Source organism: Marinobacter sp. (assembly GCF_041690455.1).
Lineage (GTDB): Bacteria > Pseudomonadota > Gammaproteobacteria > Pseudomonadales > Oleiphilaceae > Marinobacter.
The window spans coordinates 1-44,914 of sequence record NZ_JAWLHI010000033.1 but is presented as its reverse complement, the minus strand read 5'-3'; the positions used below and the strand labels follow the sequence as shown (position 1 = coordinate 44,914).

General features: G+C 60.9%; 46 protein-coding genes. 20 read left to right on the top strand and 26 right to left on the bottom strand.

Annotation, left to right across the window (positions count from 1 at the left end; all coding sequences use genetic code 11):
* Nucleotides 1-172: 172 nt before the first annotated feature.
* From ACESMW_RS09950 to ACESMW_RS09935, 4 genes are all read right to left on the bottom strand, one after another.
* Entirely contained in the window at nt 173-469 is a 297-nt protein-coding gene (locus ACESMW_RS09950) for a cell division protein ZapA (RefSeq protein WP_372986872.1), read from the bottom strand.
* Nucleotides 469-675, bottom strand: a complete 207-nt coding sequence (locus ACESMW_RS09945; RefSeq protein ID WP_092003681.1) for a TIGR02449 family protein — start codon at nt 673-675, stop codon at nt 469-471. Before ACESMW_RS09945 ends, ACESMW_RS09950 begins: the two co-directional genes overlap by 1 nt.
* A 102-nt stretch (nt 676-777) precedes the next feature.
* Nucleotides 778-2,052, bottom strand: coding sequence for an ABC transporter permease (locus ACESMW_RS09940; protein ID WP_372986871.1), 1,275 nt, complete (start codon nt 2,050-2,052; stop codon nt 778-780).
* Entirely contained in the window at nt 2,049-2,762 is a 714-nt protein-coding gene (locus ACESMW_RS09935; protein WP_372986870.1) for an ABC transporter ATP-binding protein, read from the bottom strand. Before ACESMW_RS09935 ends, ACESMW_RS09940 begins: the two co-directional genes overlap by 4 nt.
* A gap of 107 nt (nt 2,763-2,869) precedes the next feature.
* On the opposite strand from ACESMW_RS09935, the gene ACESMW_RS09930 reads away from it, so the two are divergent.
* Nucleotides 2,870-3,349: a DUF3299 domain-containing protein gene (locus ACESMW_RS09930; protein ID WP_372986876.1), complete on the top strand. Its 480-nt coding sequence runs from the start codon at nt 2,870-2,872 to the stop codon at nt 3,347-3,349.
* 1 nt (nt 3,350) lies between these two features.
* On the opposite strand, the gene ACESMW_RS09925 is transcribed toward ACESMW_RS09930, so the two are convergent.
* Entirely contained in the window at nt 3,351-3,899 is a 549-nt protein-coding gene (locus ACESMW_RS09925) for a ZrgA family zinc uptake protein (protein WP_372986869.1), read from the bottom strand.
* A gap of 135 nt (nt 3,900-4,034) precedes the next feature.
* Here ACESMW_RS09925 and ACESMW_RS09920 point away from each other — a divergent pair, with 135 nt between their 5' ends.
* From ACESMW_RS09920 to ACESMW_RS09900, 5 genes are read left to right on the top strand one after another with little or no spacing between them, the layout of a single operon-like run.
* Complete coding sequence (locus ACESMW_RS09920) at nt 4,035-4,637, top strand: UPF0149 family protein (RefSeq protein ID WP_372986868.1); 603 nt, start codon at nt 4,035-4,037, stop codon at nt 4,635-4,637.
* 27 nt (nt 4,638-4,664) lie between these two features.
* A complete protein-coding gene (pepP, locus tag ACESMW_RS09915; RefSeq protein WP_372986867.1) occupies nt 4,665-5,984 on the top strand; it encodes a Xaa-Pro aminopeptidase in 1,320 nt (439 codons plus the stop codon).
* 4 nt (nt 5,985-5,988) lie between these two features.
* Nucleotides 5,989-7,272, top strand: a complete 1,284-nt coding sequence (gene ubiH / locus ACESMW_RS09910; protein WP_372986866.1) for a 2-octaprenyl-6-methoxyphenyl hydroxylase — start codon at nt 5,989-5,991, stop codon at nt 7,270-7,272.
* Entirely contained in the window at nt 7,262-8,485 is a 1,224-nt protein-coding gene (locus ACESMW_RS09905; protein ID WP_372986865.1) for a UbiH/UbiF/VisC/COQ6 family ubiquinone biosynthesis hydroxylase, read from the top strand. Before ubiH ends, ACESMW_RS09905 begins: the two co-directional genes overlap by 11 nt.
* Before the next feature lie 32 nt (nt 8,486-8,517).
* Complete coding sequence (locus ACESMW_RS09900; RefSeq protein WP_372986864.1) at nt 8,518-9,441, top strand: DUF808 domain-containing protein; 924 nt, start codon at nt 8,518-8,520, stop codon at nt 9,439-9,441.
* A 7-nt stretch (nt 9,442-9,448) separates the two neighbouring features.
* Here the strand turns inward: ACESMW_RS09900 and ACESMW_RS09895 are convergent, their stop codons facing one another.
* The 9 genes from ACESMW_RS09895 to ubiE form a co-directional block, all read right to left on the bottom strand.
* Nucleotides 9,449-10,168, bottom strand: a complete 720-nt coding sequence (locus ACESMW_RS09895) for a 16S rRNA (uracil(1498)-N(3))-methyltransferase (RefSeq protein ID WP_372986863.1) — start codon at nt 10,166-10,168, stop codon at nt 9,449-9,451.
* Nucleotides 10,165-10,953, bottom strand: a complete 789-nt coding sequence (gene tatC, locus ACESMW_RS09890) for a twin-arginine translocase subunit TatC (protein WP_372986862.1) — start codon at nt 10,951-10,953, stop codon at nt 10,165-10,167. Before tatC ends, ACESMW_RS09895 begins: the two co-directional genes overlap by 4 nt.
* Entirely contained in the window at nt 10,950-11,405 is a 456-nt protein-coding gene (gene tatB, locus ACESMW_RS09885) for a Sec-independent protein translocase protein TatB (RefSeq protein WP_372986861.1), read from the bottom strand. Before tatB ends, tatC begins: the two co-directional genes overlap by 4 nt.
* Nucleotides 11,406-11,416: 11 nt before the next feature.
* Nucleotides 11,417-11,653, bottom strand: a complete 237-nt coding sequence (gene tatA / locus ACESMW_RS09880; protein WP_113861404.1) for a Sec-independent protein translocase subunit TatA — start codon at nt 11,651-11,653, stop codon at nt 11,417-11,419.
* A gap of 91 nt (nt 11,654-11,744) precedes the next feature.
* Nucleotides 11,745-12,074 (bottom strand): phosphoribosyl-ATP diphosphatase, encoded by a 330-nt coding sequence (locus ACESMW_RS09875; protein WP_372986860.1) that lies wholly within the window; start codon nt 12,072-12,074, stop codon nt 11,745-11,747.
* Nucleotides 12,075-12,084: 10 nt separating this feature from the next.
* Nucleotides 12,085-12,501 (bottom strand): phosphoribosyl-AMP cyclohydrolase, encoded by a 417-nt coding sequence (gene hisI, locus ACESMW_RS09870; protein ID WP_372986859.1) that lies wholly within the window; start codon nt 12,499-12,501, stop codon nt 12,085-12,087.
* Between the two features lie 28 nt (nt 12,502-12,529).
* The gene (ubiB, locus tag ACESMW_RS09865) at nt 12,530-14,173 is read right to left on the bottom strand and encodes a ubiquinone biosynthesis regulatory protein kinase UbiB (RefSeq protein ID WP_372986858.1); all 1,644 of its coding nucleotides are present in this window, start codon (nt 14,171-14,173) and stop codon (nt 12,530-12,532) included.
* Nucleotides 14,170-14,811 (bottom strand): SCP2 domain-containing protein, encoded by a 642-nt coding sequence (locus tag ACESMW_RS09860; RefSeq protein WP_372986857.1) that lies wholly within the window; start codon nt 14,809-14,811, stop codon nt 14,170-14,172. Before ACESMW_RS09860 ends, ubiB begins: the two co-directional genes overlap by 4 nt.
* A complete protein-coding gene (gene ubiE / locus ACESMW_RS09855; protein WP_372986856.1) occupies nt 14,811-15,602 on the bottom strand; it encodes a bifunctional demethylmenaquinone methyltransferase/2-methoxy-6-polyprenyl-1,4-benzoquinol methylase UbiE in 792 nt (263 codons plus the stop codon). The genes ACESMW_RS09860 and ubiE overlap by 1 nt, the downstream gene beginning before the upstream one ends.
* 115 nt (nt 15,603-15,717) lie before the next feature.
* Between ubiE and ACESMW_RS09850 the strand changes: the two genes are divergently transcribed.
* Complete coding sequence (locus ACESMW_RS09850; RefSeq protein ID WP_092003733.1) at nt 15,718-15,996, top strand: polyhydroxyalkanoic acid system family protein; 279 nt, start codon at nt 15,718-15,720, stop codon at nt 15,994-15,996.
* A 4-nt stretch (nt 15,997-16,000) separates the two neighbouring features.
* Here ACESMW_RS09850 and ACESMW_RS09845 read toward each other — a convergent pair whose 3' ends face one another.
* Nucleotides 16,001-16,750 carry an FFLEELY motif protein gene (locus tag ACESMW_RS09845; RefSeq protein WP_372986855.1) on the bottom strand — a complete coding sequence of 250 codons (750 nt, stop codon included), beginning with the start codon at nt 16,748-16,750 and terminating at the stop codon, nt 16,001-16,003.
* A 68-nt stretch (nt 16,751-16,818) separates the two neighbouring features.
* Nucleotides 16,819-17,742: an alpha/beta hydrolase gene (locus ACESMW_RS09840; RefSeq protein WP_372986854.1), complete on the bottom strand. Its 924-nt coding sequence runs from the start codon at nt 17,740-17,742 to the stop codon at nt 16,819-16,821.
* 326 nt (nt 17,743-18,068) lie between these two features.
* On the opposite strand from ACESMW_RS09840, the gene ACESMW_RS09835 reads away from it, so the two are divergent.
* The 4 genes from ACESMW_RS09835 (at nt 18,069) to ACESMW_RS09820 (ending at nt 24,409) form a co-directional block, all read left to right on the top strand.
* Complete coding sequence (locus ACESMW_RS09835; RefSeq protein WP_372986853.1) at nt 18,069-19,469, top strand: WS/DGAT domain-containing protein; 1,401 nt, start codon at nt 18,069-18,071, stop codon at nt 19,467-19,469.
* 172 nt (nt 19,470-19,641) lie between these two features.
* Entirely contained in the window at nt 19,642-20,748 is a 1,107-nt protein-coding gene (locus ACESMW_RS09830; RefSeq protein ID WP_372986852.1) for a porin, read from the top strand.
* Between the two features lie 252 nt (nt 20,749-21,000).
* Complete coding sequence (nosP, locus tag ACESMW_RS09825; protein WP_372986875.1) at nt 21,001-22,170, top strand: nitric oxide-sensing protein NosP; 1,170 nt, start codon at nt 21,001-21,003, stop codon at nt 22,168-22,170.
* A complete protein-coding gene (locus tag ACESMW_RS09820; RefSeq protein WP_372986851.1) occupies nt 22,148-24,409 on the top strand; it encodes a NahK/ErcS family hybrid sensor histidine kinase/response regulator in 2,262 nt (753 codons plus the stop codon). Before nosP ends, ACESMW_RS09820 begins: the two co-directional genes overlap by 23 nt.
* 194 nt (nt 24,410-24,603) lie before the next feature.
* Here ACESMW_RS09820 and ACESMW_RS09815 read toward each other — a convergent pair whose 3' ends face one another.
* Nucleotides 24,604-25,281, bottom strand: a complete 678-nt coding sequence (locus ACESMW_RS09815) for a response regulator (RefSeq protein ID WP_372986874.1) — start codon at nt 25,279-25,281, stop codon at nt 24,604-24,606.
* A gap of 257 nt (nt 25,282-25,538) precedes the next feature.
* Between ACESMW_RS09815 and ACESMW_RS09810 the strand changes: the two genes are divergently transcribed.
* The 3 genes from ACESMW_RS09810 to ACESMW_RS09800 are packed head-to-tail and all read left to right on the top strand — an operon-like array spanning nt 25,539 to nt 27,962.
* Nucleotides 25,539-26,528 (top strand): ABC transporter substrate-binding protein, encoded by a 990-nt coding sequence (locus ACESMW_RS09810; protein WP_372986850.1) that lies wholly within the window; start codon nt 25,539-25,541, stop codon nt 26,526-26,528.
* Nucleotides 26,525-27,301 carry an ABC transporter permease gene (locus tag ACESMW_RS09805; RefSeq protein WP_372986849.1) on the top strand — a complete coding sequence of 259 codons (777 nt, stop codon included), beginning with the start codon at nt 26,525-26,527 and terminating at the stop codon, nt 27,299-27,301. Before ACESMW_RS09810 ends, ACESMW_RS09805 begins: the two co-directional genes overlap by 4 nt.
* The gene (locus ACESMW_RS09800) at nt 27,294-27,962 is read left to right on the top strand and encodes an ABC transporter ATP-binding protein (protein ID WP_372986848.1); all 669 of its coding nucleotides are present in this window, start codon (nt 27,294-27,296) and stop codon (nt 27,960-27,962) included. The genes ACESMW_RS09805 and ACESMW_RS09800 overlap by 8 nt, the downstream gene beginning before the upstream one ends.
* A 179-nt stretch (nt 27,963-28,141) precedes the next feature.
* On the opposite strand, the gene ACESMW_RS09795 is transcribed toward ACESMW_RS09800, so the two are convergent.
* Genes ACESMW_RS09795 through ACESMW_RS09780 form a run of 4 tightly spaced genes read right to left on the bottom strand, consistent with a single transcriptional unit; the run spans nt 28,142 to nt 31,850 of the window.
* Nucleotides 28,142-28,948, bottom strand: a complete 807-nt coding sequence (locus tag ACESMW_RS09795; RefSeq protein WP_372986847.1) for an ABC transporter permease — start codon at nt 28,946-28,948, stop codon at nt 28,142-28,144.
* A gap of 1 nt (nt 28,949) precedes the next feature.
* Nucleotides 28,950-29,672 carry an ABC transporter ATP-binding protein gene (locus ACESMW_RS09790; RefSeq protein ID WP_372986846.1) on the bottom strand — a complete coding sequence of 241 codons (723 nt, stop codon included), beginning with the start codon at nt 29,670-29,672 and terminating at the stop codon, nt 28,950-28,952.
* Nucleotides 29,669-30,643 (bottom strand): YVTN family beta-propeller repeat protein, encoded by a 975-nt coding sequence (locus tag ACESMW_RS09785; RefSeq protein ID WP_372986845.1) that lies wholly within the window; start codon nt 30,641-30,643, stop codon nt 29,669-29,671. Before ACESMW_RS09785 ends, ACESMW_RS09790 begins: the two co-directional genes overlap by 4 nt.
* A gap of 43 nt (nt 30,644-30,686) precedes the next feature.
* Complete coding sequence (locus tag ACESMW_RS09780; protein ID WP_372986873.1) at nt 30,687-31,850, bottom strand: ABC transporter substrate-binding protein; 1,164 nt, start codon at nt 31,848-31,850, stop codon at nt 30,687-30,689.
* Between the two features lie 283 nt (nt 31,851-32,133).
* On the opposite strand from ACESMW_RS09780, the gene pedF reads away from it, so the two are divergent.
* The 3 genes from pedF (at nt 32,134) to ACESMW_RS09765 (ending at nt 35,560) form a co-directional block, all read left to right on the top strand.
* Nucleotides 32,134-32,562 carry a cytochrome c-550 PedF gene (gene pedF, locus ACESMW_RS09775; protein WP_372986844.1) on the top strand — a complete coding sequence of 143 codons (429 nt, stop codon included), beginning with the start codon at nt 32,134-32,136 and terminating at the stop codon, nt 32,560-32,562.
* A 76-nt stretch (nt 32,563-32,638) separates the two neighbouring features.
* Nucleotides 32,639-33,595, top strand: coding sequence for a substrate-binding periplasmic protein (locus tag ACESMW_RS09770; RefSeq protein WP_372986843.1), 957 nt, complete (start codon nt 32,639-32,641; stop codon nt 33,593-33,595).
* A 189-nt stretch (nt 33,596-33,784) separates the two neighbouring features.
* A complete protein-coding gene (locus ACESMW_RS09765) occupies nt 33,785-35,560 on the top strand; it encodes a PQQ-dependent methanol/ethanol family dehydrogenase (RefSeq protein ID WP_372986842.1) in 1,776 nt (591 codons plus the stop codon).
* Between the two features lie 53 nt (nt 35,561-35,613).
* Here the strand turns inward: ACESMW_RS09765 and ACESMW_RS09760 are convergent, their stop codons facing one another.
* From ACESMW_RS09760 to ACESMW_RS09750, 3 genes are all read right to left on the bottom strand, one after another.
* Nucleotides 35,614-36,399: an ABC transporter ATP-binding protein gene (locus ACESMW_RS09760; protein ID WP_372986841.1), complete on the bottom strand. Its 786-nt coding sequence runs from the start codon at nt 36,397-36,399 to the stop codon at nt 35,614-35,616.
* The gene (locus ACESMW_RS09755; protein WP_372986840.1) at nt 36,399-37,214 is read right to left on the bottom strand and encodes an ABC transporter permease; all 816 of its coding nucleotides are present in this window, start codon (nt 37,212-37,214) and stop codon (nt 36,399-36,401) included. The genes ACESMW_RS09760 and ACESMW_RS09755 overlap by 1 nt, the downstream gene beginning before the upstream one ends.
* Nucleotides 37,215-37,395: 181 nt before the next feature.
* Nucleotides 37,396-38,430 carry an alpha/beta fold hydrolase gene (locus tag ACESMW_RS09750; RefSeq protein WP_372986839.1) on the bottom strand — a complete coding sequence of 345 codons (1,035 nt, stop codon included), beginning with the start codon at nt 38,428-38,430 and terminating at the stop codon, nt 37,396-37,398.
* 148 nt (nt 38,431-38,578) lie between these two features.
* On the opposite strand from ACESMW_RS09750, the gene glnT reads away from it, so the two are divergent.
* The 3 genes from glnT to ACESMW_RS09735 all read left to right on the top strand — a co-directional run bounded on the left by glnT (nt 38,579) and on the right by ACESMW_RS09735 (nt 42,721).
* Complete coding sequence (glnT, locus tag ACESMW_RS09745; protein ID WP_372986838.1) at nt 38,579-39,937, top strand: type III glutamate--ammonia ligase; 1,359 nt, start codon at nt 38,579-38,581, stop codon at nt 39,935-39,937.
* A gap of 127 nt (nt 39,938-40,064) precedes the next feature.
* Complete coding sequence (locus ACESMW_RS09740) at nt 40,065-40,934, top strand: bile acid:sodium symporter family protein (RefSeq protein WP_372986837.1); 870 nt, start codon at nt 40,065-40,067, stop codon at nt 40,932-40,934.
* A 128-nt stretch (nt 40,935-41,062) separates the two neighbouring features.
* Nucleotides 41,063-42,721 carry a hypothetical protein gene (locus tag ACESMW_RS09735; RefSeq protein ID WP_372986836.1) on the top strand — a complete coding sequence of 553 codons (1,659 nt, stop codon included), beginning with the start codon at nt 41,063-41,065 and terminating at the stop codon, nt 42,719-42,721.
* A gap of 83 nt (nt 42,722-42,804) precedes the next feature.
* On the opposite strand, the gene ACESMW_RS09730 is transcribed toward ACESMW_RS09735, so the two are convergent.
* Together ACESMW_RS09730 and ACESMW_RS09725 are read right to left on the bottom strand one after the other, a co-directional pair.
* On the bottom strand, nt 42,805-43,989 hold the full coding sequence (locus tag ACESMW_RS09730; protein ID WP_372986835.1) for a helix-turn-helix transcriptional regulator: 1,185 nt from the start codon (nt 43,987-43,989) through the stop codon (nt 42,805-42,807).
* A gap of 199 nt (nt 43,990-44,188) precedes the next feature.
* Nucleotides 44,189-44,803 carry a TetR family transcriptional regulator gene (locus ACESMW_RS09725; RefSeq protein WP_372986834.1) on the bottom strand — a complete coding sequence of 205 codons (615 nt, stop codon included), beginning with the start codon at nt 44,801-44,803 and terminating at the stop codon, nt 44,189-44,191.
* Between the last annotated feature and the right edge of the window lie 111 nt (nt 44,804-44,914).

Genomic DNA, 44,914 nt, shown 5'->3' with positions numbered 1-44,914 from the left:
CGCTGTGACATATTAGGCTTTCCCCTGTCGGGGACGTGCTCACAATGCCCTGAAGTAGCCACCTGGGTAATGCGCATCGGCTCGAGGACGTATCCGACCATCGCGAACAGCCCAGGAAGTTGGTCTCATTATACGGGCAGGTCCGGGGCCAATTGCAACACCTGATCCGCAATCAGTGGCCCGTATTTTCCCCGAGGGCATCGTCGAGCTTGCTGTCCATGGCCTTGAGAATCGAGCTGGTGGCGTCGGACATGGAATCCTGCTCCAGCAGCTCGTGGGCGATGTTGAGCGCGGCCATGACGGCAATGCGCTCAACGCCGAACACCTTGCCGCTGGAACGGATTTCCCGCATCTTGTGGTCCAGATGCCTGGCGGCGCGAATCAGGGCTTCTTGCTCTTCTTCCGGGCAGGCAACCAGGTATTCCTTGTCGAGAATCTTCACCTCAACGGTGGTGGATTGCTTAGACATCAGTGGTGCTCCAGTGCCCGCAGGCGGCCAATCATGGCTTCGATCTTGTTTTTGGCAAGATCGTTCTTGTGTACCAGCTGGGCCCGCTCCCGGTTCCAGTCGTCCTGGAGCTCCCGCAGCATGGCGTTATCCCGCTCCAGTTTCTGACAGCGTTCGATCAGCTTGTCCAGCTTGTCCGCTAATGCCTGTACTTCGGACTGTTCCATGGCGTGCCCAACATCGGTTGTTATGAATGCAAATAACTATAAGTGTGGACGCTAAGTCGGTCAATTTACAGGGTTGTCATAGCGGTCGGGGCGTGACGCCGATCACTGCCCGCTGATCTCCCCGAGGCCCTGGGAGCGGGTCCTGCGCCAGGTGGAGAACGCCGGCAGCAGGCCGACCAGCGCGGCCGCCGCCGGTACGGTCGCGAGCAGTGCCCATTCGGTGGGGTTCAGGGGCCTGAGTGCCAGGTTGATCCCGTAGTTGTCCAGTAACCAGGGGGCAATGCCCGTGAGGAGGGCGGCGCCCACGGCCAGTGCGAGCAGGCAGGAGACCAGCGCCAGGGCAACACATTCGATCACATGCAGGGAGGCAACCAGCCCCGTTGAGGCCCCGGTGGCCCGGAGCACTGCAATCTCGTGGGCCCGTTGGGTCTGCAGGGTCAGCAGTACCGCCACCAGTCCTACCAGGCTGGTAATGACCACGAAGCCGGTAATACCCAGCAGGGCTTTTTCGAACTGCCCCATCAGGCGCCACAGCTCGCTCAGGGCAACGCCCGGGAGAATGGCGGACAGGGGCTCCTCTGCCGACTGGTTCAGGGCGCGCTGGAGCTGGAAGGTAAGCACGGGGGACTTCAGCCCCACGTAGGCGGCCGTGATGGCGTCGGGAGTAAAGTCCATTCCCTGGGCTTTTTCCGGGGTTAGCGTTCGCCCCGGAATCGCCACGCCGGATTCCCAACCCACATGCATGGCCTCCATACCTGCCAGGCTGATGTACACCGCCTGGTCGACCGGGGTGCCGGTGGCCTCCAGAATCCCGGTAATCCGGAACGGGGTGTCCTCGTGATTGGAGAAGCTGGTTCTGCCGCCGCCGTGGGAGAGGATGATCTCTTCGCCGGGCTGATGCCCGAGCTCCCGCGCCACGCCGGCACCGAGCACGACGTGAAACACGTCACTGAACCATTCGCCTTCGGCCAGGCTGACCGGCTGTTCCTGGCCATAACGGAAGTGTTCCGGGAAGTTGCTGTCCGTGGCCACCACCCGGTAGCCCCGGTAACTGTCACCCAGGGAGATGGGGATCAGCCAGTCAATTCGTGGGTCTTCCTGAAGTTTCCGGAAGGTGCTCCAGCGGATGTTGTTGGTGGCATCGCCGATGTGGAACACGGTGTACAGCAGCAGGTTCAGCTGGCCGCTGCGGGCCCCGACGATGAGGTCGGTGCCGCTGATGGTGCTGGTGAACGATTGCCGGATTTCGGTACGCAGGTACTGGATGCCCAGCAGCAGGCTGACACTCAGGGTGAGGGTCAGGCACACCAGGGCCAGGACACGGCGCCGGTGCCAGAGGCTCGCCAGGGCCAGGGAAAAGGCCAGTCTGGTTTTCATGATTTACCTCCCAGATGGACCTGATGATGGAAATGGCGGCTCAGGCTGCGGTCATGGCTGACAAAAACCACCGAGGTGCCCCGTTCTTTGGCCAGGCCGAGCAGGAGATCGAGGAATCGGTCCCGGTTGTCGGCATCCAGAGCGGAGGTTGGCTCGTCCGCGAGGATGATGCCGGGGCTGCCCATCAGTGCCCGGGCCGCGGCAATCCGCTGCTGTTGGCCGATGGAAAGCCGGGTGACCTTGCGATGCCAGTGATCCTCAGGGATGGCCAGCAACCCGAGCAGCTCTTTGGCAGCGGAGTCCGGGTCGGGCCGGGTTTGTCCAAGACGTACACGGGACAGGCGGCAGGGCAGGGTAACGTTCGCCAGAGCGCTCAGGTAGGGCACCAGGTTGAACTGCTGGAAGATCACGCCGATATGGTCGGCCCGGAACCGGTCCCGGGGGCCGGGGCCCAGGCGCTGCAGCTCGGAACCGAGAATGCTGACCGACCCGGATTCGGGCACCTGCATGCCGGACAACAGGCTCAGAAGGGTGCTTTTGCCGCTACCGCTGGCGCCTTGCAGGAAAAGGTGTTCACCCCGGGGGATAGTCAGGTCCGGAAACCGGAGCATCGGTTGAGACGTTGCCCATCGGAAGCCAAGGTCCCGGGCCTCCAGGGCAAACTCCCCGTTCCTGGCCCGGCTGAGCCGGGTTTCTGTCGTGCTGGTCATGTTGGTGATCATTGTCTCCGGTGTATGATACCTGCTGGTCCGGAACCTGAACCCCAGGAGTAACCTCGTTGATGCTTCACGTTTTCCCTTCGCCCCGTTTTACCGGCATGGTCCTGGCAACCTTGCTCGGATTCGCCTCTGTCGCCGTGGCCGCGGAGCCCCGGGAGATCGACTGGCTTGAACTCATGCCCGCCGAGGATCTGGCGTTGCTGGAGAATATGCCAGAAGTCGAGCACGAGGGCGACGGCCCCGCCATCCTGCCCGATGAGATCATGACCGGGCGCGTGGTGCCGGAGATGGGAGACGTTGAGGGGCGGATTCCCGGCTTTGTCGTGCCGCTGAAAACCACCAACGACATGAAGATCCTCGAGTTCTTCCTGGTCCCCTACTACGGTGCCTGCATCCATGTGCCGCCGCCCCCGCCCAACCAGATCATCCACGTGAAATACAAGGAGGGCTTCTATCTCGAAGCCCTGTATGACCCGGTGTGGATCGAGGGCACACTGGTGATTGAGCGTACCGAGAATGAGATCGGCACCTCCTCATACTCCATGGTGGCCAGGAGCGTGACACCCTACACCGAGTAGGTTATTGCTGCAGTTCGATGGCTTGTTCGCCATGCTCCAGGCGTGTTGCGCCCTGTGCCATGGCGCCGGCCCACTGCACATCCAGGTGCTCAAGGCGTTCAAGCCGGGTGGTCAACGGTGTGGTCAGGGTGCTGGCATCCTGCACGCCGGGGCACGCCAGCGTCTGGATGACTTCAAAGGCCGAATGGCCGCCGCCGTGATCCCCGTGCTCATCATCGTTGCCGTCGTGTTCCGGTTCCTGGCCGCTGTGATGTACATCCGAACTGATCACAGTGCAGGTGCCCTCCGGGGTATTGATCAACGGTGTTCCGGCAAACCAGTCGTTCGCTTTCGTCAGCGCCTGAGTCTGGGCGTTGGTTCTGGCTTCATGCTCGAAGCCCACCACGTTGTAGGCGGGTGAGACAAACATCACCTCTACCTTGTTGCCTTCAACCGCAAACGACAGTTCGGCGTGACCGTGCTGGTGGGCGCCGGGGTTCTCGCTGGCAGCGGCTACGCCGGCGAGGAAGGTCAGCGGTAACAACAGTAGTCGGTATCCGGATCGATTCATCAGGCTCTCCAGTAGTGGGTGTTATGTTATAACATATTGTGATTTCCCGGCAGCAAAAGCAAGCGACAAGTGTCTTGGTGTCGCCTGAATGCTAGGATAGGAACTTCATTCAGCAACACAGGATTGTCTTGATTCATGTCCGAATCCGACACTTCTTCCGGCGCCGCCCGCGCTGCAGAATTCGAACGCTGGGCCAACGTCTTTACCGCCCACCAGGCCTTCAGTCATCCCTCGGAGCTCCACGGCGCACTGTGTGGTCGACTCGCCGCCGGTTCCCGTATCCAGGAACCGGAATGGCTGAACATGGTGTGCGAGCACATGGGTCTCCCGGAAGACGCGGCCGAAGAATCCGACGACCTGGCGCCCTTCATGAACAGGGCCTATGAGCAGACCCTGGCGCTCTTGCAATCGGCCGACATGAGTTTCCATCCTTTGTTACCGGATGATGACTACGCCATCGAGCAGCGGCTGGAAGCACTGGTTTCCTGGGTGCGCGGTTTCCTTGAAGGCATGGCCCTGGCCGCCGGAGAATCCCTGGGCCAGGCTCCGGACGAGATCCGTGAGCTGATTGAGGACATGGTGGCAATCAGCCAGCTCTCCGAGGATGAGGAAGCCGACGAGGAAAGCGAGCAGCAGCTGCTGGAAATCACCGAGTATGTCCGGCTCGGGGCCCTGGCCGTGTTTACCGAATTCAACGCCCCGGAGAAGCCGGCCTCCAATTCGCCGACCCTGCACTGAACCGGGTCCAGACCTATGGGAGAATCTATGTCGTCCATGATACCCGTGAAGGAGTTCGCCGAGCGTCGTCGCAAGCTGATGGAGCGCATGGCGCCGGACAGTATCGCCATCCTGCCAGCGGCCCCGGAGCGGGTGCGTAACCGGGATGTACTCCACCCATTCCGGCAGGACAGTGATTTCCAGTATCTGACCGGCTTTGGTGAGCCCGAGGCAGTGCTGGCGCTGATTCCCGGTCGCGAACATGGCGAGGCGGTGCTGTTCTGCAAGGAACGCCACCCGGAGAAAGAGCTTTGGGACGGTTTCCTGTGCGGCCCCGAAGGCGCCATCGAGCGGTTCGGCCTGGACGATGCCTTCCCGATTTCGGATATCGATGACATCCTGCCGGGCATGATTGAAGGTCGCAGCCGGGTCTATTACCCCCTCGGCAAGGACCAGAGCTTCGATCACCGGGTCATGGAATGGGTCAAGACCATCCGCAGCAAGGTACGCACGGGCGCCCATCCTCCCGGAGAGTTTGTCGCACTGGAGCATCTGCTCCACGATCTGCGCCTGTACAAGAGCGCCAACGAGATCAAGGTGATGGCGAAGGCCGGTAAAATCAGTGCCGAAGCCCACCGCAACGCCATGAAACGGGCGCGCCAGGGTGGTTTTGAATACAGCCTGGAAGCGACCCTGATCCACACGTTCATGGAGCACGGTGCCCGGTCCACCGCTTACCCGTCGATCGTGGGTAGTGGCGCTAATGGTTGCATCCTGCATTACATCGAGAACAGTGCGCCCCTGAAGGAGGGTGACCTGGTGCTGATCGATGCCGGCTGCGAGCTGGAATGCTACGCCTCGGACATTACCCGGACCTTCCCGGTCAGTGGCAAGTTCAGCCCGGAGCAGCGAGCCCTTTACGAGGTCGTGCTGGCGGCCCAGTACGAGGCCATTGACGCCGTGCGGCCGGGCAATCACTGGAACCATGCCCACGAGGCAGCGCTCAGGGTGCTCACCCAGGGGCTGATCGACCTCGGCCTGTTGTCCGGGAATGTGGAAGAAGCCATCGAGAAGGAAGCCTACAAGCCGTTCTTCATGCACCGCACCGGCCACTGGCTGGGTATGGATGTGCATGACGTGGGTGACTACCGGATCGGTGAGGCCTGGCGCGAGCTGGAGCCTGGTATGGCCCTGACCGTGGAGCCCGGCCTGTACATCGCCCCGGACAACACCAGTGTGGATGAGAAGTGGCGTGGTATCGGCATCCGCATCGAGGATGACGTGGTGGTAACCAAAGACGGTTGCCGCGTCCTCACCGATGAGGTGCCCAAGACCATTGCCGAGATTGAAGCGTTGATGGCGGACTGACACGGTGACCGCACCCGAGACTGACCTGATTATTGCCGGTGGCGGCCTGGCCGGCGCTACCCTGGCCCTGGCGCTGGCCCGGACCGTGCCCGAGCTTCGGGTGACGGTGGTGGAGACCTTCCCGCTGTCTCCCGATGCCCTGCCGGAGGACTACCAGCCCAGTTATGACGCCCGTTCCACGGCGTTGTCCTGGGGATCCAGGCTCATCTTTGAAGAGCTGGGGCTCTGGCCGTCGTTGTCGGAACACGCCACGCCCATTCGCCATATCCATGTCTCCGATCGTGGCCACTTCGGGGCCACCCGACTGCATGCCGAAGATCATCACCAGCAAGCCCTGGGCTACGTGGCCGACAACCGCTGGATGGGGCTGTGCCTGATGCGGGCGTTGCTCGATACGGGTGTGCAGTGGCAGGCGCCGGCGGAGGTGGTGGACATGACTCCGACACCGGACGGTGTTGACGTGCTGATCCGCAAGGACGGCCAGGAGCAGCGGGTCTCCGGGCAATGCCTGGTGGTTGCCGATGGCGGCCGTTCCGGACTGCGGGAGAAGCTGGGTTTTGTCACCCGCACCGAAAATTACGGCCAGAATGCGTTGATTGCCAATGTCTCCACCAGTGAATCGCATCAGTTTACCGCCTATGAACGGTTTACCGGCGATGGCCCGATGGCGCTACTTCCCCATGGCTCACCCCGCCGGCCGGAGAACCAGTCGGCACTGGTGTGGACCCTGACCGATGCGGCTCTGGCGGAGGTGCTGGAGCTGTCGGACGAGCAGAAATGCCGGCGTCTGCAGGAGCGATTCGGCTGGCGGCTGGGCCGGTTTACCCGGATTGGGCAGTGCAGCCACTACCCGTTGAAGCTGACCACCGTGGACGAGGCCGTACGCCCGGGTGTGGCGCTGGTGGGCAACGCCGCCCATGCCCTGCATCCGGTGGCCGGGCAGGGCTTTAACCTGGCCCTGAGAGGCTTGATGACCCTGGTGGAACAGTTCCGGCGGGGGGTGGACGAGGGCCGTTCGATCGGTGAGTTGTCAGTGCTCGGTGAATACCAGCGGCGGCATCGCCGGGACTGGCAGCAGACGGTGCAGTTCTCGGACTCGCTGATCCGAGTCTTTGGGCAGTCCCTCTTGCCGGTCGCCACGGCGCGGGATGCGGGGCTGATCGGGCTCGACATGGTGCCCGGCGCCAAACGCTGGTTTGCCCGCAAGGCCATGGGCATCGGCGGCCGCAGGCCGGTTGTTCCGTCAGTTTCCACAACGGCCAGTGAGGATCTCCGTCATGACCAGTAACACCGACGCCCCGTCCTTCGACATTGTCATCGTTGGTGGCGGCATGATCGGATCGGCCCTTGCGCTGGGTCTGTCCCGCCAGGGCTGGCAGGTCGGTCTGGTCGAAGGTGCCGTCCGGGAGGCTCTGCTGGAGGCCCCGGAGCCGGCGTCAACGGTGGACGACTTCGAGCCCCGGGTCAGTGCCATTTCAGCGGCCAGCCAGCGTCTTCTGGAAGAACTGGGGGCCTGGTCCGGGGTGACGGAAAGCCGGCACTGTGGCTATCGGGAAATGATCGTGTGGGATGGAGACGGCACCGGCCGGATCCATTTCGATGCCGCCGAACTGCATGCCCGGGCGCTGGGTACCATTGTCGAGAACCGCAACATCGTCCGGGCTTTGTTCCGGGAGCTGCTGGCCAGTGACGTGACGCTCTTTGACGGGGTCCGGGTCCGGAGCTGGTCCCGGACGGAAGGCGTTGAACTGGAAGACGGACGTCGGCTGGCGGCCCGCCTGGTGATCGGGGCCGATGGCGCAAACTCGCGCCTGCGCCAGTGGGCGGGTATGCCGACCCACGAATGGGATTACGACCAGCAGGCAATCGTCTGCACCGTCCGGACGTCCCAAAGCCACCGCTACACCGCCTGGCAGCGATTCTCTCCCAGTGGCCCGCTGGCCTTCCTGCCGCTGTTGAATGAAAGCCTGGACGACCAGTTCTGTTCCATTGTCTGGTCCCAGGATACCTCCGAGGCCCGCCGGCTGATGGCCCTCGGTGATGATGCCTTCCGGGCTGAGCTGGAGCGGGCCATCGAAGGTGAGCTGGGCAGTGTGACTGCGGTTTCCCGCCGTTTTGCCTTTCCCCTGCGCCAGCGCCATGCCAAGGACTATGTGGCCGACGGCCTGGCTCTGGTGGGTGACGCCGCCCATACCATCCATCCCCTGGCAGGCCAGGGTGCCAACCTGGGGTACGGGGATGTGCGGGCCCTGCTCGATGAAATGAAACGGGCGAAGGCGCTAGGCCTTGCTGTCGATGATCAACTGGTTCTGGCCCGCTATCAGCGCCGCCGGAAAGGTGAGAACCTCACCATGATGGCGGCCATGGAGGGCTTCAAGCAGTTGTTCGCTCGGGATGAGTTGCCGCTGCGCTGGCTTCGTAATGCCGGCATGCGCTGGCTGGACCGGCTTGGGCCGGTAAAGAACCGCATAGCCGCCGAGGCCATGGGCCTCGCTGATTAACCGATAGAGCCACCAGAACAAGGAATCTGCCCATGGCAGGAAGCAGTCTGCTCGCACTGATCGACGACATCGCCACCATCCTTGATGACGTCTCCCTCATGACCAAGGCCGCCACCAAGAAAACCGCGGGGGTTCTGGGGGATGACCTGGCGCTCAATGCCCAGCAGGTCACCGGCGTGAAGCCGGCCCGGGAGTTGCCGGTGGTCTGGGCGGTCGCCAAGGGGTCTTTCATCAACAAGGCCATCCTGGTACCGGCCGCGGTGGCCATCAGTTTCTTTGTGCCCTGGCTGGTGACCCCGTTGCTGATGCTCGGTGGGGCGTTCCTGTGTTTCGAGGGCTTCGAGAAACTGGCCCACAAGTTCCTCCACGGCAAGGAGGATGATGCCCACAAGCAGGAGCTGCACGAGGCCCTGAAGAATCCGGATGTCGACCTGAAGGCGCTGGAAAAGGACAAGATCAAGGGTGCGATACGCACCGACTTCATCCTGTCGGCTGAAATCATCGCCATTACCCTGGGTACCGTCACCGGGCAGGGCATCGGTATGCAGTTCCTGGTGCTCACCGTGGTGGCGGTGATGATCACGGTCGGGGTCTATGGCCTGGTGGCCGGTATCGTGAAACTGGACGATGGCGGCCTGTATCTGAGCCAGAAGGACAGTGCCCTGGCCCAGCGCATTGGCGAGGGTATCCTCTGGCTGGCTCCCTACATGATGAAGACCCTGTCGATCCTGGGTACCATCGCCATGTTTCTGGTGGGTGGTGGCATTCTCACCCATGGCCTGCCACCGGTCTACGATGCCATCCATCACTTCGCCGAAGGCTTTGGCGGTATCGGCGCCACCCTGGCATCGACCCTGGCGGATGGCCTGTTCGGGGTTCTGGCCGGTGCCATCCTGGTCGGGGTGCTGACGCCCCTGATCAATTGGTGGCAGAATCGCCACGGGGAAGCTGCATAAGGCTGGTTTAACGGCAGGCGTCAACAAGCCGGCTGACCAACACCGGCACGGCGGTTTCCACCCTCAGGATCCGGGGGCCGAGATGAACGCCCTGGCAGCCGGCCTCTTCCAGCTTGCCCACCTCATACGGGGTGAAACCTCCTTCGGGTCCGATACACAGCACGGCCGGTTCATCGAGGTGCACAGGGCAGGGCGTGGGTGTGCCCGGATGGGCCACCAGTGCCCGCTTGCCGGCGAGGATGTCGGGAAGCTCGTCTTCCACGAAGGGTTTAAACAGTTTGCGGATGTGAACGGTCGGCATCACCGTATCTCTGGCCTGCTCGAGGCCCAGGGTCAGGTTTTCCCGCAGATTGTCCCCCGACAGCCAGGGGGTCTGCCAGAAACTCTTCTCCACCTTGTAGCTGTTGATCAGCCAGATGTCCTTGATGCCGAGGGAGGCGCAGGTCTGAAGTACCCGTCGGAACATTTTGGGGCGGGGCATGGCCAGGATCAGGGTGAGCGGCAGTGCCGCCGGCGGTTGCTGGTCCAGTGTTACCTGCAGTTCGGCTTCGGTGCCTGTCAGCCGGATTACCTCACCGGTTCCCATCAGGTCATCAACGCGACCGACGGGAATGCGGTCACCGGCGGCCACCTTCAGTACGGAATGCAGATGGGTCAGCCGGCGGCCGGTAAGCACGGCCCGGTCCGGCGTGACAAAATCCTCGTCAAACAGCAGTGCCAGGTTCATTCGCCGGGGAAATCTTCCGCATCCTCGCTGGCCACCTCCCGGCGGGCCAGACGCCCGAACAGGATACCGAACTCGAACAGGATCCACATGGGGACCGCCAGCAGAGTCTGGGAGATGATGTCCGGGGGTGTCAGCAGCATGCCGATGATGAAACAGCCAACGACCACATAGGGACGCTTGGCTGCCAGATCGTCCGGGGTGGTGGCGCCGGTCAGGATCAGCAGTACCGTGGCGATGGGAATCTCGAACGCCACCCCAAAGGCAAAGAACATCTTGAGCACGAAATTCAGGTAGCTGCTGATATCCGGCAGCTCCACAATGCCCTCGGGGCCGATGGCGGTAAAGAACCCGAACACCAGTGGAAACACCACGTAATAGGCAAACGCGGCGCCGGCATAGAACAGGATCACCGAGGTGAACAGCAACGGAAACGCCAGCCGCTTCTCATGGGCATACAGCCCCGGGGCGATGAAACTCCAGAGTTGGTAGAGGATAATCGGGATCGCGGCAAAGACCGAGAGCACCAATGCCAGCTTCAGGGGAGCGAAGAAGGGCGAGGTGACGTCGGTGGCGATCATGCTCTGGCCCACGGGCAGCAGTTCCCGGATCGGCTGGCTGAGCCAGAGATACAGTTCGTTGGCAAAGGGGTAGATCGCGGCGAAACAGATCACCACGGCCAGCACCATCTTCAACAGCCGGTTACGCAGCTCGAGCAGGTGCTCGATCAGTGGCATTTCCGGTTGTTGTTCGGGATGGATCTGGTTGCCGTCTGGCTGCTGGGTCATGAACGGTTATCCGACGGGCCTGATTGGGTCTCGCGTTCACCGGAGGCTTCGCTGGACGGTTCCGGTGTCTTGTTATTCTGGCTGTTTGCGCCGGAGGAGTCCGTTTGCTCGCCTTCCCCTGCCATGCGGCGTGTTGCCGGCGCCGGCCTGGGTTTGCGGGTTTCGTCGTCGGACAGGATCATGTGCTCGTACTTCTTGGCCTCATCCAGAGCCCCCCGCACGGTTTTTTGCACATCATCCAGACCGACATCGCCCGCTTTGCGGAGTTCCTCGCGCAGCTCCTCGGCTTTCAGTTGCCGGTCAAGCTCGGAACTGAACTGGCCGACCATACGGCGTGCTGCCCCCACCCAGCGCCCGGCAGCCCGGGCGGCCGTAGGGAGCCGTTCGGGGCCAAGCACCAAAAGGGCAATAACGCCGCAAATCAGCAGCTCAAGGAAGCCGATATCGAACATTCAGCCAGGTCTCAGCTGTGGGTTTTTTCCCGGGGCTTGTCTTCCGCTTCCGCCTGCTTGGGCTCGGCCTCGGACTTTTCTTCCAGGGAATCCTTTTCGTCCTTCGCGGTGTCGTCGTCATTCATGGACTTCTTGAAGCCACGGATGGCGCCACCGAGGTCGCTGCCGATGTTCCGCAGTTTCTTGGTTCCGAACAACAGGATGACAATGCCAAGTACGATCAGGAGTTGCCAGATACTGATACCCATGCGGGGTTCCTCATTCTCATTGTTTCAGTTAAGAGACATTGTACGTTAAAGGAGCCGTCATGCGGAAACCCCCGAAAGGGGTAACACCTGCCTACTTGCTCCGGGATGCCTTTTCTTCCAGTCCTGACAGGTCAAAACGCCGTACCAGCTCGTTCAGGACGTCGTCCGGTCCGAGTCCGAGCCGGGACAGCATGACCATGCTGTGAAACCAAAGATCCGCGGTCTCGTAGACCACATCCGAGGTTTCGCCGCTGTGCTCGGCATCCTTGGCAGCCAGCAGGGTTTCGGTGCATTCCTCACCGACCTTTTCCAGGATCTTGTTCAGCCCTTTGGCATGCAGGCTGGCGACATAGGATGACTCCGGGTCTGCATTCTTGCGGGCTTCCAGTACCTGGGCCAGGCGTTCCAGTACATCACTCACGGGCTGCTCCTTACTTGTTGCCATAGATTGCGTCCGGATCCTTGATGACCGGATCCACCGCAACCCACGCTCCGTCCTTCAGGGTACGGTAAAAACAGCTGCGTCGGCCAGTATGGCACGCAATGCCGCCTTTCTGCTCGACTTTCAGCAGAATCACGTCCTCGTCGCAGTCCAGCCGGATGTCCTTCACCACCTGTTGATGGCCGGAGGTCTCACCCTTGCGCCAGAGCTTGCCCCGGGAGCGTGACCAGTACACCGCGTGACCTTCTTCAGCAGTCAGCCTGAGGGATTCCCGGTTCATCCAGGCCATCATCAGGATCTCGCCGGTTTCGGCATCCTGGGCAATGGCCGGGACCAGACCGTCTTCGGTCCAGCGAATGGCATTCAACCAGTCAGGGCTGTCGACAGTAACGGAGCTTTCTTGCATTTATGTGAATCCCGGTTTGTCTTGTGGTTTAACGGCCGCCGCGCATCACCAGTCCGCCGGCGATGGCCAGCAGGGCCCAGCTCCATGCCGGCGTGTTCTCGACCCAGACCCGGGCCTCAGGCAGGGTTCCGATCACCGCCGCAGCCACCAGCACAACAGCCAGACCGGCCCGGCGCCAGCGTCGCTCGGTGCGGGCTTGCTGCTGTCGCAACAGCTTTAGTGTATCGCGGTTTTGCTGTTCGGTGGGTCCGGCGTGTCGCATCTGCAGCAGGGCATCGTGGATCAGTTGCGGCATTTCCGGTGACTGTTCCAGCCAGGAGGGCAGGTGTGACTGCAGTGACTTCAGCAACCCGGAGGGGCCAATGCGCTTGCGCATCCAGTCCTCGAGGAACGGCTGGGCGGTGCTCCAGAGATCCAGCTCCGGATAAAGCTGGCGGCCCAGGCCTTCGACATTGAGCAGGGTTTTCTGCAACAGCACCAGCTGGGGCTGGACTTCCATATTGAAGCGTCGGGCGGTCTGGAACAGACGCAACAGGAAGTGGCCGAAGGAGATGTCTTTCAGGGGGCGTTCGAAAATTGGCTCGCACACGGTGCGGATGGCGGCCTCGAACTCGTTGACCCGGGTGTCCGGTGGTACCCAGCCGGACTGAATATGCAATTGCGCGACCTGGCGGTAATCCCGGCGGAAGAACGCCAGCAGGTTGCGGGCCAGGTAGCTCTGGTCATCCGGGGCCAGGGTGCCGACAATGCCGAAATCGATGGCGATGTAGCGCGGGTCAGACGGGTTGGACACGTCGACGAAGATATTGCCCGGGTGCATGTCGGCATGGAAGAAACTGTCCCGGAATACCTGGGTGAAGAAGATCTCCACGCCCTTTTCCGCCAGTACCTTCATGTTGACGCCGGCCGCCTCCAGCGCGGGCACGTCGGCAATGGGAATGCCGTGGATCCGTTCCATCACCAGTACCGACTTGCGGGTGTAATCCCAGTCGATAAAGGGGATATAGATCAGCGACGAGTTCTCGAAGTTGCGGCGCAGCTGGCTGGCGTTGGCGGCCTCGCGCTGAAGGTCCAGTTCGTCGTGGATGGTGGAATCGTAATCGGCGACCACGTCCACCGGGTGCAGACGCTTGCCCTCGGACCAGTATTTCTCCAGCAGGCCGGCCATCAGGTACATCAGGGCCAGGTCCTGGTGAATCACCTTTTCGATACCCGGCCTCAAAACCTTGACCACCACACGCTGGCCATTGGGCAGGGTGGCGGCATGGACCTGGGCCACCGAGGCGGACGCCATGGGATCGGCGGAGAATTCCGCAAACAGCTCGGAGACCGGCTTGCCCAGGGAGGTTTCGATGATGTTGCGGGCAGTGTCGCTGGGAAATGGGGGTACCCGGTCCTGGAGCTGTTTGAGGGACTCGGCCATGTCGTCCGGCAGCAGGTCACGCCGGGTGGAAAGGATCTGACCGAATTTCACGAATACCGGTCCCAGCTCTTCCAGGGCCAGCCGCAGGCGATCGCCCCGGCTCAGTTTTGGTTGAGGGAACAGGTGCCAGGGGGCCAGCAGGAAGAACACCTTCAGGGGCGTCGGCAGTTCGGCGATCGGCAGAAACGTGTCCAGGCGGTAACGGCAGAATACCCAGGCAATTCGGAACAGGCGTCTCAGGCGGGTCACGGGTTCTCCGGTTCGTCAGTGATTTCGCGGTCTTCCAGCAGCCGGAGCCGGGCTTCCAGGCGCTCGGTGCGCAGACTCAGCTCATCGATATCCCCGAAGGTGGCTTCCAGTTCCCGGCGCCCGGGCAGGGCGCGGCTTTCCTCGTGGACGTATTCCTCGATATTCGCATTCATGGAGCGGACCGCTTCCCGGCTCCATTTCACCGCATGGCGCAGGCGTTTGCCAAGGAAGTGTGCCGGAACGTCACCGATGTGCCGGGCCATGGCAGCTTCCCAGTCGGGATCCAGCTGGTTCAGGGCCCGCTGGAGCTGGTGGGCGAGGCCGGTATCACCATCGACAGCCAGGCGCCCGTCTGAAAATACCCGGTCATCACCAACGGCCAGGGCGGCAAAGGCCAGCGGCCGGCCACTGATTCGCAGCGCCGGGTCCATTGGCGGCTGGCTGCTGACCTGGACCCTGTCCCCGGTTTGGTCGAGGGTATAGGTCAGTGGTACCGGGGCGGTTATGTCCAGCTGCACGGGGCCCGTCAGTGCTTTGACCAGGGACTGGCGGCCGGCCGGGTCCAGCTCGAGTGCCCGGTTCAGTGCATTCTCGATGATGGCGCTGGCCGCAGCCTGCAGGGTCGGGCCCGGGAACATCAGGGCTTGATTCCCACGTGCAGTGCGACGATGCCGCCGGTCATGTTGTAGTAGCGGCAGTTCACCAGGCCGGCGTTCTCCATCATGGCCTTGAGGGTCTCCTGATCCGGGTGCATGCGGATGGACTCGGCGAGGTACTTGTAGCTCTCGCTGTCACCGGCGATCAGCTGACCCATCAGCGGCAGCGCGTTGAAGGAGTACATGTCATAGGCCTTGTTCAGCAGCGGATTGGTGGGCTTGGAGAATTCCAGCACCATCAGCTTGCCACCGGGCTTGAGCACGCGGGCCATGTCGCACAGGGCCTGATCCTTGTCTGTCACGTTGCGCAGACCGAAGGCGATGGACACGGCATTGAAGTTGTTGTCCGGGAAGGGGAGGTGTTCGGCATCCGCCTGCACGTATTCGATGTTACCGGCGTAACCCCGGTCCATCAGCCGGCTGCGGCCGACCTGGAGCATGGAGGCGTTGATGTCGGCGAGGACGACCTTGCCCGACGGACCCACGAGATCCGAGAATTTCATGGTCAGGTCGCCGGTACCCCCGGCAATGTCCAGGACCTGGTGCCCCGGGCGCACCCCGGAAAGCTCGATGGTAAAGCGCTTCCAGAGCCGGTGAATACCCATGGACATGAGGTCATTCATGAGGTCGTACTTGCCCGCCACGCTGTGGAAGACGTCGGCCACCTGGCCGGCCTTCTGGCTTTTCGGCACGTTGCGGAAACCGAAATGGGTAACGTCGTCCTGGCCATTGCCGGAACCGGACGGATTGGCTGGCGTTTGCTGCTCGCTCATGGGGGCTGTCCTGTCAGAATCTGAACCCCGTATTCTAACGGTTGGCGGGGTGGCTACAAGTTTAATACCGCCTTACACTGTAAAACCGTTTCAATTTGGAAGAGAAAACTGATCCATGTCTGTCATCGATGTCCATCGCCCCCATTCACTGGACAAGGAACACGCCCGTCAGGCGGCAGAAACCCTGGCCCAGGACCTGTCAAAGCAGTTCGATGTGCATTACCAGTGGGAAGGTGATGTCATGAAGTTCAAGCGCAGCGGCGTCAAGGGGCATCTGAACATCACCCCGGATGACCTGCATATCCGTCTGGAGCTGGGCCTGATGCTGCGGCCGTTCAAGCACCGCATCGAGCAGGAGATTCACAGCCAGCTCGACCAGATCATCCAGGCCTGACGGCTCAGAGGTCGCCCGGTAGCTCGAAAGGCGCCGGGTGGCCCGCCAGAATCTGCTCCATTACTCTCCGTTCCCGCCACACCAGCCGTTCAATCAGGCCATCGACATTGTCCATCTTGCGGAAGGCACTGTAACCACGATGCAGAAAACTGTGCAGGTCGCTCAGGTCCGCCATTTCCGCCGGTGTTTTCGCCATGGACAGCAGCCAGCCCAGGGTGCGGTTGCGCACGTAGCGGTCCAGCTGCTGACCGACCTCCGCCACCAGTTGAATCTGCCTTGACCGGTCGTCCAGCCGCCGGCTTGCCCGGTAGGCCTCGCAGTAGACCGGGGTATCCAGTTCCGCCACCGGCTGCCGGTTCCGGTCGAGCAGTTCGGCCAGTTCCAGGTCCAGCTCCTGAGTCACCAGGTTCAGCTCCACCAGCCCGGCAAAGGTATCCAGCAGGTTGTCCGGCAGCCATTTGACCATTTTCGGGAACACCCGGTCGATGTTGTCGTCCCGGCGGGTCATGCCGGCGGGTGCATAGAGATCGGTGAGCAGGAATTCCAGGCCGGCGCGGTAGCCGGGATGGTCATACAGGTCCCGGTGGGTGGCTTTGAGTCGCCGGGCCTGCCAGTCCGCCACCCTGAACGTGTCCTCCGCCAGCGGGTGCTCCGCCTTGTGCTGCCGGAAGTCGTGGTACGCCAACAGCAACCGCTGAAGCCGGCTTGCCGCTTCGGAATGAACAGGGGTGGCGACGAAGCGGTCACGGTACATGGGGCAGCTCCGCTAAACCGTGGATGGGGGCGCCAGTTTAGCGGAGCGGAACCGGAGATGCAGCAGGGTCAGCCCTGGGCGGTGGCCGGCAGGGTCTCGAAGCCCGGAACCCATTCCTTGCTATCCAGGGTAATGAAGTGGCTCGGTGCCTGCGTTTCCACGATCCGCATGGTGGTCGGGCTCTGGCGGGCGCTGGCCAGCATGGCGGAGCGGTCCAGAATCCGGTCCACCGCCGGGATCAGGAAGGTGCCGTGGCGGATATGCTGGTACACCGAGGTGTCGGTCCGCGTCATCCAGTCCATGATGTTCTCGATGTTGCGGACAATGGTCAGATGATCCTTGGTGGCGGAGAACAGCTTGCTCAGCAGCTGCTTCTTGCGTGGATTCATCTTGCCGAAGAAAGTCTGGCCGTAGGCGGACTGGGGTGCACTGTTGATCAGGCGGATCAGCCAGGGCCACATGCCATGGCTGACCGGTTCCAGCAACATGGTCACCAGGCCATGCAGCCGCCCCTGGGGCAGCACCGGGGCCTCGAGCACCACCTCCACTTCCTCGTAGAGTTCGGGCCATTGTTTCATGGCTTCCAGGAGCACCGCGCCGCCGCGGGAGTGGCCATGGACTCGAATGTTACGGGTGGTGGGCAGGTTCGCGAGTGCTTGGTTGAGGATGCAGGCATCGTACTCGATGGTGCCTTCCAGGTGCTTGATGGGCACCTCCCAGTCCGGAGTCTCGGGAGTGACCCCGTTCACCGGAATGTGGTAGTTGCTGCAGGTCAGCAGGATCAGTTCGGTGGTGGCGCCTTCGTAGGCCTGGGTGAAGTAGCAGTGATTCTCCAGGAAGCCGTGCACACCAATAACCGTCTGCTCCGCCTTGCCACTGTGGTTGCGGACCGAAACAGCACCTTTACCCACACGATAGACCCGGCCCGAGAACATCTCGGAGTAGGCACTCTCGATGGGCTTGATCAGCTTGCGAACATGACTCGCTTTCATACCTGCTCTCCCCCCAGCACTGCAAATGTCGATTATTGGTATTGGTCTGTGCTGGTGACCTTGTTGTACCGCGATGGTGGCGGGCATTTAATGGCGCCGGGAACACTTTTTTCGGCATTCCCCGGCCAATAGACAGGTCCCCGGACCCGCTAATAACCATTGCATCAAGGCTTATAACCAGTATAGGACTGAACAGTTACTCACGTGTAATTTTTTGTAACCGTGTGCGGCGCTCGCCGTGTGGAGCCGTCTCGGGTTGTCTGGCACAATGCGGTGTTCGGTTTTTACGTACCATTGGATGTTACTGACCCCGGGGACCCTCAGGTTTGAGTCAAGCGCAATCGCATCTCCTGCTGCCCGCAGATTCGGCCTGGCTGGCACTGGAGCGCCCGGATAATCCGATGACCATTACCGTGATGCTGAGGGTCGATGGGCTCACCGCGCCCCGGTTTCGTGAATTCCTTGAGGTGTACTGGATTGCCTGGGAGCGCTTTGTGCATCGCCCGGTGCAGAGAGGCCCCGGCTGGTGGTGGCAGCGGGATGCCGAGTTCGATGTTCGTCGGCACCTCGATGTGGTCATCGAGCGCTTCTCCGAGGCAGGGCTGCAGGAATGGGTCTCTGCCCGGCTGAATGAACCCCTGCCGCTGTTCCGTCCCATGTGGAAGTTCTGGCTGGCACCCAACGCCCCGGGCGGTGCCGCGCTGGTGTTACGAATGCACCATTGCTACGCCGATGGTCTGTCCCTGCTCGGGATTTTTGATCAGCTCTGCCCGGCGTCACCCCGGCAGCATCCGGCGCTCTACGGTGCGCCGGAACAGGGTGAGTTTTCCCGCTGGACCGAAGCTGCCCAGACCTGGTTGGCTCAGTTGGCGCAGGGGCAACAAGAGCGGGAAAGCGGGGCCGATGAGTCCCGGTCTGCGACAGCTTCCCTGGAGCACGCGGGGCAGGCCCTTGAGCAATACGCCCAGAAAGGCCTGCGCTTGCTGAACGAAGTCACGGACTTTCTGGTAGAGCCCGAAGACTCCCCCTCCGAACTCCGACGGCCGCTGCTGGGCAGGCGTCATTGCCGCTGGTCGGCACCGGTTCCGCTTGAGCGCTTCGGTGCCATTGCCCGGACTACCAACGTCACCATCAATGATGTGTTGCTCAGTTGCGTGGCAGCCGCAGCCCGGCCCAGATTGGGGCTGAGTGATGACGAGCTGGAACAGGCGGTCATGCATGCTGCGGTGCCGGTGGATATCCGTGGCCGTCTGCCGGAGGAGCTGAAACCGAAGCCCGGAACCTTGGGAAATTACTTTGGTACCGTGTTTGTACCGCTGCCGGTGGATGGCGAAAGCTCCCTGGAGCGGCTGTACCGGATCAAGCAGGAAACCCGCCGGCTGAAGAAAAGCTGGCAGCCGGGAATTGCCTGGGGGCTCGCCTCCACCGCCTCGGTGATCCCCGATCCGTTACGCCAGCCCATCGCCGATGTGTTCTACCGCAAGGCGTCGGTGGTGGTGTCGAACGTGCCCGGCAAACGGGAGCCACGCTATCTTGCCGGCTGCCGGATTACCGAACAGATGTTCTGGGTGCCGCAGGCCGGCGATATCGGTGTCGGTATCAGCATCGTCAGCTACGCCGGCCAGATCCAGTTCGGTGTGGTGGCGGACGAGTCGGTGATATCGGATCCGTCGTCGTTCCTGGATGACTGCGTGCAGGAGCTGGACCGTTTTCCGGGTGGGTCGTAATCCCAAAGTTGCGATTCTGAACCCTCCCAAATGAGCAGCAAACCTGCTCCCTTGTGGCATTTCCCCCCTTTCTCCCTTCCCCGACCATGGAATTCGGGCGACAGAGTGCGCCCCGGATTGTCGGCCTGCCTCAGGTCCGCAATCCCGATTTCCAACAACAACCGGGGGAATTATGAACAACAACAACTTCAGAAAGTCAGGTCTGGCACTGGCCATGGCAGCGGCCATGGGCGCAAGTACAGGAGCCAATGCGGCGATTGAGGTCTATAACGAAGACGGCACCTCGTTTTCGGTGGACGGTTATTTCAATGCTTTCTATGTGAACCGGGACGACAAGGTGTCCGACACCCGGAACTCCGATGTGAAAATGGGGTTCCTGCCGAACACCATTGGCTTCAATTTCAGCAAGGAAATGGGTAATCTGACCCTGGGCGGCCGCTCCTCATTCTGGTCCACTATTAACGACAGCCTGCAGTCGCCCACCGACACCGCCATCGACGTGCGCCAGCTGTACGCCACGGTTGACGGTTCCTTCGGCCAGGTGCTGATTGGTAAGGATTTCGGCCTGTACGCCCGCTCCAACATCTTCCTGGATGAAATTCTCATGGGCTTCGGTTCCCCGGGCGCGGCCACCGGTGTCTCCTTCGGTAACATCCGGGCGGGGTATCCTTACCCGAACCCGTCCGCCCAGATCACCTACCGTTCGCCGGACATAGGCGGGCTGAAGGTGGCTGCAGGTATTTTCGAACCGGCCAACACCACGCCGGGCGCCCAGTCCGAACAGTCGGCACCGCGCTTTGAGGCGGAAGTGACCTACAGCGCGGACCTCAATGGCGTCAACCTCACCGGTTGGGTCAACGGCCGGTCCCAGAGTTCAGAGAATGCCACGACTTCCGTTGATTCCACCGGCCTTGGTTACGGGCTCAAAGCCTCTGTCGCCGGTTTGTCGGTTACGGCTTCCGGGTTCACCTCCGAGGGCGATGTGCCGGTGCTGATCACCGACACCGCCACCCCGATTGCAGAAGAAGACGCCGACGGTTACCTGGTCCAGGGTTCCTACACCCTCGGCGCCAACCGCTTTGTCCTGTCCTACGGTGAAACCGATTCCGACCAGGGCGACTTCGAGACCGAAAATACCTCGGTAGCGTTTTTCCACGACATCAACAGCAACCTGAAGGTGGTCGCCGAGTACAACATGTTCGAGCAGGTGGCCAAATCCACCGGGGCCGAGCAGGTGGACGCAGACACCATTGCCCTGGGTGCCATCGTCACCTTCTGAGCGCTATCGTCACCACGGCGTTGTCCCGATGCCCGGCAGGAAGCCGGGTGCCGGGCGCACTTTCCTAAGACTAAAGTGCCGGTTTGTTGGCACCTGATTGGCTGGCGCCACCGGGCATTGATGAAGGAGGTTGTTTAATCAATGGCTTATGATCATTTTGGCGCGCCGATAAAAAGCACGGAAGTCGCATTGGCAGGTTACGGGGATGCCGTAGAATCGGTGGAAATCCCGAAACCTTTGGAGCCGGTGACCATGAGGCCAGCGACGACCCTGCCGGCAGTCAGGGTGGCAAGCGCGAGCGTACGAGATCCGGTGCTGGCGGCCACCCAGCTTGCCAGCCAGTTGAGCCACGAGCATCTTGGCTGTGTCCTTTTCTTCTGCTCGGCCGAATACGACCTGCAGCGGCTGGGGCCAGCGCTCGAACGTGCCTTTTCGGAGGTCCGTGTCTGCGGCTGCACCTCGGCCGGGGAAATCACCCCTGACGGCTATGGCCGGGGCTGCATCACGGCCATCGGCTTTGACCGGCGTTATTTTGCCATCGATTGTGCCCTGATCTCGGCCCTGGACCGTTTCACGCTCCAGGATGCCCAGGGCGTTATCGACGGCCTGCTGGCGACCTGCCGGGACGCCAGGCTGGCCCCGGTGAAGGGCAATACCTTTGCCATTACCCTGCTGGATGGCCTGTCCAGCCGGGAAGAACTGGTGCTCGCCACGCTTAATTCAGCGCTCGGCACCATTCCCCAGTTCGGGGGATCGGCCGGCGACGACGAACGCCTGGCCAATACCCATGTGTTTTTCGACGGTCAGTTCCACACCGGAGCGGCCACGGTGATGCTGGTGAACACGCCGCTGGATTTCCGGGTGTTCTCCACCCATCACATGGTGGATCGAAGCGAGAAACTGGTGGTTACCGATGCCTGCCCGGAGAGCCGTACCGTGTTCGAGCTCAACGCCGAGCCGGCGGCCGAGGCCTATGCCCGGGCGGTGGGTGTCAGCGTCGATGCCCTGGACCGCAAGACCTTCGCGCTGCGGCCCTTGGGGGTGAAGATCGGTGGCCATTACTTTGTCCGTTCCATTCAGCGGGTCAATCCTGACGGCAGCCTGACCTTCTACTGCGCCGTCGAGACCGGCATTGTGATGACCGCTATGGCGCCGGAAGCCCTGCTCGACAGTGTGCGCGAGCAGATCGAGGCCTCCGAGCGGGTGGTGGGTGCGCCGCTGGTCACCATCGGTTGCGACTGCTTCCTGCGCCGGCTGGAGGCGGAGCTGACCGGTGAGGTGGATGCGGTGTCCGAGTTCCTGCGACACCACAAGGTCATAGGCTTCAATACCTACGGTGAACAGTTCGACGGAATGCATATCAACCAGACGTTTACGGGGGTGGTGATTGGCCAGCCTGATGCCCGCTCGGGAACATCCTGAGGACCTCAAGGAAGAGCTGAAGGACCGGCGTATTGCCGAACTGGAGGCTGAAAACCAGCGGCTGCGCCGCATCCGTGATGCCCTGATCGTGCGGGTGGAATCCGGTGTCGCCCATAAGCCCGAGCCCTATGCGGCGTTCGAGCATTCCGTCATCCTGGCCGAACAGGTGCGCGAGCGCACGGATGCCCTCAACCATGCCATGGAGGAGCTCAAGGCCAGTAACAAGGCCCTGAGCCGGGCCCGGGAGGAGGCGGAAACCACCCGCCAGCGACTCAGCGATGCCATCGAGAGTATCGCCGACGGTTTTGTCCTGTTCGATCGCCAGCACCGGCTGATCCAGAGCAACAGCCGGTTTCGCAGTTACTGGCGACATGTGGGTGTCAGCGCCCCAAACGCCGGCACCTCCATTCAGGAGGTCAAGGCCCGGGCCGTGGCGTCGGGACTCATTGTCGAAGAGCACCGGCATGAAGACGCGGAAGGTGCGGTATTCCTCCTCTCCAATGACCGATGGGTACAGGTGACCGAGCGGCCGACCCGGGAAGGTGGTCTGGTGGTGCTGTATTCCGACATCACCGACGTCAAGAACAGCGAGATGGCGCGCAGGATCAAGGCCCTGGAAGAGAGCGAGCGCTGGATCCGCGTGGTCACCGACCATGTGCCGGCGTTGATTGCCTATGTCGGCGCGGATATGACCGTGCAGTTCTGTAACAAGGTCTACGAGGCCTGGTACGGGCGGGAAGGCACCCCCCTGTTGGGGCAGCGGCTGGACCAGATCCACTGCCCGGAATTCTACCAGCGATTGCTGCCCCAGATCATGGAAGTCCTGGACGGCCACAACGTCACCTTCGAGCTGGAGGAGACCGGTGAGGCCGGGGAAATCCGTTACATGCTGCGCTCCTACGTGCCCAACTTCGACGAGTTCGGCGACATCATCGGCTTCTTTGTACTGATCCGTGACATTACCGACCGGCGCAAGACCGCCCTGGCACTGGAGCAGGCCTACGATAACCTGGAGCGCCGGGTGAAGGAACGCACGGCGGCGCTGACCGGGCTCAACAACCAACTGCGCCAGGAAATTTCGGAGCGTGCCGCGGTGGAGGGCCGCCTGCGGGATGCCAAGCAGGAAGCCGAGCGCGCCAACATGTCCAAGACCAAGTTCCTGGCTGCGGTCAGTCATGATCTTCTGCAACCACTGAACGCTGCCCGCCTGTTCACCAGCGCCCTGCAGGAACAGTCCTTCGGGCCCAAGGCTGAGGGACTGGTGCGGTCGGTCAGCACATCCCTGGATGACGTCGAGAACCTGCTCGGCACGCTGGTGGACATCTCCAAGCTGGATGCCGGCGTGATCAAGCCGGACGTCACCGCCTTCGACTTGCGGGATCTGCTCAATAACATCGCCCGCGAGTTTCGCCAGATGGCGCTGGCAGAGAACCTGACCCTGGATTTTGTCCCCTCGTCGGTGGTGGTGGAGTCTGATTCGCAGCTGTTGGCCCGGATACTGCGCAACTTCCTCACCAATGCCATCCGTTACACCAGTTCGGGGCGCATTCTGCTGGGTTGTCGGCGGCGGAAAGAGCACGTGCTGTTGCAGGTCTGGGATACCGGCCCCGGGATTCCCGAGGACAAGCTCACCGAAATCTTTCAGGAGTTCAAGCGTATCCGCCCCAGCGGTTCGCAGGCGGACAAGGGCCTCGGCCTGGGCCTGGCCATCGTGGACAAGATCTCCCGCATGCTTGGGCATGAGGTGACCGTGTCCTCGGTGGAGGGTAAGGGTTCGGTATTCAGCGTACGGGTACCCCTGGGCCAGCTGCGGCCGGGTCGACCGGGAGCGGATAACTCAGGGGTGGGCAGCCTGGACGATGGCCTGAGCGGCGCCCGCGTGTGGGTCATCGACAACGACCAGGCCATCTGCCAGGGCATGAAAACCCTGCTCGAGGGCTGGGACTGCCGGGTGGTGACTGCGGTTTCCCTGGAGGATCTGGAACGGCAGCTGCCGATCGAATCCTGCCCCGTGGATCTCATCCTGGCGGATTACCATCTGGATAACGACGAAAACGGTGTGGACGTGGTGGGGGAAATCAACCGCCGGCGGGCGGTTCCGGCGCCGGTGTTGATGATCACCGCCAATTACACCAACGAGCTGAAGCAGCATATCCGCGAGCTGGGTTACCTGCTGATGAACAAGCCGGTGAAGCCGCTGAAGTTGCGGAGTGTGTTGAATCATGTGATTCGGGGGTGAAACCGGGGCTGCGTGAAGGAGGGGTCAGAAGAAAGCTTTCTTCAGACCCCGATGGGGGTAGAGCAGGGCTTTGGCATGAAAAAGGGGTCAGATGAAGGTTTTCATCTGACCCCGAAGCAAGTCCATGGTTTCGCCCTACTCAGGGGTCTGATGAACTCGTTCATCTGACCCCATGTTCAATTTCTGCCATACCCTCAGCGCTTCAGATACTGACTGAAATCCACATCACTGGCAGACAGAATCGCCTGCACCCGGTTATGCACCCCCAGCTTCCGCAGGATGGCGGATACATGAGCCTTCACCGTAGTCTCCGCAATATTCAGGTTATAGGCAATCTGCTTGTTGGATTCCCCCTTGGACATCCGCTCCAGCACCAGCAGCTGCCGGCGGGTCAGGGAGTTGAGCAGTTCCGGTGAGATCGGGTTGTCATCGCTGCGGCTGCGGCGATGGCTGCTTTCCTTGCCGGTGCGGATGATATCGGAGGGCAGGTAGACATTGCCGTTGAGGATCTGCTGGATGGCCTCGGTCATCTGGGCCCGGGGCGAGGATTTGGTGATAAATCCCACGGCGCCATAGGTAATGGCCTGCAGGACCACCTGCTTGTCTTCCTCGGCGGAGACAATCACCACCGGAATGCTTGGCGCCTCGTTGCGCAGGGTGATCAACCCATTGAGGCCGTGCATGCCCGGCATGTTCAGATCCAGCAGGATCAGGTCCAGGTCGTCGTTCTCCCGGGTGATCGCGAGGGCGCTATCGAGGTCATCGGTCTCGATGATTTCACTGCCTTCGAAACCGGAAGAAATCACACTGCTGATGGCTTCGCGGAACAGCGGGTGGTCGTCGGCAATCAGAATCTTGTACGCCGGCTCCATGAATGTCTCCGCCTGTTTGTTGTCGGTGTCAGGACTGGTACCCGAGTCATGATAGCGGTTTTCCGGAGAGAGTGCGGCATCAGGCTCGTTCAGCATGGCGTCCTCCTGTGCAGGGGCGGTTGAACCTTTCCCCTGATTATTATTGTGATCGTTTCATTACACGCCATATTGGCTATCGGTTGAATGCGACCATCGCACCAAAAAACAGGCACCAAAGTACTATTCTGGATGGTTGTCCGGGTTCGTATCGTGGAGCTATGAACCAACAAAGAACAATAAAGCCCCGGCAACACGGCGCCTGTCTTATCAAGGGTCTGATCCTCGCGCTGCTGCTGGCGACCGGGTCGGCGCAGGCCCAGCCTTTGCCGGTCCTGTCCCTGAGCGTGCTGCAATTCGGCACCGCCCACTGGGAACTGGACCACCTGAAACACCGTGGCCTGGACCGGGCCAATGGTTACCGCCTGGAGCTCCGGCCCGTGGCCAATCTGCCTGCGTCCCGTCTGGCGGTGACCAGCGGCAGCGTCGACGGCGCCGTGGCAGACCTGCTCTGGGCCCAGTCCCGCTACGCCGCCGATGCGCCCTACCTCTATGTCCCGTTTTCCTCCCGGATCGGTGACATCGTGGTGGCCGAGGATTCCGACATCGCTTCGGTGGCGGATCTGGCAGGCCGCCGCATCGGCGTCGCCGGAGGTCCCGACAGCAAGGGCTGGATCCTGCTGAACCGGGTGGCCGATCAGCAGGGGATTTCCCTGGCAGACAGCGTGGAGCTGCAATTCGGTGCGCCGCCGCTGCTGAGTCAGGCCCTGAAACGGGGTCAGGTCGACGCCATCGTCACCTACTGGCATTTTGCCGCCCGATTGAAAGGACAGGGCGGATGGCGGTCCGCCTTCGCCATGGAAGACCTGCTCGCCGAGCTGGGCCTTGACACCAACCTGCCAGTCCTCGGCTATGTTTTTCCCGAAGCCTGGGCGCAGTCTCACCGCGAACTGATGGATCGCTTCGCCCGTTCGCTCCGACAAACAAAACAGGAGCTGGCAGAGGACCCTGGGCATTGGCAACGCCTCAGAGCCCTGATGCGGAACCCGGACTCCGGCGAGTTCGAAGCCCTTCGGGAGGGCTTTGTCGCAGGTACCCCCCAACCGCTGACCGACCAACGCATAACCGACCTGCAACGCCTGCTTGAACTGACCGGCGCCGACCCCGACCGCCTCATGCCGGCCATATTGTTCTACCGGGAGGCACCGTGACCACCCGGACCGGCCAGCCACCTGCCTGGAGCTACTGGGTGGTGCTGCCGACCGTGATTCTGGCCTGGGCGGGCCTGGCCGTCGCTCTCGACACCCCTCTGTTACCCGCCCCGTTCGCGGTTCTGGACACCCTCTCGGCCGAGGCTGCCAATGGCGAACTCTGGCACCACCTCGGCGCCACCCTCGGCCGTGTCCTCATCGCCTTTGTCCTGGCCATGGCGCTGGGCACCGCCATCGGAGTGACCATGGGCCGCTCCGCCACCACCAACGCCCTGTTTGATCCGTTGCTGGTGGTGCTACTCAACCTCCCGGCCCTGGTCACGATCATCCTCATGTACGTCTGGTTCGGCCTGGTGGAAGTCGCTGCCGTACTGGCGGTGGTGATCAACAAAGTCCCCAATGTCGCGGTCACCGTCCGCGAAGGCGCCAGGAGCCTGGATCCGAAACTGGAAAACATGGCCACAGTCTATCGCTTCACCCGCTGGCAACGGTTCCGGGAAGTCTGGCTACCCCAACTGTTTCCCTACCTGATGGCCGCCACCCGGGGAGGCCTTGCCCTGATCTGGAAAATCGTCCTGGTAGTCGAACTGCTCGGCCGCTCCAGCGGCGTCGGCTTCAAACTCCATCTCGCCTTCCAGGTCTTCGACGTGGCCACCATCCTGGCTTACAGCCTGGCGTTCATCGCCGTCGTCCAGCTCATCGAACTGGCCATCCTGCAACCTGTGGAACGCCGCGCCAACCGCTGGCGGAAACCGGAGTTGGCCCATGCTTGAATTGAGAATCGAGGGGCGCAGCTTCGGCCAGCCGGTGCTGGGGGAAATCTTCACCACCATCCGTCAGGGTGACCGAATCTGCCTGCTCGGCCCATCCGGCATCGGCAAAACCACCTTGCTTAATGCCATCGCTGGCCTCGACGGGTCCATGCCTGACGCGGCCGTGCCTGGCCGGAACAAAGCTCGGGTAGGGTACCTGTTCCAGGAGCACAGACTGCTACCCTGGCGTACCCTGCGTCAGAACCTGGCTATCGTTGGTGCTGGTGATGCCGACATTGAACGTCTATTGGCCAGTGTCGGACTTGCCGGCTACGCCGATCATCTGCCCGACCAACTCTCTCTGGGCATGGCACGCCGCGCCGCGCTGGCCCGATGCCTGGCGATCCAGCCGGATCTGTTGTTGCTGGACGAGCCGTTCGCTTCCCTCGACCCGGTTCGTGCCACCGAACTCAAAGAGCTGATTCTCGACCTGCTGGACCGGTACCCGACAATGGCCATGATCTGCGTCACTCACGATGCCCGGGACGCCACTGAGCTGGCGAACCGTCTGTGGTACCTCGATGGCCAGCCGGCGTGTTTGCAATGGGATGGCACAATTGCAGCGCAATCTGGAGTGGAAAGCCTGGTCCAACGGTTACGCACTTTGGACCAAGTGGTCTGAATTACCTTGAAATCGTTATCTGAGAAGCCTTCACTTAAGTTGATTGAAGGCGTTGGGTGGGGCTGTCCAAAACTGTGCGGAGCCATGGATGGCGGAGCTCAAGCGTCACAGGGACGTGCCGAAGGAGCGGGTTTTGGACAGCCCCACCCAGCGCCTTCCAACTCCGGAGGCTGAGGGCTTCAGGAAACCGGTCGCGTCCCCAGGATCTTCGTCCGCTGAGGCCGAAATCCGGCCGTGGCAAGCAAGGCCAAAACAACGGTCACCCCGGCAGTAATGCCATAAGCCACCGGATTCCACTCCAGATACAGCGAAAACCGGATCGCCTCCACCGCATGGGTGAACGGATTGATCTGGCAAACCCAATACAACCACGGACTCGCCTCATTCATTTTCCAAAGCGGATACAACGCCGAAGACATGAAAAACATCGGGAAAATGACAAAATTCATCACTCCGGCAAAATTCTCTAACTGCTTGATCCAGGTAGCAATCAGTAGCCCCAGCGCCCCCAGCATCAGACTGGTCAGCACCAGCGCCGGCAACACCGCCAGATAGCCCCAAAGCGGCGGCTCCACATCCACCAGCAGCGCCAGCAACAGGAACACATACACCTGCCCGATCGACACCACCCCCATCGCCAGCAGTTTGGTCACCAGCAGGAACGGTCGCGGCAGCGGACTCATCAACAGCACCCGCATACTGCCCAGCTCCCGGTCATACACCATCGACAAGGCACCCTGCATGCTGTTGAAAAGGATGATCATCCCGCACAGCCCCGGGGCAATGTAGGTCTCGTAGGTAATGTAAGTCTGATAGGGCGGGATAATGGAAATGCCCAGCACCGCCCGGAAGCCGGCGGCAAACACCACCAGCCACAGCAGCGGCCGCACCAGCGCACTGGCAAAGCGGGTCCGTTGCTGCCAGAACCGCAGCCACTCCCGGGTCTGGATGCCGACGAAACAGTGCCAGTAATGAGCTGCTTTCATATCAACCGGCTCCGGTCAGGGCATGGAAAGTGTCCGCCAGGGTCCGGGCGCCTTCGGCCTCGCAGATGGCCGACCCGGCCCCGTCCGCCATCAGCTGGCCCTGGTGCAGGATCAGCACCCGGTCACTCTCCCGGACCTCCTCAATCAGGTGGGTGGCCCAGAGCACGGTCAGGCCGTCCTGGTCACAGAGCGTCCTCACGTATTCATTGAGAGCCTTGCGGCTGGCCACATCCAGGCCAACTGTCGGTTCGTCCAGGAGCAACAGGGAAGGTTCGTGGAGCAGGGCACGGGCAATCTCCACCCGGCGGCGGTGGCCACCATTGAGCTGGCGGACGGCATCGTTGGCCCGGTCCAGTAATTCAAAACGCTCCAGTTCCCGGTCGCCACGGAGGCGGGCCTCCCTGCGGGACAGTCCATGCAGGGCGGCGTGGTACTGCAGGTTCTGGCGTACCGTCAGATCCAGATCCAGCGCGTTCTGCTGGAACACCACACCGATCTGGCGCATGGCCTCAGCGGGCTGTTTTTTCAGGGATTGCCCGGCCAGCACGATATCCCCCTGTTGAAGCGCCAGCAGTCGCGTCAGCAGTCCGAACAGGGTGGACTTTCCGGCACCGTTGGGCCCGAGCAGAGCGTGGAAACGGCCAGAGGTCAGCGCGAAGCTGACCTCCCGGAGCACCGGCTTGTCACCGTAGTGAAAGCCGAGGTTGCGCGCTTCAATGGTCATGAAGTCGGATCGATGACCACACCCCAGGGGTAGCGGCCTACCTTGATGGATTTGATCACCTTCAGGTCCTCCACATCGATCACCGAGACATCCCCGGAAACCCCGTTGGTGGTGTAGAGGTGCTTCTCGTCCTTGTCCAGGTCCAGCTGCCAGACCCGGCTGCCCACCAGCAGGTAGTCCAGCACTTCATAGGTTTGGGCATCAACAACCGCCACATGGTTGGAAGGGCCCAGGGCGACAAAGGCGTATTTGCCGTCAGAGGTCAGTTCGATGCCCACCGGCTGAACCCGATCCTGATTCACGCCGGGCACCTTGAACGACATCTCGTGGATCTGTTCCAGGTTGTCGACATCAATGATGTGCACTGTGCCGCCAATTTCAGCCGAGGCCCAGGCAATCTTGCTGTCCTTGCTGAACTCCACATGGCGCGGGCGCTGGCCCACCACGATGTTCTTCTCGATCTCGAAGGTCTCGGTGTTGATCCAGTGCAGCATGCTGGTGGTTTCGGAGGTGTTCACCGCCCACTTGCCATCCGGGCTCACCGCCATGCCTTCAGGTTCAATGCCGACATCAATCTGCGCCAGCACGTCCTTGGTCTCCACATCCACCACGGTCACGATGGCGTCGTCCTCGTTGGCGATGTACAGATGCTTGTTGTTCGGGTGCAGGGAGAACTGCTCCGGATCCTCGCCGGAAGGCAGGGTGTCAACGATTTTGCGGGTGGCCAGGTCCAGCACCTGGACGGTGTCGTCATCGCTGGCACAGATGTACAGCCTGGTGTGATCCTTGGATAGCAGGATGCCCCTTGGCCGTTGCCCCACCTCAATGGTTTCGACCACGTCCTGACTTTCGGTATCAATGACCGAAATGGTGTTGTCCTTTTCGTTGGACACGTAGGCGAGGCTGGCAAGGGCCGGCGTGGACAGGCCGATCATGGCGGCCAGGGCGGTCTGTTTGAACAGGGTTTTCATGATTTGACTCCTTCTTGTTCTAAAAAACGTACCGCCAGGGCGGTCAGTCGTTGATCCGACACTCGCTTTCCGGCTCGTCGAAGCCCAGGGTGTCCATTTCGGTATTCGGGTGCAGGAAGCCTTCAAAGGGGGCGCGGGCAACCAGACCTCTGGGATGGACCAGGGGGATCGGCTGTCTCAGCTGACCATTCCAGTCACGGAAGGTCAGCTTGCGACCTTTGAACGCGGCCAGCTGGAACTTGTCGCTGAACAGGAAATTACGGATATCTCCGGGGCTAGCGGTACCCAGATCGGTGACCGCAATGCCGATTGAGCGAATCGCAGCCCAGGCGGCGTAGTCTTCACTGTTCATGTCCCGGCCGGCCAGCTCGCGGAAACGGTTCTGTAGCTGCGCCGCGCCCCAGCTTTCCACCACCCGATGCCAGGTCACCGGCGACATGCCCTGGGTACCGACTACCGGCCGGGGTAGCCAGGTGTTGAACGGCACATACTCGCCGAAATCACCACGGACATCGGCCACGACCACGGCGTCATAGTCGCTGGCCTGGGTAAACAGCGGCAGCTCTTTGGAAGCCGTGCGGCGCAGGTCGGCATCAAAGGTCCAGGGTTTGTCCTCCACGATTTCCAGCCCGAAGCGCCTGGCGGAACGGCGGAAGGCGTCGGCCCAGCCCTTATCGGCTTCGGTGGGACCCGTTATCAGGAACACCTCATCCCAGCGCCGCTGGTACAGCCACTGGCCAAGGGCATCGGTGAGCATGGCGTAGCTGGGCATGGTGTGGAGCAGGTTGGCGTGGCACTGGCCGGTGCGCAGGGCATCGTCCTTGGCGCCAGCGTTGAAGATCAGGGCGGTGTCGCCGGCTTTCTCCGTGATGGTCTTCAGGGTCTCCGCCGGTGCGTTCACAACGAACAATTCAACGCCGCTCTCTCGCATGGCGTCGAAGGCGGCAATGGCAGCTTCTTCGGAGTCCGCAACTTCGCTTTGAAAGGTATAGCTCTGGCCCAGGAATTTGCCGGTGGTGCTGTTATCTGCGATCGCCAGCTCGGCACCCCGCAGGCCCGCGTCTTCCGGTTCCGGAATGACATTGGAAAGCACCGGGCCGGAATCCGGTACCCACTGGATGTAACCGATCGTCACCTGCAAGGGGGCAGCCTGTACCGAGAGCACCAGGCTGAGCCACAAAAGTGCGGTCAGCCCGAGCAGGCGCATGAGTTGATTGCGTGGCATGAAAAGAGCTCCCCGTTTGTTTTTATCGTTCTCCCGAGCTTAGAGAGTGGGGCTCCGGCCTGAAATATTCAGAAAGTACGAATCGGGCAGTACCAAAGTAGGAAATTGGGGCCCGGATACCGCCCGATTACTACCAAGGAACTACATCAAATCCTCCAAAGTGGCATTCGGATCGGTGAAGCAGGTTCCTAGACTGGTAAGCAGCGAGTTGGCAAGCCACAAATCCAATGGCCAACCCACGGGGAACCAATCAGAGGTAGCAACAATGAAAACACCTTTTGCAATCAGACCGATTCTGGCCCTTGTTCTGGCCGGTGTAACCGGGTTCGTCATGGCCCACGGCAATGTCACACCGCAGGAGGTGGATACCGGAAACCTGCCATCCCTCGGTGATGAAGTGCGCATGGAAAACCCGTTCCGGGAGGGCAACGAGTACGCTGATTACCAGGTGGAAGCGGTGAAGATCGGCGAAAGTGCCTACGCCGGTAACTGTGCCAGCTGCCACGGCATCCGCGCCATGTCCGGTGGCCTGACCCCGGATCTTCGGGAGCTGACACAGTGGGACGACGAGTACTTCATCAACCGCGTGCGCAATGGCACCGATCGGGGTATGCCGTCCTGGAAAAAGAGCCTGGACCAGAATGCCATGTGGGCGATCCGGACCTATGTGGAATCACTGCCCAAGCCTGAATGATGCATCGGCCCCATCCGCTGCTGATGCCTGAACCCGGGCCGGCCCTGTGCCGGCCTGTCGTCGTTGGGAGAAAACAATGAAAATACTGTCTCGCATCCTTGCCTTTCTGCTTCTCACTCAGGTTGCCCTCGCCCAGGAAATAGACGACGGAGACGAACTCCTGAACCGGCCGGCGGAGCGAACCTACGACATCATCCTCGAGTCCGGCTACCTGAAAGTGGGCGTCTACGAGAATTTTCCTCCCTATTCCTATGAAGTCGATGGTGAACCCCGCGGCATCGATATTGAGCTTGGGCGCAGGATTGCCGAGGAAATGGGTGTCGACTTTATCGTCCACTGGATTGTTCCGGATGAAAACCTGGGGGATGACCTTCGCAACAACGTCTGGAAGGGCCATTACCTGGCCAAGCGCCGGCTTGCCGACGTCATGCTACGGGTTCCCTACGACAAGACCTATGCCTACATGCAGGACTCCACCGGGGAATACATCAATGAGCAGGTGGTGCTGTTCGGTCCCTATCAGCAGGAAACCTGGCAGATCGCCTACAACCCGGAAAAGCTGGACTCGGTCGAGACTGTCGCCGTCTTCCAGTACCACCCCATTGGCGTGGAGATCGACACCCTGCCGGACTTCTACCTCACCTCCGGGCTGGGTGGACGCATGCGCGAACAGGTCCGCCACTACCCCAATGTCCGGGCCGCTTTTCAGGCCATGCGCGAGGGTGAAGTCAGCGCGGTGATGGGTATGCGGGCGGAGATCGATCATGAGCTGGCGAAGGAGGAAAACGCTGCGTTCAGGGCCGCCGGCAACGGTTTCCCGGGCATCGGCAAGCAGGTCTGGGATGTGGGTATGGCGATCAAACACACCCATCGCCAGCTGGGTTACGCCCTGGAGGCTATCGTCGACAAGCTGGTGAAAAGTGGCGAGTTGAATGAGCTGTTTGCCAGTCAGGACCTGCGCTACAGCGTGCCCGGGTACTACCGGGATTTCCTGGATGAGCAGGCCATCGCCCGGGCTGAGGGTGAGCTCTGAGCGACCAGCCCGCCCCTGTAGCGGGCTTTTTTTGAAGTAGTACTACCAAGTGATGAGAAAACCTGTTCGGGGGATTAATTGTTGCTCTTGCCACTAGGGAGAAGAATCACAAAAGAGGCGGGAAAGTTCCCGGTTCGCCCTGAAACGAACGCAAGAGAACCGAAAACAAGAGAATTGGAGAGCGCAACCATGAGAACCAACAAGTTCGGGATCCGCATTGCCGCCAGTGCCCTGGCGCTGGCCGTGTCATACGGGGCCCAGGCGGTAACCGACGAGGATATCGTCAACGATCACAAGACACCTGAAGATATTGTCAGTTACGGCATGGGTACCCAAGGCCAGCGGTTCAGCATCCTGGAAGATCTCAACACCGATAACGTTCAGCACCTCCAGCCGGCCTGGGCGTTCTCCTTCGGTAGCGAGAAAATGCGCGGCCAGGAGTCCCAGCCGCTGATCAAGGATGGCGTGATGTATGTCACTGCTTCCTATTCCCGCGTTTACGCCATTGACGCCAAAACCGGTGAGGAAATCTGGCAGTACGACGCCCGCCTGGCGGACGGCATCATGCCCTGCTGTGACGTGGTTAACCGGGGTGTTGCCCTGTACGACGACAAGGTCATTTTCGGAACCCTGGATGCCAAGCTGGTGGCCCTGAACAAGGACACCGGCAAGCCCATGTGGATCAAGAAAGTGGCGGATTATCAGGCGGGCTATGCCATTACCGCCGCTCCGATCGTGGTCAAGGGCAAGGTGATCACAGGGGTGTCCGGGGGTGAGTTCGGCATCGTCGGCAAGGTGGAAGCCTACGACGCCAATACCGGTGAGCTGGTCTGGATGCGCCCGACCGTTGAAGGGCACATGGGTTACGTCTACAAGGACGGCAAGAAAATCGAGAACGGCATCTCCGGCGGCAAGCCCGGTCAGACCTGGCCCGGGGATATGTGGAAGAACGGCGGTGCGGCGACCTGGCTGGGCGGCACCTACGATCCGGAAACCGACTCCCTGTTCTTCGGTACCGGCAACCCGGCGCCCTGGAATTCCCACCTGCGCCCGGGGGACAACCTGTTCTCCTCTTCACGCCTGGCCATCGATCCTGATGATGGCAGCATCAAGTGGCACTTCCAGACCACCCCCCACGACGGCTGGGATTACGACGGCGTCAACGAGCTGATCTCCTTCGATCTGAACGAGAATGGCAAGACCATCAAGGCTGCTGCCACCGCCGACCGTAACGGCTTCTTCTACGTGCTGAACCGTGAGAACGGCGACTTCATCCGCGGCTTCCCGTTCGTGGACAAGATCACCTGGGCCGAAGGCCTGGATCCGGAAACCGGCCGTCCGATCTTCACCGACGGTGGTCGGCCGGGTGACCCGGCGGCCACTGACGGCGGCAAGGGCGAGGTAGTCGTGGCCCAGCCAGCCTTCCTCGGTGGCAAGAACTGGATGCCGATGGCCTACAGCCCGGAAACCGAGTTGTTCTACGTGCCTTCCAACGAGTGGTCCATGGACATCTGGAACGAGCCGGTGTCCTACAAGAAAGGCGCTGCCTTCCTGGGCGCAGGCTTCACCATCAAACCGGCCAACGATGATTACATCGGCGTTCTGCGCGCCATGGATCCGAAAACCGGCAAGGAAGTCTGGCGTTATGAAAACACCGCGCCTTTGTGGGGTGGTGTGATGACCACCGCGGGCAATCTGGTCTTCACCGGCACGCCTGAAGGCTACCTGAAGGCCTTTGATGCCAGGACCGGGGAAGAGCTTTATCGATTCAACACCGGCTCCGGGGTGGTTGGCACGCCGGTGACCTGGACCATGGACGGCGAGCAGTATGTCTCCGTCGCCTCCGGCTGGGGCGGTGCGGTTCCGCTCTGGGGTGGCGAAGTGGCCCGCGTGGTCAAGGACTTCAACCAGGGCGGTATGGTCTGGACCTTCAAACTGCCGAAGGATCGTGTTGCATCGAACTGATCTGCGAGTTCGGGTCTTGTGGGGCTGCCTCCGGGCAGCCCCTTTTTTGTGCCTCAGGCCGCCTGATTGCGGGCCGTCTCGCTCACCGAGGCGGTGATATTGGTGAACAGGGCCTTGTCAGTCTCGCCAATTGGGAGATCGTAAGTGATGGTTGCTCCGAAGGCCTGCGGGTCGTGAGGGTCGTTGCGGACCTTGTCGAAAACCAGCAGCCGGGTACCCAGGTAGAACCCTTCCCGAAGATCGTGGGTAACCATGAAAATGGTGGTCCCCGTCTCACGCCAAAGTCTCAGCAGCAGGCCATGCATGTCCGCCCGGATGCCCGGATCCAGTGCGCCGAAAGGTTCGTCCAATAAAAGCACCCGGGGCCGCATGACCAGGGACTGGGCAATGGCCAGGCGCTGCTGCATGCCCCCGGACAGCTCGTGGGGCCATTTGTGGGCGGAAGCGCTCAGGCCGACCGAGTCCAGCATTGCATCCACTTTTTCCAGGGCCTCCTTCCGGGCCTGGCCAAACAGCTTGCCCAGCAGGGGTTTCTGTTCCAGTTCCAGCCCCAGGAGGACATTCTGGCGCACGGTGAGGTGCGGGAACACCGAGTAGCGCTGGAACACAATGCCCCGGTGTCGGTCCGGCTCCCGGGGGAAGGTTTCACCATCCAGCAGTAGCTCACCCCGGCTCTGGGATTCCTGGCCCAGCAGCATCTTCAGGAAGGTAGATTTGCCACAGCCGGATGCGCCCACCAGGGTGCAGAATTCGCCCTGCTTGACCTCAAGGTTCAGATTTTCCAGTACGATCTGGTCGCCGTATTCTTTCCACAGATTCTTGACGGTAATGAAACTCATCAGTGGCCTCCTGCGTTGTACCAGGGGAACAGCCTGCGGTTGGTAAAGCGCAGGCACTGGTCGATGACAATGGCAAGGATGGTGATCCAGATGACATAGGGCAGGATCACATCCATCGCGAGATAGCGGCGCACCAGGAAGATCCGGTAACCCAGGCCCTCGGTGGAGGCGATGGCCTCGGCGGCAATCAGGAACAGCCAGGCCGGGCCCAGGCTCAGGCGCACGGCGTCGATCAGGCGAGGCAGTACCTGTGGCAGGGCCATGCGGGTAATGATCTGCCAGCTGTTGGCACCCAGAGTCTGTATCTTGATCAGTTGTTCCGCCGGCAGTTCCCGAACCCGCTGGGCAACATCCCGCATCATGATTGGCGCGGTGCCGATAACAATGAGCATAACCTTCGAGAGCTCTCCCAGGCCGAACACGATGAACAGGATCGGCAATATCGCCAGGGGCGGGACCATGGACAGGGCCGAGACCAGTGGCGCCAGATTGGCCCGCACCAGGGGCAGCACGCCGTTGAGCAGACCGACCACCAGTGCCATCAACGCGGCCACACCAACTCCAAGGCCCAGGCGCTCCAGGCTGGCGACGGTGTCCACCCACATCAGGTAATCGCCACTGCGCCGGTCCTCCTGGAATGCCATGCGATCCACCGCCGCAGTCATCTGTTCAAGACCCGGCAGCAGCTTGTCGTTGGGGTTCTCCACGAGACGCTGCTGGGAGGCGAGGCCATAAATGAGCAGGATTGCCAGGAAGGGCAGCACACCAAGCGCGGTGGCGGCGAGCCGGCCGGGGGTGCGGTTGATCAGTCGCATGATGTTTCTCCTCTGGTCACAGAACACGGCACTGGAATCGCGTGCAATCCAATCTCCCGGGCGCCATTGCCCGTCTTTGCAGGCACCGTGCCAGCGTTGGCTGTTCCCTTGTGACAGGGGTTCCGGGCCGGTCTTGGGATGTTGGGACGCACTGGATCAGTGCGTCCTGGTCGAATCGTGGTCATGGATGCGCCCCATCCTGGAGCAGGCTGCGGGCGACTGACAGAATGTGAGCGTGGGAGGCGGGATCCCTTCCCGGACCGCCTGCAATATGACCGTAGTCTGATGCCAGCACCTCGCAGCGGGCGCCGGGCATCCCCTTGGCATCGCTTCTGGCATCGGTTTCCGTGAAGTAAAGGTCGGTGGCGCCGGGCATGATACAGGTGGGCATGATGAGCCGGGCGAGGGCGGCCTGGTAGTCACCCTGGAATACCGGGTTGGTGCTGATATCAGCGGACTGCCAGGTGTCCAGCACGGCAAGCAGATCATTGGCGTCCTGGGCCAGGTGGTCCTGTTCCCAGAAATCCAGCAGGTCCTCGATCGTCCGGAAACCAAGTTCGTGATACAGATCCTGGCGGTAGAATGCCTGGGAATAGGCCCAGCCGGCGTATACCCGGCCGAAGGCTTTCAGGCCCCGGGCAGGCGGTCGCCGGTAGCGACCGCCTTCGAAGTCGGAGTCGCACGTCAGGGCTGCTTTTATACCCTCCAGGAAGACCCGGTTGTGGGGATAACAACGGGCCGTGGCACAGGCTGCGAGCACGGCTCCGACCCGGTCCGGGAACAGGCTGCCCCATTGCAGCGCCTGCATGCCGCCCATGGACCATCCCATCACCAGTGCCAGGTCAGCGCCGCCGAACACCTGATCGACGAGTTGCTTCTGCAACATGACATTGTCGTACAGGCTCACCCGTGGAAAACCGGGGCCGGCCTGGTTGCCGGTCGCGTTGGACGGGGACGAGGATTCCCCCGCACCCAGCATGGCGGGAATGACGATGCAGTAGCGTTCGGGATCGAGAGGACCGTCGGAGGTGACCCAGGGGTAGTTCCCCGTTGCTGCACCACCATAGTACGTGGGCAACAGGATCAGGTTGTCTTTTGGGGCATTCAGCTTACCGGTCTGGTGATAGCGGAGCCGTGCACCCTTCAGGATGTCGCTATTGGAAAGGGGCAGGTCGCCGGCCTCGAAATCTTTGATAACCCAATCTGAATCAGTCACTTGAACAGTTTCCTGGAGCCGTTCCCGGTCTCGTCTTTTGGCCTTGAATTGTCACTTACATACACACTGGCATGTAAGTTGAATGAAAGTTTCGTGCCAGACATCAAAACAGCAGGCCCGTCCGACCGGGCCGACACGAGGAAGAGACATGACTGAACTGACCGATACCAAGGCCCTGAAGCAGCAACTGATTGACGCCGGCGTCAAATACGCCATGGCCAGCTACGTGGATATCCATGGCATCAGCAAGGGCAAGTTTGTGCCCGTGGCCCATCTGGGCCAGATGATGGAAGGGTCCGAGCTATACACCGGTGCCGCCCTGGACGGTGTGCCCCAGGACATCTCCGATGACGAAGTGGCCGCCATGCCGGACGCTGATAACCTGGCCATCTGCCCCTGGAACCGGCAGCTGGCATGGTTTCCCGGCAACCTGTACCTGAACGGCCGGCCTTTTGCAGCCTGCTCCCGTAATATCTTGCGCCGGCAGCTCGAAGCGGCCGAGGGCATGGGCTACCGATTCAACCTTGGCATCGAGACCGAGTTCTTCCTGTTCCGGGATACCGAAGACGGTGGCTTCGCGCCCCTGAGTGACCGGGATACCGCAGGCAAACCCTGCTATGACCCGCGCTCGCTGATGGATAACCTGGAAATCATGGACGAGCTGGTGGAGGCCATGAACGAGCTGGGCTGGGACGTGTATTCCTTCGATCACGAGGATGCCAACGGGCAATTCGAAACCGACTTCAGGTACGCCGACGCCCTGACCATGGCCGACCGCCTGGTGTTCTTCCGTATGATGGCCAACGAGATTGCCCGCAAGCACGGCGCGTTTGCCAGCTTCATGCCCAAACCCTTCGCCGACCGCACGGGCAGCGGCGCTCACTACAACATGTCCCTTGCCGATATCAGGACCGGGGAGAACCTGTTCGAGCCCCGGGGAGACGACCTCCACAACTGTGGAATCAGCCGGATCGCCTACCACTTCATTGCCGGAGTGCTGAAACACGGCGCCGCCATCAGCGCGGTGATTGCCCCCACGGTGAACAGCTACAAGCGTCTGGTGCGCCAGGGCAGCATGTCCGGCTCCACCTGGGCGCCGGTATTCATGTGCTACGGCTCCAACAACCGCACCAACATGATCCGCATCCCCGGCGTGGGTGGTCGCATCGAATGCCGGGCGGCGGATATCTCCTGCAACCCCTACCTTGGCTCTGCCCTGATCCTGGCCGCCGGCCTCGAGGGCATCCGTGATGGTCTGGATGCCGGAGCACCGCACCACGAGAACATGTACAACTACAGCGATGCCGAAGTTGCCGAACAGGGCATCGAGTACCTGCCCCGGAATCTGGGTGAGGCAGTGGAGGCCTTCGAGGCAGATCCCCTGGCCAGAGCAGTGTTCGGCGAGGCCATGTTCAATGCCTTTGTGGATTACAAGAAGGGGGAGTGGGAAAGCTACCAGAACCACGTGTCCTCCTGGGAAGTTGACCGTTATCTGAAGATGTTCTGATCGATCAGTCGGTACGGAAAGACCCGGTGGAACAGATATATCCCGGTGGGCAAGGAGAGTGGCTATGATATGGTGAGGCTGGGCCGACCAGCCCCACCGAAAACAACAAAAAGAGAGGAATCTTGCCTTGGAATCCAGTCCACTGATCTCGATCGGGCTGCCCATCTCGCTGTTCATTATCATGGTAGGGATCGGTCTGACCCTTACCGTCAGGGATTTTGGTCAGGTGACCATGAACCCCAGAGGGATGATCGTCGGCACCATCGCCCAGATACTCCTGATGCCCCTGGTGGCCTTCGCCATCGCCCCGATGCTGGGCCTTGGTCCTGCGCTGGCGGTCGGCCTGGTGATCATCGCCGCCTGCCCCGGCGGTACCACCTCCAATCTCTTCGTACTTCTGTCCAGGGGCAACATCGCCCTGTCCATCCTGCTGACGGTGTCCGCCAGTCTGATTACCATCGTGACCCTGCCGTTTTTCACCAACTACGCCCTGCAGATGCACTTTGGTGAAGCGGCGGATATTTCCCTCCCGGTCGGCAAGACCATTGCCATGCTGGTGATCATCGTGCTGTTGCCGGTCGCTATTGGCATGTTTATCCGGACCCGGGCGCCGGAGCGTGCGAAAAAGGCCGAGGGCATGGTCAGCATCTTCGGTGGTCTGGTGCTGCTGGCGCTGATCATTGCGTTGATGTACGGCTCCCGCGACCGCCTGCTGGAACTACTCGCCCAGGCCGGCCCGGCGGCCTTCCTGCTCAACCTGGTGGGCGTGCTCATTGGCCTGGCCAGCAGCCGCCTGTTCGGACTGTCACAGCGGGAATCCCTGGCGGTTGCCGTGGAACTGGGCATCAAGAACGGCACCATCGCCCTGATGGTCACCCTGACCCTGCTGGAATCCTCCGAGATGTCCATCCCGGCGGTGGTCTACAGCGTCATGATGTACGGCTTCGGTGCCATCCTCATTATGATGGGGCGGAGGCTAGTGCCTCATAGTCCATAGGGTCCCCAAGATTGGAGGCTGTGAGCTTCTCCGCACTTATCGCTCGCGGCATACCCAATTTTGGGGATGCGCGGGGAGGTCGAAATTATTAAGTATTACTTTCGGTTATTCCAACAACAGGAAAAATTATGAAAGTAATCAAATTCGGCTCCCTGGCTCTGGCAATAGCACTAAGCGGTTGTGGCGGTGGTGGCTCTTCCTCAAGCACCGTGGCTGAAGGCACCTCGTCACCGGAAAACACCAAAACGGGCATCTTCACGGATAGCGCAGTCGCGAACATCCGGTATCAGACGGCGACCCAGAGTGACTTTACCAGCGCTCTCGGGGAATACGAGTATGTTGAGGGTGAAACGGTAACCTTCAGCATTGGCGGTATTGAGCTGCCCCCGGTACCGGCAACCGGGCGTGTTACGCCCGCTGACATGACCGCTGATATGAGTTCCCCTGACCAGCTGACCAATATCCTGAGGCTGCTGCAAAGCCTCGATGAGGATGGCAACCCCGATAACGGCATCACCATCACCGCTGAAACCCACACGGCGCTGGAGAATGCGCTGTTGGTTGTGGATCAGCCCGCCGCCGATTTTGAATCCCAGTTTACGAATGAGGTGGCAACCCCGGCCAATAAAACGCTGATCAGCGCGGAGGAGGCCGAAGCCCATTTCTATGCTTCCCAGCAGGCTGACCTGCGTGGCAGCTGGATTTTTGTGGAACCCGATAGTGAAAGCAGCAATGGCCAGGGACCGAATGGCGAAGAAATCAATGTGCTGACCTTCCTCGAGGATGGCACCTACATCATTGCCCACAAATATGGCAACGACGATCAGGGAGCGGCAACGGCTGAATGGGGCACGTATAGCTGGGACCCGGCTACCGGGGCACTGACCATCGAGGTGCTCGGTGAGTCAGAAGGCGGCGAGGGCGGCCTGTGTCCGGGATTGGCAGAGGATATAGGGAATTGCACGGAAAACGTGCAACTGGTGGGCGATGAGTTGCATTTTGCCAGCGAGGCAGGGGCAGCGACTCCCTTCCAGTCCATCAAGGATGCCAATAACGCATACGTGGGTGCCTGGTATCTGCCAGAGGGAGATGGTTTCAATGTGCTGACCATTCTGGATGACAGCCATTATGTGATCGCCCATAACGCCAATGGCGAGGTGTACACGGGTGATGATCTTGTGGCCGTTTCCTCAGAATGGGGTAACTACAGCCTCACCAACGGCATCTTCGAGGTTGCCAGCGTCGAAACGGAAACGGATGGCCCGGGCGGACTGTACGATTTCAGCGGTGGCGGTGGTCTGACCGCCTCGTCAACGGTTACAGGCTACGGCGATCTGCAGTTTGAGATTGCGATCGGTGACGCGTTTTCCCTTCAGCGGGTTGGTCGCTTCAGCGTGGAGCTGAGTGATCTGGCCGGTAATACCAGCAGCATGATTGTCGAGCGTACTGGCGGTGTCTTTGCTAACGGAACGGGCAAGAATTTTGAATACGATCTGGTGGGTGAAAACTCTGCAGCCAGGGTTGCCTTACAGTCCAATGGCACCGGTTCGGTCACTTATCTGGTGGATGGTGAAAATACCCTCATCGATGCCTGGGTTGTGAATGCTGGCGGCACTCTCTCCTACGAGGAGACCAATCCTAATGATTCGTCCACGGGTCATTGGGTGTTCGCTCCGATCAAAACCGCCGACGGAAAAGAATGGGCACTGGTAGATTTCCGGCACATTGACGGTACTACCGAGAGCCAGCTGGGCTTTTATGTGAGTGAGCTGAGGCCGCTGCCCTAGTACTCTTGCAGGGCTTCACAGATGTGAAAGTAAAGGGCGGACTTCTATGAGTTCGCCCTTTACTTATCGGTGGCTTACTATTTTTAGCCCAGGGCCCGCACCAGCATCGACACCAGCTCGGTCTGTTTGCGATAGCCGTTTTTCGCCAGCAGGCTCTTGATGTGTTGGCGAGCGGTATGGATGGAAATCTGCTTTCTCTCGGCGACATCACTGGCACTCAGACCCTGGGCCAGATCTGCAGCGACAGCGGCTTCTGCCGGTGTGCACTGGAACAGCGCCTGAAGTCTCTGCTGATCCGGCTCCAGTGATGAGTCAAAACAGAACAGTTCCGCCAACACGCCGTTATTTTCAGCGCTCTCGGCGATCAGGGGTGTCAGGCAGACCGCGATACGTTCATGGCCGCGACTGGAAAATACAGTTTGCGGCGAGAGAATGCCTTTGTGGGAGTGGACGATGCAGGTGGTAATGGCATCCTGTAGCTTGCGGGTAATCCGGCGGTCTGCGCTTTGCAGTCGCTCGGAGCCGGTAATGGACAGGCACCTGCTATTTTCCATAAGAGCCAGGGCCGCGTCGTTGGCCTGGGCTATATTGCCCAGAGCGTTGAAGACGATGAGCGGTTTTTTTACGTGGTTGAGTGCCATCGCCAGGTTTTCATTATCGCTGCGTGTCTCGTACAGCTTCAGGTGCAGGGCCACGGCATTCTCGATATGGGGAGCCAGCAGGTTCATCTGCAGAAGTTCATCATCGGTGTAGGGGCCGAATTCCTTGTGGCGGTTGGCCATGAACACCACATGAGTGCCGTTCTCCCGTGTAACCAGCATTCCAGCGCTATCGCCCATGCCAACCTGCTCGGCCCAGGCGCGGCTCTCCGGGCCAAGAAAGTCGAGAATGGTGCGACTGGTGTCACCACGAAGAAAAGAGTCGAACTGGCGTGGCGGAAGCTGGCGATAACGGGTCAGGGCTTCATCCCGTTCTGGCAGATCACTGTTGATGTACCACTCTTCAAAGCCTTCGGGATAGCCAAAAGTCCAACCATACACCATGCGCTGTGGATTGCTGGTGAGCCCCAGAATGCCACCCTGCAGGGCTTTGAAGTGGTGGCTAAAGGCATCGAAGAATGGTTTGAAACCGGCATTGTCATGCAGGCAGCGGTACAGGGTGCTGACGAGAGTGTTATACGCCTGCAGGTCTTCGCCTCCCAGGGAGGGGAAAGGAAAAGCGAGTTCACCTGAGGACTCTGCAGAGCCGGGAATGTTCGGGTTTGTCACAGCGACGGGCCCTTTCCGTCGGGGCATTCACATTCCGCCGCCAGGCGTTATATGAGGCCACACTATTCTTGACCAGCATCAAAAGATACCGTTTGTTTGGACTCATCCTAGTCGAGTCAGGTAGATGCAAACGTAAAATAAGGTAAAAATATCCTGAATCCCAACTACGTCACACAGCTGAATCGTCAGAATCGCTCAGCTATTCCGGCCTGCCCAGTAGGCGCCAGAACTGGCGCTGGAAAAACGGCATCTCCTGCTTGAGCGAAAACAATCGGGGGGCGAACAACCAGGTCTGGGTAATGCCCATCAAGAAGGTATAACAGAGCAGACCGAGGTTCTCCGGCGGCTCTTCGTTCTCGATCAGTGACCGGGCCTGCGCTTGTGCGGTCAGGGTGTTGAACATGGCAACGATGGACTGGGTGAGTTTCCGTTCCCGTTTCAGTGTCCGGCTCATGGCATCCGTAAGCTCGGTCTTGTTCAGCAGAATCTCGAACGATTGCCGGTATCGGCGATTATTGGCCAGTAGAAATAGCCACTGATCAATAAAATGCGTCATTGCCTCTATGGGCTGATCCCTCATCCCGCCGCATTCCTTCACCAACGCCTCCAAGGGCTCCTGGGAGTAGGCCAGTACAGCCGCGTACAGATCGTCCTTGTTCTCGAAGTGCCAGTAAATTGGCCCACGGCTGCAACCGGCTTCCTTGGCAATCCGGCTGAGGGTGGTCAGCGAATAGCCGTCGCGGCTGAAGAGTTTCAGGGCGGCTTCAAGGACAGCTTGCCGTGTTCTCTCTGCTTCTTCCTTGGTGCGACGCATCGGTTATTCATGTCTCCATTTTACTGTGAGGTCTGGGGTTGGGGTGGGGGAGCCTTTCCAAAACTGTGCGGAGCCATGGATGGCGGAGCTCAAGCGCCACAGGGACGTGCC

Coding starts and splice junctions, on each gene's coding strand:
- ACESMW_RS09950 (WP_372986872.1), bottom strand. CDS start 469: ATGTCTAAGCAATCCACCACCGTTGAGGTGAAGATTCTCGACAAGGAA.
- ACESMW_RS09945 (WP_092003681.1), bottom strand. CDS start 675: ATGGAACAGTCCGAAGTACAGGCATTAGCGGACAAGCTGGACAAGCTG.
- ACESMW_RS09940 (WP_372986871.1), bottom strand. CDS start 2,052: ATGAAAACCAGACTGGCCTTTTCCCTGGCCCTGGCGAGCCTCTGGCAC.
- ACESMW_RS09935 (WP_372986870.1), bottom strand. CDS start 2,762: ATGACCAGCACGACAGAAACCCGGCTCAGCCGGGCCAGGAACGGGGAG.
- ACESMW_RS09930 (WP_372986876.1), top strand. CDS start 2,870: ATGGTCCTGGCAACCTTGCTCGGATTCGCCTCTGTCGCCGTGGCCGCG.
- ACESMW_RS09925 (WP_372986869.1), bottom strand. CDS start 3,899: ATGAATCGATCCGGATACCGACTACTGTTGTTACCGCTGACCTTCCTC.
- ACESMW_RS09920 (WP_372986868.1), top strand. CDS start 4,035: ATGTCCGAATCCGACACTTCTTCCGGCGCCGCCCGCGCTGCAGAATTC.
- pepP (WP_372986867.1), top strand. CDS start 4,665: ATGTCGTCCATGATACCCGTGAAGGAGTTCGCCGAGCGTCGTCGCAAG.
- ACESMW_RS09905 (WP_372986865.1), top strand. CDS start 7,262: ATGACCAGTAACACCGACGCCCCGTCCTTCGACATTGTCATCGTTGGT.
- ACESMW_RS09900 (WP_372986864.1), top strand. CDS start 8,518: ATGGCAGGAAGCAGTCTGCTCGCACTGATCGACGACATCGCCACCATC.
- ACESMW_RS09895 (WP_372986863.1), bottom strand. CDS start 10,168: ATGAACCTGGCACTGCTGTTTGACGAGGATTTTGTCACGCCGGACCGG.
- tatC (WP_372986862.1), bottom strand. CDS start 10,953: ATGACCCAGCAGCCAGACGGCAACCAGATCCATCCCGAACAACAACCG.
- tatB (WP_372986861.1), bottom strand. CDS start 11,405: ATGTTCGATATCGGCTTCCTTGAGCTGCTGATTTGCGGCGTTATTGCC.
- tatA (WP_113861404.1), bottom strand. CDS start 11,653: ATGGGTATCAGTATCTGGCAACTCCTGATCGTACTTGGCATTGTCATC.
- hisI (WP_372986859.1), bottom strand. CDS start 12,501: ATGCAAGAAAGCTCCGTTACTGTCGACAGCCCTGACTGGTTGAATGCC.
- ACESMW_RS09860 (WP_372986857.1), bottom strand. CDS start 14,811: ATGTTCCCGGGCCCGACCCTGCAGGCTGCGGCCAGCGCCATCATCGAG.
- ubiE (WP_372986856.1), bottom strand. CDS start 15,602: ATGAGCGAGCAGCAAACGCCAGCCAATCCGTCCGGTTCCGGCAATGGC.
- ACESMW_RS09850 (WP_092003733.1), top strand. CDS start 15,718: ATGTCTGTCATCGATGTCCATCGCCCCCATTCACTGGACAAGGAACAC.
- ACESMW_RS09845 (WP_372986855.1), bottom strand. CDS start 16,750: ATGTACCGTGACCGCTTCGTCGCCACCCCTGTTCATTCCGAAGCGGCA.
- ACESMW_RS09840 (WP_372986854.1), bottom strand. CDS start 17,742: ATGAAAGCGAGTCATGTTCGCAAGCTGATCAAGCCCATCGAGAGTGCC.
- ACESMW_RS09830 (WP_372986852.1), top strand. CDS start 19,642: ATGAACAACAACAACTTCAGAAAGTCAGGTCTGGCACTGGCCATGGCA.
- nosP (WP_372986875.1), top strand. CDS start 21,001: ATGAGGCCAGCGACGACCCTGCCGGCAGTCAGGGTGGCAAGCGCGAGC.
- ACESMW_RS09820 (WP_372986851.1), top strand. CDS start 22,148: ATGCCCGCTCGGGAACATCCTGAGGACCTCAAGGAAGAGCTGAAGGAC.
- ACESMW_RS09815 (WP_372986874.1), bottom strand. CDS start 25,281: ATGGAGCCGGCGTACAAGATTCTGATTGCCGACGACCACCCGCTGTTC.
- ACESMW_RS09810 (WP_372986850.1), top strand. CDS start 25,539: ATGAACCAACAAAGAACAATAAAGCCCCGGCAACACGGCGCCTGTCTT.
- ACESMW_RS09800 (WP_372986848.1), top strand. CDS start 27,294: ATGCTTGAATTGAGAATCGAGGGGCGCAGCTTCGGCCAGCCGGTGCTG.
- ACESMW_RS09795 (WP_372986847.1), bottom strand. CDS start 28,948: ATGAAAGCAGCTCATTACTGGCACTGTTTCGTCGGCATCCAGACCCGG.
- ACESMW_RS09790 (WP_372986846.1), bottom strand. CDS start 29,672: ATGACCATTGAAGCGCGCAACCTCGGCTTTCACTACGGTGACAAGCCG.
- ACESMW_RS09785 (WP_372986845.1), bottom strand. CDS start 30,643: ATGAAAACCCTGTTCAAACAGACCGCCCTGGCCGCCATGATCGGCCTG.
- ACESMW_RS09780 (WP_372986873.1), bottom strand. CDS start 31,850: ATGCGCCTGCTCGGGCTGACCGCACTTTTGTGGCTCAGCCTGGTGCTC.
- pedF (WP_372986844.1), top strand. CDS start 32,134: ATGAAAACACCTTTTGCAATCAGACCGATTCTGGCCCTTGTTCTGGCC.
- ACESMW_RS09770 (WP_372986843.1), top strand. CDS start 32,639: ATGAAAATACTGTCTCGCATCCTTGCCTTTCTGCTTCTCACTCAGGTT.
- ACESMW_RS09765 (WP_372986842.1), top strand. CDS start 33,785: ATGAGAACCAACAAGTTCGGGATCCGCATTGCCGCCAGTGCCCTGGCG.
- ACESMW_RS09760 (WP_372986841.1), bottom strand. CDS start 36,399: ATGAGTTTCATTACCGTCAAGAATCTGTGGAAAGAATACGGCGACCAG.
- ACESMW_RS09755 (WP_372986840.1), bottom strand. CDS start 37,214: ATGCGACTGATCAACCGCACCCCCGGCCGGCTCGCCGCCACCGCGCTT.
- glnT (WP_372986838.1), top strand. CDS start 38,579: ATGACTGAACTGACCGATACCAAGGCCCTGAAGCAGCAACTGATTGAC.
- ACESMW_RS09735 (WP_372986836.1), top strand. CDS start 41,063: ATGAAAGTAATCAAATTCGGCTCCCTGGCTCTGGCAATAGCACTAAGC.
- ACESMW_RS09725 (WP_372986834.1), bottom strand. CDS start 44,803: ATGCGTCGCACCAAGGAAGAAGCAGAGAGAACACGGCAAGCTGTCCTT.